The organism is Mucilaginibacter rivuli (genome assembly GCF_019391655.1).
In the GTDB taxonomy this organism is placed as follows: domain Bacteria; phylum Bacteroidota; class Bacteroidia; order Sphingobacteriales; family Sphingobacteriaceae; genus Mucilaginibacter; species Mucilaginibacter rivuli.
The window spans coordinates 57,672-115,342 of record NZ_JAHXPQ010000006.1 but is presented as its reverse complement, the minus strand read 5'-3'; the positions used below and the strand labels follow the sequence as shown (position 1 = coordinate 115,342).

General features: G+C 42.4%; 58 protein-coding genes (2 of these 58 cut by a window edge). 32 read left to right on the top strand and 26 right to left on the bottom strand.

Going from position 1 to position 57,671, the window contains the following annotated elements; all coding sequences use genetic code 11:
* Window positions 1–450 carry the 5' portion of a glycoside hydrolase family 2 TIM barrel-domain containing protein gene (locus KXQ82_RS14845; protein ID WP_219489207.1) on the bottom strand. The gene continues 2,547 nt to the left of window position 1, outside the view, so 450 of the gene's 2,997 nt are visible here — the first part of the coding sequence; its start codon is at window positions 448–450; its stop codon lies off the left edge, out of view.
* A gap of 55 nt (window positions 451–505) precedes the next feature.
* Entirely contained in the window at window positions 506–2,095 is a 1,590-nt protein-coding gene (locus tag KXQ82_RS14840; RefSeq protein WP_219489206.1) for a rhamnogalacturonidase, read from the bottom strand.
* A gap of 580 nt (window positions 2,096–2,675) precedes the next feature.
* Here KXQ82_RS14840 and KXQ82_RS14835 point away from each other — a divergent pair.
* The gene (locus tag KXQ82_RS14835; protein WP_219489204.1) at window positions 2,676–5,147 is read left to right on the top strand and encodes a DUF5686 and carboxypeptidase regulatory-like domain-containing protein; all 2,472 of its coding nucleotides are present in this window, start codon (window positions 2,676–2,678) and stop codon (window positions 5,145–5,147) included.
* A 57-nt stretch (window positions 5,148–5,204) separates the two neighbouring features.
* Here KXQ82_RS14835 and KXQ82_RS14830 read toward each other — a convergent pair whose 3' ends face one another.
* Window positions 5,205–5,657 (bottom strand): PA2169 family four-helix-bundle protein, encoded by a 453-nt coding sequence (locus KXQ82_RS14830; protein WP_219489202.1) that lies wholly within the window; start codon window positions 5,655–5,657, stop codon window positions 5,205–5,207.
* Window positions 5,658–6,039: 382 nt separating this feature from the next.
* On the opposite strand from KXQ82_RS14830, the gene KXQ82_RS14825 reads away from it, so the two are divergent.
* Together KXQ82_RS14825 and KXQ82_RS14820 are read left to right on the top strand one after the other, a co-directional pair.
* Window positions 6,040–6,216 (top strand): hypothetical protein, encoded by a 177-nt coding sequence (locus tag KXQ82_RS14825; RefSeq protein WP_219489200.1) that lies wholly within the window; start codon window positions 6,040–6,042, stop codon window positions 6,214–6,216.
* 19 nt (window positions 6,217–6,235) lie between these two features.
* On the top strand, window positions 6,236–6,400 hold the full coding sequence (locus KXQ82_RS14820; protein WP_219489199.1) for a hypothetical protein: 165 nt from the start codon (window positions 6,236–6,238) through the stop codon (window positions 6,398–6,400).
* Between the two features lie 56 nt (window positions 6,401–6,456).
* Here the strand turns inward: KXQ82_RS14820 and lpxB are convergent, their stop codons facing one another.
* On the bottom strand, window positions 6,457–7,572 hold the full coding sequence (gene lpxB / locus KXQ82_RS14815) for a lipid-A-disaccharide synthase (protein WP_219489197.1): 1,116 nt from the start codon (window positions 7,570–7,572) through the stop codon (window positions 6,457–6,459).
* Between the two features lie 206 nt (window positions 7,573–7,778).
* On the opposite strand from lpxB, the gene KXQ82_RS14810 reads away from it, so the two are divergent.
* Window positions 7,779–8,339 carry a hypothetical protein gene (locus tag KXQ82_RS14810; RefSeq protein WP_219489196.1) on the top strand — a complete coding sequence of 187 codons (561 nt, stop codon included), beginning with the start codon at window positions 7,779–7,781 and terminating at the stop codon, window positions 8,337–8,339.
* Between the two features lie 65 nt (window positions 8,340–8,404).
* On the opposite strand, the gene KXQ82_RS14805 is transcribed toward KXQ82_RS14810, so the two are convergent.
* The 4 genes from KXQ82_RS14805 to KXQ82_RS14790 form a co-directional block, all read right to left on the bottom strand.
* A complete protein-coding gene (locus tag KXQ82_RS14805) occupies window positions 8,405–9,136 on the bottom strand; it encodes a ThuA domain-containing protein (RefSeq protein ID WP_219489195.1) in 732 nt (243 codons plus the stop codon).
* A 79-nt stretch (window positions 9,137–9,215) separates the two neighbouring features.
* Window positions 9,216–10,277 carry a hypothetical protein gene (locus KXQ82_RS14800; RefSeq protein ID WP_219489194.1) on the bottom strand — a complete coding sequence of 354 codons (1,062 nt, stop codon included), beginning with the start codon at window positions 10,275–10,277 and terminating at the stop codon, window positions 9,216–9,218.
* A 115-nt stretch (window positions 10,278–10,392) separates the two neighbouring features.
* Complete coding sequence (locus KXQ82_RS14795) at window positions 10,393–11,277, bottom strand: class I SAM-dependent methyltransferase (RefSeq protein ID WP_219489419.1); 885 nt, start codon at window positions 11,275–11,277, stop codon at window positions 10,393–10,395.
* Between the two features lie 562 nt (window positions 11,278–11,839).
* A complete protein-coding gene (locus KXQ82_RS14790) occupies window positions 11,840–12,625 on the bottom strand; it encodes a terminase small subunit (protein ID WP_219489192.1) in 786 nt (261 codons plus the stop codon).
* A 522-nt stretch (window positions 12,626–13,147) separates the two neighbouring features.
* On the opposite strand from KXQ82_RS14790, the gene KXQ82_RS14785 reads away from it, so the two are divergent.
* Both KXQ82_RS14785 and KXQ82_RS14780 read left to right on the top strand, forming a co-directional pair.
* Window positions 13,148–13,993 (top strand): hypothetical protein, encoded by an 846-nt coding sequence (locus KXQ82_RS14785; protein WP_219489191.1) that lies wholly within the window; start codon window positions 13,148–13,150, stop codon window positions 13,991–13,993.
* 118 nt (window positions 13,994–14,111) lie between these two features.
* The gene (locus tag KXQ82_RS14780; RefSeq protein ID WP_219489190.1) at window positions 14,112–16,946 is read left to right on the top strand and encodes an outer membrane beta-barrel protein; all 2,835 of its coding nucleotides are present in this window, start codon (window positions 14,112–14,114) and stop codon (window positions 16,944–16,946) included.
* 71 nt (window positions 16,947–17,017) lie between these two features.
* Here the strand turns inward: KXQ82_RS14780 and KXQ82_RS14775 are convergent, their stop codons facing one another.
* Together KXQ82_RS14775 and KXQ82_RS14770 are read right to left on the bottom strand one after the other, a co-directional pair.
* Window positions 17,018–17,770, bottom strand: a complete 753-nt coding sequence (locus tag KXQ82_RS14775) for an ABC transporter ATP-binding protein (RefSeq protein WP_219489187.1) — start codon at window positions 17,768–17,770, stop codon at window positions 17,018–17,020.
* Complete coding sequence (locus KXQ82_RS14770) at window positions 17,767–18,498, bottom strand: MlaE family ABC transporter permease (RefSeq protein WP_219489185.1); 732 nt, start codon at window positions 18,496–18,498, stop codon at window positions 17,767–17,769. Before KXQ82_RS14770 ends, KXQ82_RS14775 begins: the two co-directional genes overlap by 4 nt.
* 176 nt (window positions 18,499–18,674) lie before the next feature.
* Between KXQ82_RS14770 and KXQ82_RS14765 the strand changes: the two genes are divergently transcribed.
* From KXQ82_RS14765 to ispG, 7 genes are all read left to right on the top strand, one after another.
* A complete protein-coding gene (locus KXQ82_RS14765; protein ID WP_219489183.1) occupies window positions 18,675–19,379 on the top strand; it encodes an SDR family oxidoreductase in 705 nt (234 codons plus the stop codon).
* 27 nt (window positions 19,380–19,406) lie between these two features.
* Window positions 19,407–19,910 carry a PspC domain-containing protein gene (locus tag KXQ82_RS14760; protein ID WP_219489182.1) on the top strand — a complete coding sequence of 168 codons (504 nt, stop codon included), beginning with the start codon at window positions 19,407–19,409 and terminating at the stop codon, window positions 19,908–19,910.
* A gap of 3 nt (window positions 19,911–19,913) precedes the next feature.
* Window positions 19,914–20,894 (top strand): toast rack family protein, encoded by a 981-nt coding sequence (locus tag KXQ82_RS14755; protein ID WP_219489181.1) that lies wholly within the window; start codon window positions 19,914–19,916, stop codon window positions 20,892–20,894.
* Between the two features lie 58 nt (window positions 20,895–20,952).
* Entirely contained in the window at window positions 20,953–21,561 is a 609-nt protein-coding gene (locus KXQ82_RS14750; protein WP_219489180.1) for an RDD family protein, read from the top strand.
* 128 nt (window positions 21,562–21,689) lie between these two features.
* Window positions 21,690–21,983, top strand: a complete 294-nt coding sequence (locus KXQ82_RS14745) for a hypothetical protein (RefSeq protein WP_219489178.1) — start codon at window positions 21,690–21,692, stop codon at window positions 21,981–21,983.
* A gap of 83 nt (window positions 21,984–22,066) precedes the next feature.
* Window positions 22,067–22,753 carry an RDD family protein gene (locus tag KXQ82_RS14740; RefSeq protein ID WP_219489176.1) on the top strand — a complete coding sequence of 229 codons (687 nt, stop codon included), beginning with the start codon at window positions 22,067–22,069 and terminating at the stop codon, window positions 22,751–22,753.
* Between the two features lie 142 nt (window positions 22,754–22,895).
* Window positions 22,896–24,920 (top strand): (E)-4-hydroxy-3-methylbut-2-enyl-diphosphate synthase, encoded by a 2,025-nt coding sequence (ispG, locus tag KXQ82_RS14735; RefSeq protein WP_219489174.1) that lies wholly within the window; start codon window positions 22,896–22,898, stop codon window positions 24,918–24,920.
* Window positions 24,921–24,986: 66 nt separating this feature from the next.
* Here the strand turns inward: ispG and KXQ82_RS14730 are convergent, their stop codons facing one another.
* Window positions 24,987–25,286 (bottom strand): hypothetical protein, encoded by a 300-nt coding sequence (locus KXQ82_RS14730; RefSeq protein WP_219489173.1) that lies wholly within the window; start codon window positions 25,284–25,286, stop codon window positions 24,987–24,989.
* Between the two features lie 255 nt (window positions 25,287–25,541).
* On the opposite strand from KXQ82_RS14730, the gene KXQ82_RS14725 reads away from it, so the two are divergent.
* Entirely contained in the window at window positions 25,542–26,654 is a 1,113-nt protein-coding gene (locus tag KXQ82_RS14725) for a sensor histidine kinase (RefSeq protein ID WP_219489171.1), read from the top strand.
* On the top strand, window positions 26,651–27,379 hold the full coding sequence (locus KXQ82_RS14720; RefSeq protein ID WP_219489169.1) for a LytR/AlgR family response regulator transcription factor: 729 nt from the start codon (window positions 26,651–26,653) through the stop codon (window positions 27,377–27,379). Before KXQ82_RS14725 ends, KXQ82_RS14720 begins: the two co-directional genes overlap by 4 nt.
* Here the strand turns inward: KXQ82_RS14720 and KXQ82_RS14715 are convergent.
* Window positions 27,376–27,708: a hypothetical protein gene (locus KXQ82_RS14715; protein WP_219489167.1), complete on the bottom strand. Its 333-nt coding sequence runs from the start codon at window positions 27,706–27,708 to the stop codon at window positions 27,376–27,378. The two genes, KXQ82_RS14720 and KXQ82_RS14715, sit on opposite strands and share 4 nt — an antisense overlap.
* A 133-nt stretch (window positions 27,709–27,841) precedes the next feature.
* On the opposite strand from KXQ82_RS14715, the gene KXQ82_RS14710 reads away from it, so the two are divergent.
* Window positions 27,842–29,071, top strand: a complete 1,230-nt coding sequence (locus tag KXQ82_RS14710; protein WP_219489166.1) for an RNA polymerase sigma factor — start codon at window positions 27,842–27,844, stop codon at window positions 29,069–29,071.
* Window positions 29,072–29,079: 8 nt separating this feature from the next.
* Here the strand turns inward: KXQ82_RS14710 and KXQ82_RS14705 are convergent, their stop codons facing one another.
* A complete protein-coding gene (locus KXQ82_RS14705) occupies window positions 29,080–29,451 on the bottom strand; it encodes a DoxX family protein (RefSeq protein WP_219489164.1) in 372 nt (123 codons plus the stop codon).
* Between the two features lie 189 nt (window positions 29,452–29,640).
* On the opposite strand from KXQ82_RS14705, the gene hemA reads away from it, so the two are divergent.
* The 13 genes from hemA (at window position 29,641) to KXQ82_RS14640 (ending at window position 42,373) form a co-directional block, all read left to right on the top strand.
* Window positions 29,641–30,870, top strand: coding sequence for a glutamyl-tRNA reductase (gene hemA / locus KXQ82_RS14700; protein WP_219489162.1), 1,230 nt, complete (start codon window positions 29,641–29,643; stop codon window positions 30,868–30,870).
* Window positions 30,871–30,958: 88 nt separating this feature from the next.
* A complete protein-coding gene (gene hemC, locus KXQ82_RS14695) occupies window positions 30,959–32,545 on the top strand; it encodes a hydroxymethylbilane synthase (RefSeq protein ID WP_219489161.1) in 1,587 nt (528 codons plus the stop codon).
* A gap of 101 nt (window positions 32,546–32,646) precedes the next feature.
* Complete coding sequence (gene hemB / locus KXQ82_RS14690) at window positions 32,647–33,618, top strand: porphobilinogen synthase (protein ID WP_219489160.1); 972 nt, start codon at window positions 32,647–32,649, stop codon at window positions 33,616–33,618.
* 83 nt (window positions 33,619–33,701) lie between these two features.
* Window positions 33,702–35,072: a glutamate-1-semialdehyde 2,1-aminomutase gene (gene hemL, locus KXQ82_RS14685; protein ID WP_219489158.1), complete on the top strand. Its 1,371-nt coding sequence runs from the start codon at window positions 33,702–33,704 to the stop codon at window positions 35,070–35,072.
* A 4-nt stretch (window positions 35,073–35,076) separates the two neighbouring features.
* Window positions 35,077–35,946 carry a sensor histidine kinase gene (locus KXQ82_RS14680; RefSeq protein ID WP_219489156.1) on the top strand — a complete coding sequence of 290 codons (870 nt, stop codon included), beginning with the start codon at window positions 35,077–35,079 and terminating at the stop codon, window positions 35,944–35,946.
* A gap of 26 nt (window positions 35,947–35,972) precedes the next feature.
* The gene (locus KXQ82_RS14675) at window positions 35,973–36,677 is read left to right on the top strand and encodes a response regulator transcription factor (RefSeq protein ID WP_219489418.1); all 705 of its coding nucleotides are present in this window, start codon (window positions 35,973–35,975) and stop codon (window positions 36,675–36,677) included.
* A complete protein-coding gene (locus KXQ82_RS14670; protein ID WP_219489155.1) occupies window positions 36,677–37,207 on the top strand; it encodes a tetratricopeptide repeat protein in 531 nt (176 codons plus the stop codon). The genes KXQ82_RS14675 and KXQ82_RS14670 overlap by 1 nt, the downstream gene beginning before the upstream one ends.
* Window positions 37,208–37,222: 15 nt before the next feature.
* Complete coding sequence (hemE, locus tag KXQ82_RS14665; RefSeq protein WP_219489154.1) at window positions 37,223–38,248, top strand: uroporphyrinogen decarboxylase; 1,026 nt, start codon at window positions 37,223–37,225, stop codon at window positions 38,246–38,248.
* A gap of 41 nt (window positions 38,249–38,289) precedes the next feature.
* Window positions 38,290–38,829 carry a protoporphyrinogen oxidase HemJ gene (gene hemJ / locus KXQ82_RS14660; protein ID WP_219489153.1) on the top strand — a complete coding sequence of 180 codons (540 nt, stop codon included), beginning with the start codon at window positions 38,290–38,292 and terminating at the stop codon, window positions 38,827–38,829.
* Window positions 38,830–39,115: 286 nt separating this feature from the next.
* A complete protein-coding gene (locus KXQ82_RS14655; RefSeq protein WP_219489417.1) occupies window positions 39,116–39,685 on the top strand; it encodes an RNA polymerase sigma factor in 570 nt (189 codons plus the stop codon).
* The gene (locus KXQ82_RS14650) at window positions 39,675–40,427 is read left to right on the top strand and encodes a hypothetical protein (protein ID WP_219489151.1); all 753 of its coding nucleotides are present in this window, start codon (window positions 39,675–39,677) and stop codon (window positions 40,425–40,427) included. The genes KXQ82_RS14655 and KXQ82_RS14650 overlap by 11 nt, the downstream gene beginning before the upstream one ends.
* Window positions 40,428–40,445: 18 nt before the next feature.
* Window positions 40,446–41,303 (top strand): outer membrane beta-barrel protein, encoded by an 858-nt coding sequence (locus tag KXQ82_RS14645; protein ID WP_219489149.1) that lies wholly within the window; start codon window positions 40,446–40,448, stop codon window positions 41,301–41,303.
* Window positions 41,304–41,374: 71 nt separating this feature from the next.
* The gene (locus KXQ82_RS14640) at window positions 41,375–42,373 is read left to right on the top strand and encodes an ABC transporter ATP-binding protein (RefSeq protein ID WP_219489148.1); all 999 of its coding nucleotides are present in this window, start codon (window positions 41,375–41,377) and stop codon (window positions 42,371–42,373) included.
* A 28-nt stretch (window positions 42,374–42,401) separates the two neighbouring features.
* Here the strand turns inward: KXQ82_RS14640 and KXQ82_RS14635 are convergent, their stop codons facing one another.
* Window positions 42,402–42,626 carry a hypothetical protein gene (locus KXQ82_RS14635; RefSeq protein WP_219489146.1) on the bottom strand — a complete coding sequence of 75 codons (225 nt, stop codon included), beginning with the start codon at window positions 42,624–42,626 and terminating at the stop codon, window positions 42,402–42,404.
* Between the two features lie 447 nt (window positions 42,627–43,073).
* On the opposite strand from KXQ82_RS14635, the gene KXQ82_RS14630 reads away from it, so the two are divergent.
* Window positions 43,074–43,829, top strand: coding sequence for a helix-turn-helix domain-containing protein (locus KXQ82_RS14630; RefSeq protein WP_219489145.1), 756 nt, complete (start codon window positions 43,074–43,076; stop codon window positions 43,827–43,829).
* A 7-nt stretch (window positions 43,830–43,836) separates the two neighbouring features.
* Here the strand turns inward: KXQ82_RS14630 and fabF are convergent, their stop codons facing one another.
* Together fabF and KXQ82_RS14620 are read right to left on the bottom strand one after the other, a co-directional pair.
* On the bottom strand, window positions 43,837–45,081 hold the full coding sequence (gene fabF, locus KXQ82_RS14625) for a beta-ketoacyl-ACP synthase II (RefSeq protein ID WP_219489144.1): 1,245 nt from the start codon (window positions 45,079–45,081) through the stop codon (window positions 43,837–43,839).
* 659 nt (window positions 45,082–45,740) lie between these two features.
* On the bottom strand, window positions 45,741–45,950 hold the full coding sequence (locus KXQ82_RS14620) for a hypothetical protein (RefSeq protein WP_219489143.1): 210 nt from the start codon (window positions 45,948–45,950) through the stop codon (window positions 45,741–45,743).
* Window positions 45,951–46,128: 178 nt separating this feature from the next.
* Here KXQ82_RS14620 and KXQ82_RS14615 point away from each other — a divergent pair, with 178 nt between their 5' ends.
* Complete coding sequence (locus KXQ82_RS14615; RefSeq protein ID WP_219489142.1) at window positions 46,129–46,944, top strand: hypothetical protein; 816 nt, start codon at window positions 46,129–46,131, stop codon at window positions 46,942–46,944.
* Between the two features lie 33 nt (window positions 46,945–46,977).
* Window positions 46,978–47,205, top strand: a complete 228-nt coding sequence (locus tag KXQ82_RS14610; protein WP_219489141.1) for a hypothetical protein — start codon at window positions 46,978–46,980, stop codon at window positions 47,203–47,205.
* A gap of 8 nt (window positions 47,206–47,213) precedes the next feature.
* Here the strand turns inward: KXQ82_RS14610 and ilvA are convergent, their stop codons facing one another.
* The 10 genes from ilvA to ilvB form a co-directional block, all read right to left on the bottom strand.
* Window positions 47,214–48,455 carry a threonine ammonia-lyase IlvA gene (gene ilvA, locus KXQ82_RS14605; RefSeq protein ID WP_219489140.1) on the bottom strand — a complete coding sequence of 414 codons (1,242 nt, stop codon included), beginning with the start codon at window positions 48,453–48,455 and terminating at the stop codon, window positions 47,214–47,216.
* A 64-nt stretch (window positions 48,456–48,519) separates the two neighbouring features.
* Window positions 48,520–49,578 carry a 3-isopropylmalate dehydrogenase gene (gene leuB, locus KXQ82_RS14600; protein ID WP_219489139.1) on the bottom strand — a complete coding sequence of 353 codons (1,059 nt, stop codon included), beginning with the start codon at window positions 49,576–49,578 and terminating at the stop codon, window positions 48,520–48,522.
* A gap of 55 nt (window positions 49,579–49,633) precedes the next feature.
* Window positions 49,634–51,151, bottom strand: a complete 1,518-nt coding sequence (locus KXQ82_RS14595; protein WP_219489138.1) for a hydroxymethylglutaryl-CoA lyase-like TIM-barrel protein — start codon at window positions 51,149–51,151, stop codon at window positions 49,634–49,636.
* Between the two features lie 72 nt (window positions 51,152–51,223).
* Complete coding sequence (gene leuD, locus KXQ82_RS14590; RefSeq protein WP_219489137.1) at window positions 51,224–51,820, bottom strand: 3-isopropylmalate dehydratase small subunit; 597 nt, start codon at window positions 51,818–51,820, stop codon at window positions 51,224–51,226.
* Between the two features lie 50 nt (window positions 51,821–51,870).
* Window positions 51,871–53,277, bottom strand: a complete 1,407-nt coding sequence (gene leuC / locus KXQ82_RS14585; RefSeq protein ID WP_219489136.1) for a 3-isopropylmalate dehydratase large subunit — start codon at window positions 53,275–53,277, stop codon at window positions 51,871–51,873.
* A gap of 51 nt (window positions 53,278–53,328) precedes the next feature.
* Window positions 53,329–54,495: a 2-isopropylmalate synthase gene (locus tag KXQ82_RS14580; RefSeq protein WP_219489135.1), complete on the bottom strand. Its 1,167-nt coding sequence runs from the start codon at window positions 54,493–54,495 to the stop codon at window positions 53,329–53,331.
* Window positions 54,496–54,587: 92 nt separating this feature from the next.
* Complete coding sequence (locus tag KXQ82_RS14575) at window positions 54,588–55,346, bottom strand: class I SAM-dependent methyltransferase (RefSeq protein WP_219489134.1); 759 nt, start codon at window positions 55,344–55,346, stop codon at window positions 54,588–54,590.
* Window positions 55,347–55,437: 91 nt separating this feature from the next.
* Window positions 55,438–56,496, bottom strand: coding sequence for a ketol-acid reductoisomerase (gene ilvC / locus KXQ82_RS14570; protein WP_219489133.1), 1,059 nt, complete (start codon window positions 56,494–56,496; stop codon window positions 55,438–55,440).
* A 102-nt stretch (window positions 56,497–56,598) separates the two neighbouring features.
* Entirely contained in the window at window positions 56,599–57,204 is a 606-nt protein-coding gene (gene ilvN / locus KXQ82_RS14565; protein ID WP_219489132.1) for an acetolactate synthase small subunit, read from the bottom strand.
* Window positions 57,205–57,212: 8 nt separating this feature from the next.
* A protein-coding gene (ilvB, locus tag KXQ82_RS14560; RefSeq protein WP_219489131.1) for a biosynthetic-type acetolactate synthase large subunit crosses the window boundary here: on the bottom strand, window positions 57,213–57,671 show its final stretch. 1,278 nt of this gene lie beyond the right edge of the window; the window shows 459 of its 1,737 coding nt (coding positions 1,279–1,737); its start codon lies off the right edge, out of view; its stop codon occupies window positions 57,213–57,215.

Here is a 57,671-nt window from a genome sequence, read left to right as displayed (position 1 = left end):
AAACCGGCTGATATCAAATGTTTGCCGGTTGTATGAACTGCTGAAACTGCCTGCGAATTTTCCATCCACCCACAATTCATAACCATATTGTACACCATCAAAAGCTATGTATATGGGCTGATCTTGCCAGGTAGCCGGTATTTTAAAAATGGTGCGGTATAAACCTGTCCCAGCTTTCAGGTTCTTTCCGTAAAAGGGTTCGGCAAAACCCTGTAGTTCCCAGTTTCCTGGGGTTTTAATATTTGCCCATTTGCTAACATCGGTTTTAGGGTTAGCAAATGCAGAGTCGGCCCCGATATCCGTTGATGCGATATATTTAAACTTCCATGTACCATTTAGTGAAACTTTGTTGGCATTAGTTGTTGGCATCAATACTTGGGCGGTTGCAGTGTTACCGATAAATAATGCGAGTACAATAAGGATAGCAAATAAAATGTTCTTGTGGTTCACGGGGTTTGATGTTTGGGCAAAAATACAATATGGGTTTATTAAAAATGCTGTTTGCTCAGTTTTGCCATTTAAAAGCAGGAGGGTCGGGGATGGTTGCCGGTACAACCTCCTTTTGTATTTTATTTTTAGGTACAGATGTTTTGGGTATGATAGATAAGCCCTCTACTCCACGCTGTATAATAATAGGCGCATTAGTTGCTGCCTGAGCTTTAAAGTTGTTAAAACCGATCTGCTTTACATCTTCCAGTATTACGGCAGGGCGGGTTTCCTGTCCTAAAAAGCTTATTTCTACATTGTTTAATTCGATATTTTGCGCATGCCTGATAAAAAATCCATAACATGGCATTACACCAAAACGTTGCGGTTCGGGATAATCACGGACGTACTCAGCAACGTTTTTTTGTATTTTAACCAAAGGCGAATCGATCTGCCTGTAATATATGCGGATATTATTCAGTTTTACATCTTCTACGGGATGTCCGGGGATACCTAGTATCATTGATGCGAAGTGCGAATCGGCATTATAAACATTGATGTTACTTATCATTACGCGGCGCAGGTAACCGTTTGGTGTGCCGGCAGGGCCGCGTAATCGGGCGCCCAAACGCAAAAACAAAGGCGAGTTAACTATATCCCGCATGGTGATGTTGCTGATGGTTACATCTTCCAATGCCCCGCCATCTACAGTTTCCAAAGCCAGGCCACGGCAAAATTGGAATAAACAATTTGATATGGTTACATTTTTAAAGCCGCCATTACCTTCGGTGCCAAATTTAATACGGCCTGTTGGGCCTTGCCTGTCGGGCACCATTTTATATTCGTTGCGCAGGTAAGTGCCGTTAATAAATGTGCCCCTGTCAAACCCGCTAACCTGGCAGTTTGTTATAGTCACATTTTCAGTAGCGCGCAGGTAGCCCAGGGCATAACTGCTTTTTAAGCAAATGCCATCGTCCCAGGGCGAGTTTACCGAGCAATTGGCTACACGTACGTTACGGCAACAATCAATATCCATCCCATCACGGTTGGTATCTTCTTTAATGTTCTCGATAGTCATGTTATCAATCCCGGTTAGCAGCATACCAAAGTGCCCGCCATATAATATGGTAAAATCTTTTAGTATAACGTTACGGCACAGTTTTAATGCAATGGCTTTATTGCCTTCGCCAACGCGGCGGGGTGTATTGCGGGTTAAACCTTTGCCATAAATAGTACCCGGCCCCATAATCGAAATATCCTCAAGGTTTTCGCCCCATATTAAACTATTGTGAAAATGGCTGTGACCAAAATCCTGGTATTTAAATTTTTCGGCCAGTTCATTGGGCTCAGCTTCATCGTAGTTTTTTCCACCGGCTATGTAATCGGCAGCTAATATGGTAGCCCCCTGATCAATATATAAACTGATATGGCTTTTTAAATGAATGGAGTGTGAAGCATAAGTGCCTGCAGGGAAATACACCGTTCCACCTCCCGATGCGGCAGCTGCAAGTATGGCCTTGTTTATCGGGTCGGTATCGAGGGTTTTACCATCGCCGGTTGCTCCAAAATCTTTAATGTTATAGTTTTTGCTAACCTGTGCACTGCATAATAAAGTAAATGCACTTGTAAAGCATAAAAGAACAATTCTTTTAAGTTGTTGCGATTTCATAACAGAATCAGGCAATAGATTTAATGGTTTACTAAGTTGACAGAAAAAAATGAAACAACTGTTATGTACAACAATGATGTTACTTTATGATTTTTTTTTAAGTTTTAATTATACCAATAGGTATTTTATTGTATTAATAAAACGAAATAATGAAAAAGCTGGTTTTTGAATACGAAAAGCTATAAAACAGCAAAGCCCCCTGATGGGCAGGGGGCCTTTACTAACCAATTATAAACCTAAATTATGAGAAGACTTTTTAATAAATCAACATTTGCTGCTGATTTGATAGTGTAAAGGTAACACTAATAATGTAACCTCCAAACTTTTTTTTGTAATTTTTATGTCACATACTGTAAAAATTTTAACCAGTACTCTTTGCAGATGTGATAATCGTAACAAATTTAACAAATATTTAACACTTTCAAAAAATACCATTTAAAATATTTTTAAAATACCAAACGGTATTAAGTTTTTACATGCTATTTAAAGGGTGTTTTTTAAACTTTAACTATAATTAACAGTATAAAAATGAACGTGCAACCTTTTTAGTGCTATATTCATCTTCAATAAAATTGAATGAATGAAGCCAACCTTAACTTTTTTTGCATTTTTATTTTTTTGTTTTAAACTATCGGCCCAAACGGTTACCGTTAGCGGTGCAATAACCGATCAGTATAAAAATCCGGTACCCTTTGCTACTATTTATGTTAAAAATACAACCAAGGGCACATCGGCCAATAGTGATGGTAAATATCAGCTACAGCTAAGCCCCGGTGAGTATGAAATATTGTACCGCGCCATTGGCTTTCGCCAGGAAAGCCATAAAGTAACTGTAAAGACTGATCAGAAAATTGATGTTACGCTTGCCGCGGAAGCTTACCAGCTTAAAAATGTAAACATAACTGCAAATGGCGAAGACCCTGCCTATGCTATTATCCGTAAAACAATTAAAAAGCGCCCTTATTATTTAAAGGAAGTAAATGCCTACAGTTGCGGGGTATATATTAAAGGATTGCAAAAGCTTTTGGCAGCACCTAAAAAGTTTTTGGGCGCTGATATTGATAAGGTAGCCCGCGAGAACGGCCTGGATTCAAACCGCAGGGGAATTATTTACCTGTCGGAGTCGCAATCAAAATTTACGTTTATGCAACCGGACCTGGTGCACGAAGAAATGATATCATCAAAGGTATCAGGCCGCAATAACGCTTTTAGCTTTAACCGTGCATCAGATATTAATACCAACTTTTACGAAAGCATTCAGAATTGGGAGGGGGTGAGCACCCGTCCTTTAATTTCGCCCATAGGTGCCAATGCCATGTTTTATTATAAATATAAGCTATTAGGGACCACGGTTGAAAACGGCGAAACTATCAATAAAATAGAGGTAATACCCCGCCGTGGTTACGACCCTGTTTTTGAAGGTGTTATATACATATTAGATGGCAGCTGGCGCATTTATGGGGTAGATTTGTACATTACTAAAAAAGCAGGGATAAACTTTGTAGATACCGTTAAAATAAACCAACAGTTTTACCCGGTAAACAAATCGGTTTGGATGCCGGCATCGGTTAAATTTGATTTTACAGGTGGTTTTTTTGGCTTTCGCTTTGGCGGATATTTTATCGCGCTTTATAAAAATTATGACCTGAACCCTGTAATTTCCAGAAAGGAATTTAATGAGGTATTGCGTATCACTAAAGAGGTGAACAAGAAAGACTCCACCTATTGGGATACCATCAGGCCGATACCGTTAACCCTCGAAGAGCAAACAGATTATGCTAAGAAAGAAATCCTGGCTAAAAAGCGTGAATCGAAACCTTACCAGGATTCTATTGACAGGGTTAATAATAAGTTAAAGGCAACCTCTTTGCTTTTTGGCAGCGGCTATAACCACAATAACAGGTACGATAAGGAGTACTACCATTTCAATTCGCTTTTAGGCTCTATGTCTTTTAACACGGTAGAAGGTTTTGTGATAGATTACGGAGCTTCTTTTGTGAAGCAAATAGATAGCTTAAACAATAGATTCTTAAGGTTAGATGCCAAATTGAGATATGGCTTTGCCAGTCAGAAAGTACATGGAAGCATTGGTGGTAATTTACCATTGGGCCTGTACAATTTAGGGTTTAGGGTAGGCTCGGACGTGCTGGATATCAATAATCAAAACGCTTTCGGCAGGCTGCAAAATACACTGTATAGCCTGAAAGAGCGCATGAACTTTGAAAAGTTTTATGATAAACAGTTTGCCCAAATATCCTTAGGCCATCGTATAACAGGTGGCTGGATAGCCAGCATAAGCGCTGAACTATCAAAGCGGCAATGGCTGGCCAATACCACATCTTTCGCTTTTCAAAAGGATGGAGAATACACTAGTAATAACCCTTTTAAACCGTATTCTGATGAGCCTTTATTTGGCACAAGCAACGCCTTTAAGCTTGGCCTGCGTACCACTTATGATTTTAGTAATAAATACCAAACCATGCCGAATGGCAGGCGATACTACCCGTCAAAATACCCAACACTGGGTTTAAGTTATGTGATGGGTGTTAAAGGGGTATTCGGGTCGGATATTGATTATAGCCAGCTATCAGTTGATCTTGCCAAGTCTGATATCGGTATGGGTTTATATGGCAAAACCTCATTCTATATTAACGCGGGTGCATTTTTTAATGTAAACAGCATTTACTTTATCGATTATAAGCATTTTGCAGGTAACCAGTTACAATTGTATGAGCCCGGCATCAACCATTTTTTATTACTGCCGTATTACAAATACAGTACAGCTGATAAGTACTTTGAAGGGCACCTGGAGCATAATTTTTCAGGCTTCCTGATGAATAAGATACCACTGATCAGAAAATTAAAGCTGCAGGAAATAGTTGATGTGAATTACCTTTCAACTCCCGGATTACATAATTATACCGAACTGGGCTTTGGCCTGCAATACCTGTTTATCAGGGCAATGTATTGCATATCATATGATAATGGATTTAAAGCCGGAACCGGGTTCCGTTTTTACCTGGGTTCAGGTTCGCCACAACGCCGCAGATAAAAAAAGGCTTCACAATTTTTGTGAAGCCTTTTATCATATCAAGCATGATTATATTGGTTATGAAGCATCGCGCAAAGCTTTGATCTGATCGTGGGCTGCTTGTTGTATAGCCGATTGCCTTAAAATGATCTCGCTTAAAAATGCGGGTAGCTCATCATCTTCAAGCGCTGCTCTGTAGGCACTTTTTGCAGCATCTTCGCCACGCTCACAGGCAGCAATGATCGATTCACGATCGTGCCCGGTAAATGCCGCCTTAACATCCATCCAGGCGCGGTAAATGCTGCCCGCGGTAGTGGCCTCTGTGGTCATATCTTCGCCAAGGGCTTGCACCTCGGTACCCAGTTCCAGTTTAAAATTATGGCTTTCCCCTATCATTTTTGTGAACAGCGCTTTCAGGTCGGCATCTTCATCCTGTAATTCTTTGATCGCGCGTTCATAGCCCATTATACGATCGTTATTGATCCTGATCAGGTCATTTAAAATGTCTAATGTTTCTTCCTTGGTTTCCATAGTTGCTTATTGTTTTATAATGATACAACAGGGAAAGTGACATAGTGTTTAAATTAATTAATTTAATTTTTAATTACATTTTCAATATTAATTTAATTTTAGCTGTACCACTATGTCCGGAGGCTATTTCATGGCATTGTTAATATGGTAGACATTCGCAATAATGCTAATGTAAGCCCGGTATCTGTGTGGTGACTGACTGATACAGCCGACAAGGTGTAGCTTTTTACAAACTAAATTTTATCAGTTATGGTCATTGCTGATCAATTTTTAAGATCGATACATCTGTTTGTCGTGTAAATTCCGTATTTCTGATAACAGGCGTAGGCGGTGAAAAAGTTTGGCATTTAATTGGCAATACATTTATCAAATAACGAATACGATGTTAGCTAAATCAATAAAGCCTGAAGAAGAGAAGGAGTGGGAAAACCCTAAGGATCCGGAAGCGCCGTCAGACCAACGTGATAAAGAACAGATTGAACGTCAGTTAAAGGAAGCAGAGCGTAGGAAAGAAAACCTGACACCCGAAGATGAAAGTGATACAGAACAAAAAAATTAAAAACATAAAATTTCGACCTATGAAAACCTTTAAAAAAACCTCAGTTAGCAAATTGCTTGTACGTTTTGATAATGATCTGAAAACTATTTTAATGAACGATCTGAAAGCGATCCGTTCTGCTAAAAGTGAATTATTGAATAGCATCAAACAAGGGATGGAACCCGATACTTTATCGGCTGCCTGATCAACATATATTCTACATCTACCTATGAAACCCAAATCCTGGCCCAAAGCCGGGATTTATTGTTTTAAAGCATATTTGATAATAAGCGATGCAGTTTTTGCAGATGCACCGGGCTTACCCATGCGTTCATCCAACAAGGTATAATTATCAAGCATCGTATCGCGGTAGGTTTTATCCTGCAACAGTAGTTTTAACTCCTGTTCAACGGTTTGGGTTGTAAAATCACCCTGTATCAGTTCTTTCACTATCTGCCTGTCCATAATGAGGTTCACCAGCGATATAAACCCAATGCGGATCAGCAATCTTGCAATACCAATAGTTACCGCGTTGCCTTTATAAACTACCACCTGCGGAACGTGGAATAAAGCAGTTTCGAGCGTAGCAGTTCCTGATGCCACTATTGCAGCCTTTGCCTGGTGCAGTAAATTATAAGTAGCATTAAATACAATGGGTACAGGTTGCCCGTCGGTAAAAAAGCGGGTGTAATAATCGGCATTAAACGATGGTGCACCCGCTATAACAAATTGATAGTCGGGAAATTGCTTGGCGCACGCCAGCATATCGGGTAACAAGTAATTTATTTCTTGCTTGCGGCTGCCCGGTAATAAAGCGATGATCGGTTTATCGGCAAGATGGTTATTGTGAGCAAAGTTAATATCCGGATTAAAGGCGGCTACCGCGTCCAATAGCGGGTTGCCTACGTAATCAACCTCCATGCCCCATTTGTGGTAAAAGTCAACTTCGAAGGGCAATATGCAAAAAAGGTGATCAACGGATCGTTTTATCTTTAATACACGCTTTTGGTTCCATGCCCAAACTTTTGGCGATATGTAATAACATACCTTTATGCCTTTTTGCTTGGCAAAATCTGCTATTTTAAGGTTAAAGCCCGGGAAATCTATGAGCACCAAAACATCAGGTGCCCAACTTAAAATATCCTGTTTACAAAATTTAAGATTGCTTAAAACAGTATTGAGGTTGGCAACAACTTCCACAAAGCCCATAAAGGCCATATCGGCATAGTGTTTTACCAGTTCGCCGCCTTCGGCCTGCATCAAATCGCCACCAAAGTACCTGAAGTCTGTATTGGTATCAAGTTTTTTCAACTCTTTCATCAGGTTGGCGCCATGCAGATCGCCGGATGCTTCGCCGGCTACCAGGTAATATCGCATATGCTCAAAGTAAAGTTTGCCAAGTATGTCATCCTGCAAAAGTCTGATTATTTTTCAAGTATTTAACGGAATGGTTATTGTTAAATGCAATTGTTATATGGCGAAGTTATATTAATGAATATAACAATACGGTTACAGTTAAACTTTGTTATGTAAAGCATGTCATAATATAGCATATAAACAACAAGTAAAAAAAACAACCGGACATGAAAAAATCAGCACTCCTTATACTGGCATTTGTACTATGTACAGCCGTATATGCACAAAGTATTGTGCCCACAATTAAAGGTAATTCAGTAATAACTTATACCTACACCTTGAACGGGCAAGACCTGCCATTAACGTTAACATTTAACAGCCTTGGCGATCCGATAAAGATAGATTGGTCTATCGAAGGCATTGGCTCGGGTAACTACGAAATGTCGTCGAAGGCATTAGCTGAGGGTAAAGGTGTGACGATGAAAGCTCCCGACCCGGATCAGTTAACCAAATTGCCAACTTATGAAACCGTTGCGTGTATATCAAGATCGGCTTATGCTGAAATGGTGAAAAATATGGCCTTTGAGTATGATGACCTAAAGTTTACTGTTACTAAGGACAGCACAGGTGAAGTAAAAATGGGCGACAAAACATTAGATGTTTACCATGCAGTAGCCACCAACGGCAAAGGGGAAATGTGGATATTGAATAATCCCGATTTTCCGTTGATCTGCAAAACTAAAGATAATGCCCAGGGTACAGATCTGATGCTGGTAAGCATTCAATAATTGAAACGTACCCTTTTAACGGGGATCATTATATATAGCCTCCTGATCAATAACCAGGGGGCTTTTTAATTCTTTCTCCCTAAGGCATATGCAATCCCCCTCAATACATGTGTTTTAAACAGGGTATCTGTGGTATAGTCTTCTTTAGTATGCCCGAGTGCAGTATAAAATACGCGGCCACCTTCAAATTTTTGATACCAGGATATAGGATGCACATCGCCATTGGTACCACCGGTATAGCTTTTTTCATCCACAGTTACCAGCAGTTTAATATCAGGGCTAATGTCCTTAAAGTTATACCACTCATCGGTATGCGTCCATTCGGCGGGTAAGCCTTTTGTTGTGCTGTGGTTCTGATCTGTTGTATGCAAAGTGGCTGCCTGTATTTTAGGATGTTTTACAAAATAGGCGCCTACCAGTTTACCATACCATTCCCAATCGTACAGGCAATCAGTAGCGGCATGTATGCCAACAAAACCACCGCCATTATGGATGTATTTTTGGAATGCTGCCTTCTCATCATCAGTAAAAAAGCCATTACCCGTTGGGCTTAAAAAAATGATTGCTTTGTATTGTTTCAGGTTAGCATCGGTAAATTTAGCCGGGTCGGTTGTGGTATCGGTATCAAACTGAATTTCAGTACCCCATTGCGTTATCGCCGCTATCCCATCAGCAATGCTGGCGTGGTGAAAGCCCTTGGTCAGGCTGAATATTAATACCCGGTCTTTAGGTTTGTTTACAGGTTTAAATGCCATCAGGCTAAGTAGCGCGATGAACAACAAATAGCTCTTCTTCATAGTTTAAAGTTAAGCACTTTTAGATACAAAAAGCCTCCCTTGTGGGGAAGCTTTTTTAAGATCAACATACCGGCAGGTTTTACTGATACTGGATATAAATAGGATAAGGTTTGTATTTTAACACTTCGGTAGGTGTAAGCATGTGGTTAGGCGCTTTCTTCAGATCGTTTTTATAGAATAATTTAAAACCTGTGAATTGTACCGGCTCCGGATAAATAAAGTTACGGTAAGTGCCTGTTTTCAGGTCAGGCTCACCCCAGCCATCCATGTTCATTACAATTTGTACTTCTTTGTGTAATTTAATGTTTTTGTAGTTGGTTACCATTTTTTTAGTGAAGCGGTGTACAACTAAGATTTTCGGAGGCAGGCTGTATTTTTTAACCAGGCCAGCTAAATAGTTCGATGCAAAGTTGATATCTGTAGCATCATAAGTACCTATCTTTTTGCCCGGCTTGCTGCCGTCTTTCATCGAAAACTCAGGGTCCATGCCAAAGTGTACGTTTGGCATAGCCAGGTATTTCTCCAATAATGGCAATTCAGTTTGTATGTTACTTAAAGATACCTGCACATCTAAAAACACAATGGCATGGCCTCTTTTAGCCAGCACCAATACACTGTCTATCTGTTTGAAAGGCATGCGGTAACGGAACTTTCCATCTTTACCACCATCGCCTTGTGCAACAACCGCTATATAATGTAAGGCAGGCTGAACAGGGGTTGCAGGGTCTGCTTTTTCCCAGGCTTTAACTTCGCCTGCTAATTTCGAAATCATTTCTTTTGGTGGTAATTCACCTAAGATTCCCATCTTTTTTGAGTATAGGTTGCCGTAATAAGCAACTACGCGTTTAAAGGGTAATATTGCTCCATCGCCGGGGTAGGGGCCTTTAACCGGCCATTTACCTGTGGTATCTCCGTGTGCGTTTAGTTTTATAGCCGCATCGTATTTGGCTTTATCCAAAGGCGGGTACGTTACCTTGGCAACAACTTCGGTATCCGTGGTTGCTTTGGCTGTGGTAGTGGTCGCTTTTTTTGTTGTATCGTTGCTTGCAGTGGTGGCGGTTTTAGCGCCCGAATTACAGTTGGTAAAAGCAATAACCGATGACGATAACGCGATTACGGATAGGAGGGTTTTCAATTTCATTTGAATTAATATGGGTAATATTTACACCAGTGCAAGATACTACAGTAGTTAAATTGTTTAATTAAAAGTTTTTAACAATGTGTGCTTTTTTGTTAGTTGTATTTTAAAACAAGTGCTACCTGTGTTTGTAAAACTTGCCAAAAACACCTAACGGTAATTTTGAGCCTGCAGTTGCCTGGAGGTATAACTCACCAATTTCAAGGTTTTGCACTTTGGGGTAAGCGCTTTGAATAAGGTTTTGTACAATTACCGATGAAAAACCTAAAGAATAGGTATTCAATATCAAAAAATGCTCTTCAGGGTCGAGTAGTTTTACTACATCGTGCATCATTTCGTTCAGGCTATCTTCCAGTTTCCATTTTTCGCCATTAGGTCCGTGGCCGTAAGCGGGTGGGTCTAATATAATACCGTTATAGGTTTTGCCACGTTTTACTTCACGTTTCACAAACTTCAGGGCATCTTCAACTACCCAACGGATATCTTTCAGGCCCGATAGTTCCATGTTTTCATTTCCCCAGGTAACTACCTGCTTTATCGAATCAACATGTGTGGTATCCGCCCCGGCCGCTTTCGCGATAAGCGATGCACCACCTGTATAAGCAAACAGGTTTAATACCTTTGGTTGGGCTGTTTTAAATTTCTTTACGTTTTGCGATATGTAATCCCAGTTTACAGCCTGCTCCGGGAACATGCCTACATGTTTGAACGAGGTGAGCGCCATGCGCAAGCCAATCTTTACATCTTTATTCTGGTACTCAATATTCCAGCGGTCGGGCAGGTTATTGTTCTTTTTTACCCATTCGCCCGATGTTGCCGAGCGGCCCTTAAATTTAATATGGTGTAGCTTTTGCCATTCAGCCTCGCTCAATCCCTTGTTCCAAACAGCTTGCGGCTCCGGGCGTATCAATATCAGGTTGCCAAAGCGTTCCAGCTTTTCAAAATCACCGCAGTCAATCAGTTCGTAATCTTTCCAGTGGGTGGGTGTAAGTAGTTGGATCATGCTGTGGATGGTATTCATTTTAATCAGCCACAAATATACCTAACTTACTTAATGTGCAAATGAGTAAATGTGCCTATGTGCAAATTAAAAAAAACAGGTAAAAACAGGTATATTCCACCATGTCATGGCGAGCGACAGCGTGGCCATCACTACGGGCATTCACGTCTTGCATAGTTCGATACCTTTCCCAGAGATTACCACGTAGTGCCGATAGAAGCACTCCTTGCATACATAATTCAAAAGGTAAAAATGGCACTTCCTATCCTCCCAATGCTGTCATTCTGAGCTTGTCGAAGAACGAATATAGTCCCATTCACGTGGGCGCGACAAACCCCACCGTACACATGCTTCGATCCCCTCAGCATGACACTCATTTATCTTTATTCCTTGCTCCTTAATCCTTATTCCAAAGCCCCCGCAACTCAATCAACCATGCCCCCTCATCATCGGTTGGTCGGGATTTCCAATCCTCGACCCTAATTACCGGGGATTTGCAATCCCCGAAGCAAATCACATTACAACCTTAAAACTTTCCAACAAACACCCGCAACTCACAACTCAATCAACCATGCCCCCTCATCATCTCCACAAACTTTCGCGATGGCACACCTATCTTTTTCGCTTCCTCCACCAACCGCTTTTCCGCCATATCAGCATAATGCTGTTTTATTACGGCTAACTCATTCTCAAACTCCCGCCTGCAGCGCAGCTCAGTTTCGCGTACCGCGTTAACATGTATTTCCTTTTCACTAACTTCTCGTGTTTCTATGTCATCCAGGCTTTCAGATTCCTTTTTATCATTATCATATTCAAAATCATCCTCATCTTCTTCCTTCTCTTTGAAAGATTCATCATCAAAAGCATCCAGATGATCCATCTGTTCCTTACTCAAATGCACATATTCCACTTTACGCGGTTCTTTATGCTCATACAAACCAGTAAACTTTGCCAGCTTATCTAAAGCAGCCATTTTATTATGCATCTTTATCGTCATGGTCAGCTCGCCATTTTTTTCGCTTACGCGGATGTTCCACAGGGCAGCTTTTTCATCATCCGTCATTTCGGTCATGTTTTTCGGCTTGCCATCCTCACCAAAAAAACTACCCATATTGCCAAAAGCTACTTTCATTAACTCAGCAATTACCATCTCCTGTGTTACCTGCGCTTTCTTTTGTACCTGCTCGGTACGCTCAGATAAATAAGCTTTTATCTTCGGAAACAGCATCAACTGTCCGCTCAAAGCCGTCGGCCCCGAGTACCCGGCACGCAAAGCGGCTTTGGTAGCGTTAAAGTCAATTAAATACTCATCACAAAATTTTTGTTGCTTTGGGGTCAATACGGTTGTCATTTGGGTGGGATTTTTTGAGGGTTAAAATGAAGCAGATCAATTTGCAGCGGGCGCTGCCGGATCTGTGTATTTATTACTTTTGAAATACAAATATACGAAATTGTAGTAAATTAAACGATATTGTTATTACAAACTTAGTCAATCATTCAGCCTGTGGTCGGTGTTATCACTGTACCACCAACCCTAAATGGTGCGGTGATAACACCACAGATGTTCGGAAGATTAATAGAACTACCAAAACTCCTTCCTCGGGAAGGGTGCGGCTGAATTGTGTAGTGGCGGGTAGGGGTAAATTGCACGATTCAATCTCGCATAAACCCCTCCCTACACCCTCCCGTCGGGAGGGAATCGCTCAATCCCAACGCTTTTTTAAATCTTCCGAGCAGTTATAGTGATAACACCGACCATAAGCTTAAACACCATCAACCATTTCCCCAAAGCTTACCGCTACTCAACAATATAAAAAATTCTTTGCTTGCTAAAATAAAACTATATTTATAGTTCGATATAAACCTCCCATTCATGAAACAATATCACCCCCTGTTGCTCAAAACGGCGTCGCTGTGTTTTTGCCTGGTATATTTCAGTATAGTCGCCAAGGCCCAAAAGCTACCCGATGTGCAAAAAGTAAGTATGCGCGTACCCGCAGGTGTTGTTATTGACGGTAACGCTGCCGATTGGGCTAACCGTTTTCAGGCGTATAATACATCGGCAAGTGTTTGGTATAACATTGCTAACGATGATGAAAAACTATACTTTGTTATTCATGGCGAAGATGCCGACCTGATCCATAAAATGATGCGTGGCTGTGTAACCATCACCATAAGCAAGTCCGGAAAGAAAACGGATAAAGATGCTGCTATCATTACCTTTCCAACTTACGAAGTAAACGCCGCGCCCAGCGTATCGCTGAGTGGCCGCCCGGCAGGTATTGCAGATACCACATTACTAAAGTTGAAAACCGATACTTTTATGCGCAGGATGAATAAACGCCTTACCGAAAAGCAAAAATTTATTGCACTTAACGGGATAAAGCAAATTACCGATACCCTGGTATCTGTTTATAATGATTACGAAATTGAAGCGAAAGCGCTGTTGGATAATAAGCTGTACTATAATTATGAGTTAGCTATACCGCTAAAATATCTTGGCTTATCAGTAGATAAAAGTTCGAAGTTTAGTTATAACATCAGGCTTAACGGAATAGCCCCAAAGGGGGCAACGCTGCAAATTACCGGAGGTGGGCGGGTACTTGTTATGCGGGGCGATGGATCTGTTTCTGTTGCCGGCGCAGGTGCCAGGGGAATACTTATGGCTTATCCCAACGATTTTTGGGGCGAATACACCCTCGCCAAAGCCAAAAAATAAATAACCGCTGCCAACCCAATTAATTATTCATTAGATGAATCAACTATATTGTAATATTTATGATGGGGGCTTGCTTTTCCAAATAATTCAACTATTTTTATAGTTATAAACCTTCCGCATGAAATCTGCCTTATCGCTTATTTATAAAAGCAATGCTTTTTATATCACTGTTTGCCGTTACCGAAGTAAAAAAAGCCTCGTTAAACATCTTATCCGTATAGTGGCCATGCTGCTGTTTTCAGTAAATTTATACGGGCAGGCTACAGCACCAGCGCCTGCAAAAACGGATAACCGCCCGCCTGCGCTACCATTTCGCGAAGTGAGCGGCATTGTGCTCGACTCGACCGAAACACCGGTAATAGGCGCCACCGTAACCCTAACCACCGCGCATGATACACTCCGTACTGCCACCAATGCACGTGGTATATTCATTATTAAAAATGCCACAAGGGCCATATTTTATCTATCGGTAAAGGGGATCGGTTATTCGCTCCAGGTAAAAAAATATTCTATGAACGATCTGAGCCCAAAGCTGGTGCTTGACCCTATTGTGCTAAAAACGGATAACAGGATGCTGAATGAAGTTAAGGTTGATGGCTCACCCAGCATCGTTATAAAAACAGATACGGTTGAATATAAAGCCAGCGATTATAAAGTGCGCGAAAATGCCACCCTCGACGAGTTGTTGAGCAAAATGGAAGGTGTTGAAGTGGATAAACGCGCCGGAACAGTAACTTTCCAGGGCCAGGAAGTAAAGAAAGCCAAGGTAAACGGCAAGGATTTTAACGGGGGCAACGTTGCAGCTGCCATAAAAAACCTGCCTGCCGAAATTATTGATAAAGCACAATTTGTTGACGATTATGGCCCCAACGCCGCCCGTACCGGCATCAAAGACGGCGAACCGCAAAAGATACTGAACGTAACCACCAAGGCGGATAGATCTATCGGGCAGTTTTTGCGTGCAACGGCCTCGGCAGGAAACAATGACAGGTATGATGAGCAAGCTTATCTGCAGCGCCTTAATGCAAACCAGCAAATAGGGCTCAGCGGAAACTGGCGCAATATGGTTAACGGCGTAGGCCAGGGCGGCGGCGGTTCGGGCAATACCACCAATGGCCGGCCAACCATTGCCTACAGCGATCAGTGGAGTAAAACCGTACAGGTAAACTCAAGTTATACGTACAGCTATAATAATATGAATAACCTGTATTCAAGTTACGGGAGCTATTTTAGTTCTAACGGTACAACCAACTATGATAACCAAAGTACCGGACAGAACCGCACAGACGGGCATAATGCTAATGTTGAACTACAGTATGAGCCAAGCAAAACCAATTATTTCCGCTTTAACGCGGGCTTTAATTACTCCGGCACAAACAATGCAGGTACTTCTCAAGGTTCGTTGAGCGGCTTCCAAAACCAGGTCTCAACAAGCGCGAATACCACTTCGTCAAAAGTGCCAGGTTTTAACGGGTCAGTGTTCTATCAGCATGTTTTTGCAAAGCCCAAGCGTAATTTCTCGCTTACCTTATCGGCCAATAATGGCAGCAACGATCAATACACCGAACGCAACGCCCGCATTCTTTATTATGATTCGCTTCATGTACAAAAAAAGGATTCGCTGCAGCACTTTATCATCCGCCGGGATAATAACAACCATTCCTACTCAGGTAACGTCACTTTCACCGAACCTTTAACAGCCACCGCCCGGTTAGATTTTAATGGCGTGGTAAATTACAACGGGCATGATAATACCGCCACTACCGATAGTATCACCAAGGCAGGCGCAACGGTACGGGCAAATTCATTAAGCAATATATACAGCTACTCGCTCACCGAAACACGCCTGGGCCTTAGTTATGCATTAACCAAGAAAAAATTTAACCTTTCCTTAGGTTTTACGGCCATACCTACCGTTTTACAAGGTACCAAGGTTAGCCTTAATGCTTCAACATACCGCACCAACTTTACCGTGATACCTATTACCCGTTTTGAGTACATCTTCTCGCAAACGCAAAGGCTAAGTGTCAATTATTCAGGCGCTCCGCAAGAACCATCTTTTGACCAGATACAACCCGTTGCCGACAGGACAAACCCTCAAAATGTGATCATCGGTAATCCGGATCTTAGTCCGTCATTCCGCCATTCTGTTAATGCCAATTACAATAACTATGTAGCCAATTCAAAACTCACTTTATCTGTAGGAGGTAATTTGAGTAAAACCAACGGACAGATCATTACCAATACCATACAAACACTTGATCCTAAATTAGGTAATTTTGATAACGAGGTGCATTTTTTGAATAAGGATGGTGCCTGGAGCGCAAATGGTAATTACAGCCTGGCAAAACAGCTTAACGATAAAAAATATACTTTGAAATACAGTGGTAGTGTGGCTTATAATCACAATATCTCAATGAGTAATAACCTGGAATACCATTCTGATAGCTGGCGCTTTAGCCAGCGTTTTGGGCCACAGATCAATCCTGCCGAATGGTTGGAATTAAACCCTACTATCAGTTATAACCTGGCGCGCTCATTTTTTACTCAACCCAATGCGCGTAATACCGATACCAAAACCACTGCCTTATCAATTGACGGGACTTTTTACCTGCCTAAGGGCTGGCGCATAAATTACGATGCCAGCAAAAATTATGTTGAAGGCGTAGGTACCAATGTTACCCAAAATCCATTTGTGGTTAACGCATCTATCGAACACTCATTTTGGGCCAAACGTAACCTCACTTTAAAAGTACAGGCCTTTGATATTTTTAACCAGAACAATTTTGTTAATCAATCGGTATCCGAAAGTTCGGTTAGTTATACAAATACCAATATAAACAGCAGGTACCTGTTTGTGAGTTTAGCCATCAATCTGCAAAAGTGGAGCGGCACGCCAAAGCGTAATGGTATTATTATGCAGCGCCGGGGCGATGGTAGTTTTATTTATTAAGTGGCAGTTTTTAGTTGCGGTAGCGATCATCTTTCAATTTAAATAACTGCTACCCAAAACTGCAACTGCTACTATAATTTCTCCCTTGCTGCCTGCATAAATTTACTGGCAAACACAAAGTCGTTTAGCTCTTTATTGTTGGTGTGGGCAATCTGTTTATTGCTGCCTTCCCACCATTTTTGGCCGTTGTGTAAAAATATGATGTGATCGCCAATACCCATTACCGAGTTCATGTCGTGCGTAACAATTACGGTTGTGGTTTGGTACTCTTCGGTAATTTCGGCTATCAGTTCATCTATCAGGATAGACGTTTTAGGGTCGAGGCCCGAGTTCGGCTCGTCCACAAATAAATACTTGGGCTGCATGGATATGGCACGTGCAATACCCACCCGTTTTTTCATCCCGCCCGAAAGCTCAGCAGGGAAAAGCTTGTTCTTCCCGGCAAGGTTAACACGCTCCAGGCAAAAGTTTGCACGTTCAATTTTTTCTTTTTTGCTCATTGTAGTGAACAAGTTGAGCGGGAAAATAATATTATCCTGCACAGTCATTGAGTCGAACAGGGCCGAGCTTTGAAACAGCATGCCAATTTGCTTGCGTATAGGCACACGTTCTTCAAAATCCATTTGCGTAAAGTTCTGGCCATCATATATCACTTCGCCTTCTTCGGGCTTGTGCAAGCCCACAATACATTTAAGCAAGGTGGTTTTGCCCGATCCGGAGCCACCTATAATAAGATTGTTCCTGCCGGCCTTAAGCTCTACATCAATCCCTTTAAGTACGTAGTTATCACCAAAAGTTTTATGAATATTTATGGTCTCTATCATAGCATGATACGGGATATAATAAGATCGGCAAAGAGGATATATATACAGCTGAACACAACACCTTTGGTAGCCGATTGCCCAACCTCGAGCGCGCCACCCGATGTATAAAAACCCTGGTAAGCGCAAACAGAGGTGATGATAAACCCAAAAAAGAACGCTTTAACCATTGATACCTGCAGGATAATGGTTTTAAAGCCCGAGGTTAAACCCTCAAGGTATTGTGCCGTAGATACTTCATTTGATGCGGCGCAGGCAATATAGCCACCCGCTAAACCCAGGCATATAGATAGCACAGTTAGCAAAGGTATCATGGTGATACCACCAATTATTTTAGGCGATATCAAATAACCGGGTGCATTAACACCCATAATCTCCAGGGCGTCTATCTGTTCGGTAACGCGCATGGTGCCAATTTGCGATGCGATGCTTGAGCCTACACGGCCCGCAAGTACCAATGCCGATATGGTGGGACTAAACTCCAGTATAGTTGAGTCGCGCGTAATGGTACCTACAATAGTTTTCGGGATGAAATCGCTTACCAGCTGAAAAGCCGTTTGTATGGTTGCCACGGCACCAATAAACACCGATATAATGGCCACAATACCCAGCGAGCCAATGCCGATGGAAACCATCTCGCGCATTACCTCTGACCAGTAAACGCTGAATTTTTCGGGTTTTTTAAAACTTAGCCTTAATAAAAGTATATATCTTCCTAAACTATATAACATCAGTAATTGTTAATTGGGCTAAAATACGCTTTTTCATCAAAGTAACATGCCCCAATAATTAGTTAATCGCTAATTGTATGCGCTTAACTTTCATATAAGTTGAAATGAGGTTTTTTGTTTTTTAATAACTCAATAACTTTATAACCGAATAACTAATAAAATACTTAAGTTTAAACATGTCAAACGTAATCATAACCGGTGCCTCAAAAGGAATGGGGCGCGCTATAGCCATCGCCTTTGCTAAACAAGGCTCAAACCTTGCAATTTGCTCACGTAACGAAGGTGAGTTATCCGCTTTTCGCGATGAACTGCTTACCATTAACCCCGCTATAAAAGTAGCCATCCGCAAAACCGATACCACGCTTAAAGCCGAGGTAAAAGCCTTTGCCGCCTTTGCCGAAGCCGAGCTTGGCTTTATTGATGTTATTGTAAACAACGTAGGCACATACATACACCAAAGTATTTTAGATGATGCCGATGATACTTTTCAAAACCTCATCAATACCAATTTAATGCCGGGTTATGAGCTTTATCGTTATTTCGGCAAAAAACTTGCCGCGGCTAAAAAAGGGCATATTTTTAATACCTGCTCTGTAGCGGCGCTTAACCCGGTTGCAGAAGCCGGTATGTATACTGTAACTAAATTTGCAGTGTTGGGTCTAAGTAATATAATGAGGCTCGAAATGCAGCAGCACACGGTAAAAGTTACCACCATATTGCCGGGCTCAACGTTTACAGAATCGTGGAAAGGCTCAGATTTATCCCCGGATAAATTCGTTTCCCCTGATGATATAGCGGCGGCGATTATTAGTGCGTATAACATGAGTGCAGGTGCAAATGTTGATGAAATTATCATCAAACCGGTATCGGGCCAGTTATAGTAACTAACAATTAATTAAAAAAACACAATGGAAAACAGATTATATCGCGATGAAAATCGCAAAGTGTTAGGCGGCGTTTGCGCCGGCCTGGCCGATTATTTTAATATTGATATCAGCCTGATGCGTGTCATTTTCATATTCGCTAACGTCTGCGCGGGCCTGAGTTTTTGGGTGTATATTGTAATGTGGGTAGTTATCCCTGCAAAACTCACCTTTACACCCGGCGTAAATTTTGCAAATTTTAACATGCCAGATCCGGGCACTGTGCCTGTACCAAAAGAAAGGTCGGCATCAACGGCTACTGTAATTATTGGTGCCATACTCATCACCTTCGGAACCATATTTTTACTGAACGAATATGATATCATGCCCGACTGGGAATATCATAAGCTATGGCCCGTAGTATTTATAATTATAGGCCTTTGCGTAATTTTTGGTAGTAAAAAGAAAACCACCCCTGAGCAGTTTGAGGCTTTTCAGGCTGAACAAAATGCAGCCGCTGAACAAAATGAAACACCTGAAAATATTTAAGCCATGAAACAAGACAGACTGATACCGGGCGCTATGCTGGTAATAATAGGAGCACTTTTTTTACTGAATAATTTTAACGTTATCAATTTTGATTGGTATACATTTATACACTTATGGCCAATTATATTAATAATTGCCGGTGTAAACTTAGTGTTTGCGCATAACCGTACCGGCTGGGCAACAGCTATTAAATTAGCTGTACTTATATTGGGTATGGGTATTTTAATATGGAGCGGTGTAACGCGCCATAACTACCACCATTTTGATTTTACCTTTGATGATAACGACAGATCAAATGACGATAATGACGACGATAGCGACACAACCGGCAGTAAAGGTAAAAACACAGGTAATTTTGTGGAGGCTTATAAGCCGGCAATACAAACAGCACATTTAACCATAAGCGGCGGCGCAACAGGCTATAGCATTAAAGATACCAGCAGGTACCTGTTCGAAGCGGAAACAGAGGGTAAGCACAGCAACTACTATTCGCTTACAACAACAATAGACAGCACGCTGGAAACACTTAAATTTAGTATGGGCAAAGGCAAGCACCATGGTTTTACATTTAATTTTGGCGATAAGGGCCATTCCGGTAAAGCAAAGCTTAAACTAAACATCCGCCCCGTTTGGGATATTGATGTTGAAGGTGGTATGGCAGCGTATAATTTCGATCTGTCGCCATATAAAGTAAAAAACTTAAGCTTTAAAGGCGGCATGGCATCATGCGATGTGAAGATGGGCCAGCCGGTAGGGCTTACCAATGTTGAATTTCACGGCGGTATGGCTTCATTTAGCCTCAAAATACCTCAAAATGCAGCCTGTCATATCAAAACAGGCACAGCCCTCTCATCAAAAAACTTTGAGGGTTTTAATAAAACAGGCGATTCTGATTATGAAACACCGGGGTATAGCCAGGCAACAAACAAGATCGATATTAATATTAAAGGCGGCATGTCCGAATTTAATGTAACGAGGTATTAATACCACATTATAACAGTAAAGGGAACAAATATTTGTTCCCTTTTTTTATTTTTATACCATGGCCTCAACTTATGTATTAGTGATTAACGGCAAACCCGAAGGGCCATTTACCATTGATGAATTAAAAACTAAAGGCCTTAAGCCGGCAGACTTTGTACGTACCGATGGCATGGACGATTATAAAGAAGCGCATGAAATTGCTGAACTGCGCTCGCTTTTTGGTTTTGCACGCCAAAACATAATGCCACAGTATTTTGGCAGTTTTGATGAGCGCGCTTTTGCAGCAATTATTGATCTGGCTATTGTAGCAGGTACGTTCATCCTTATTTCTGTTATCGCCATGCTCATCATCCCCAACCAAATAGCCAGGATGATGATATTTTTATTGGGCCTTATTGTTATCCCTTTGCTCAATTTTATTTACCATATTTTAATGGAAGGTTCGGCAAAACAAGCTACCTATGGAAAGATACTCCTTAAAATACGTGTATGTAATGAAGATGGTTCGCCTATAGATTATAGTAAGGCTGCCGCACGTAACCTGGCTAAAATTGTATCCAATGGTACATTGTTTTTAGGCTACATCATTTGTTTTTTTAATAAAAAGCAACAATGCCTGCATGACATGATTGCGGGCACCCTGGTAATGAAAGACAGGCTGTTATAAAGAGCACTTCTTTACGAAGAGAGGTTAGTTGGCCAGGCAACAACCGGTCTAAGTGGCTCTTATGGATGTGAGTCAAAAACCCAAACAATTTTTCATGCCTTTTGTAGTATAAGTAAATAGCCGGTATCATGCTAACAGAAAGTGCGATAATTAAAATAAAGATAGATCACCTTGACCGTGATATACGTATAACACCCTTGTTTTTGCAAAACCATGAAGAACCCTGGGACCCGAATGAAATATTTGAGCTGGCCGAAACAGGGAATAATAATACCGGGAAATTTATTGCGCATGAAGAGCCTGTTGAGCTGGGCAAGATCATTGTTAACGACCAAAAGGAATGGCGCTACGAAGGCGATGGCGACCTGGGCGATGACTTGTTGGAACAAATAGCCGAATTTGTTATCGGTTTTAATAAGTAACAACAAGCATCCATCCCTATACCTTACAATTTATAGCGATTATATGTTATAAACCATTAATTTAGCAGCTTGTTATAGCTGTTATGGATGTTGAATACTATATTTTAGACTCGGGTAAAAAAGAAGGCCCGTTTACTGCGCAGGAGCTGATGGACAGGCCACTTGAGCCCGATGACCTGATTATATTACCCCTGCAAAGCCAGGGAGCAGAAGCATATACTTTACCCGAATTTGCCGATTACTTCATCAGCGAGGGTATTTACTACCCAACTCCCGAAAATACAGCGAGCTTTTGGTTGCGTTTGCCTGCCTTTATCATCGATACCATTATTGTAGTGTTTACTACTGAATTGTTGGCCTTTATTTTCTTTCCGGGATTTATGGCACGTATAACCAGTATTTTTAATATCGCATTTTTAACTGATCCTAAGGTTCAGGAAAACCTGTTGAAATATCGTACAGAAATGATGATCATACAGGCGGCTATATTTGTGATGACAATTTTGTACCATTCTTTGTGCGAATCAACACGTTTCCGTGGCTCAATAGGTAAATATATTTTAGGATTGGCCGTTGTAGATAACCTGGGCTATGCCTTAACCTTTGGGCATGCCTTGTTGCGTAACCTGGGCAAAATACTTTATGATGTAATGAGCTTAGTTATCGGCCCGTTCGCTTTTCTTGCCTATATGAAAATTCTATGGTCTTTTCGCCACCAGGGTATACACGATCAAATGTCGAATTGTTTTATTGTGAAGAGAGCAAAGTAAGCAGCTGCAAGATTTGACAAATTCCAAATTTGTCAAATCTGTATCAAAGCGCCCGGCATAGTTTTCTTCTTAAATAAACTTTACCTTATCCCAACCAATAAAACCCGCCGATTTTATACTTTTGCATCAATAACATACGCTCATGGATGCTCAGGCTATCAAACTATTAAAAGGTCGTTACTGTAACTCGTTAACCGGGTATTCGCGTTTTAAAACGCGCGAAGTATTTATTGGCGATATCCCTTTAGGTGGCGATAACCCCATCCGTATCCAAAGCATGACCACCACCAATACCATGGATACCCTGGCCACGGTGGAGCAAAGCATTAGGATGATAGATGCAGGCTGCGAGTACGTGCGTATAACCGCCCCCAGTATTAAGGAAGCCCAAAACCTGGCCGAAATAAAAAAAGAACTGCGTGCACGCGGCTACAAAACCCCGTTAGTAGCCGATATACATTTTACCCCCAACGCCGCCGAAGTTGCTGCACGGATTGTAGAAAAAGTGCGCGTTAATCCCGGCAACTATGCCGATAAAAAGAAATTTGACCAGTTAACATATACCCCTGCCGAGTACCAGGCTGAGCTTGACCGTATCTATACCAAATTTGCGCCACTGGTAAAGGTTTGTAAAGAGTATGGTACCGCTATGCGCATTGGTACTAACCACGGTTCGCTGAGCGATAGGATAATGAGCCAGTATGGCGATACCCCCCGCGGCATGGTAGAGTCTGCCATGGAGTTTATGCGCATGTGCGAGGATATGAACTATTATAACCTCGTTATCTCCATGAAATCGAGCAACCCGCAGGTAATGGTACAGGCATACCGCTTATTGGTTGAAACGATGGTTGCTGAAGGCATGAATTACCCGCTCCACCTCGGTGTTACTGAAGCCGGCGATGGCGAAGATGGACGTATCAAATCGGCCGTGGGTATAGGCACTTTATTAGAAGATGGCCTCGGCGATACCGTCCGTGTATCATTGACCGAAGAGCCGGAGTACGAAATACCCGTAGCGCAGGCCTTGGTTAAGAGATATGTTGATAGAAGTCTTGAGTCTGAAGTCTTGAGTCCAAAGTCACAAGCTATGGAAATAAAAGACTCCCGACTAAAGACTCCCGACTCAGGACTCCGTAGGGAAACATACGAAGCCAACGCCTTCATTGGTGGGCATATGGTGCCGAGGGTAGTTGTTGATCTTTCAAAAGCAAATTTGAAAGACGCTGCCGTATTGGACGATGCCGGTTACCTGTACAACGCCTTGTTGGATAAATACAACATGGCCGAGCAGTCGGTTGATTTTGTTTATTTAGGCGATAGCTTGCCATCGTTTAACCTACCCGGTAATTTAAAGCAATTATACAATCACAAAAGCTGGCAAGCATTGGCTAATAAAACCCTTTGCCACCCGGTTTTTAGTCTGAACGAATATATCGGCGAAAGCCAAAAGGATACCGCGCTGAATTTGGTCCGGATTAAATTGGATGATTTGGAATCAGAAGATTTTGGCGCGTTGACTTTAGATAAAACGTTGGTTTTTGTATTGGAAACCGACGCCCTTAATGGGATGCAGGACGAACGCGCTTTCTTCTTCAAAATGGAAGAATTAGGTTTGGATGTTCCTGTCATCATCAAAAGAACTTATCCCGCAACTGAATTTGATCTAACCAAAGCAGGCGATATTACCAGTGCCGATGAGCCGGTATCAAAGCTGCAATTATTTGCCGCTACCGATATGGGCGCACTGCTGGTTGATGGTTTTGGCGATGGTATCTGGATAGATTCGCCATCCATCCCAACCAAAGTAATTACCTCAACCGCTTTTGGTATTTTGCAGGCTACACGCTCGCGCATATCCAAAACAGAATACATTAGTTGCCCAAGCTGCGGCCGTACGCTTTTCGATCTGCAGGAAACCACGCAGATGATCCGCAGCCGTACCAGTCACCTTAAAGGCTTAAAAATTGGCATTATGGGCTGCATAGTAAACGGCCCCGGCGAAATGGCCGATGCAGACTACGGTTACGTAGGCGCAGGGCCGGATAAGATAACGTTGTATCGCGGTAAAGAAGTGGTAGAAAAAAATGTAAGCGCTACCAAAGCGCTTGATCATTTGATCGATATCATCAAAACCGATGGTAACTGGATTGAGCCGCAGCTATAAACAAAAAATGGCCCACCCTGCATTTTGAGTGAACCATCCATTCTACTTTTTACTGATATTATAGAATTATTTAGAAAGCTCCATAGCCAAAATTGGCTCGTTTTGGAGTTTGCCGTTTAATGCCAATTGCAAAGTGTTGTTTAATGCCTGGCGGGTGCGGTTGTTGTTAACCTTAACTTTTTTCCCCGAAACGTTTTCCTGGTGTATCAGCACATTATCAAGGTTGTAAAATTTTACAATGCTTTGTTTGGGGGTGTGCTTATTGCTTTCAACTACCCAGTAGCCATTTTGGGGGGCTTGTACTTTTTGTGCTTTTGCAAAACCGGCTATACCCGCCAGCACTAAAATTAATATTGCTTTTTTCATGTTGTTGTTAATTAAAATGTTTTTGTTGTTTGATTATGGATCAAAAGTATATCACCTTAAGTGGTGTTTCTCAAACTGATGCTACACCGGATGGTTACAGTGGTAAACTGTTTTTTTTGGCGTTTAAATGCCATTTATCTATTTTAATAGGCTAAAAAGTACTATTTGTATGCTTTTCGTCTACGTAAATTTGCTTTTTGTCGATACTGAAACCCATTTTTGTTTTATTTAATTGATTAGAAGTAATTTAGTGCTATGAATACGCGCATGCCCTCAAATAGTATAAAAACCGGCAGGATAATGCTGCATATTGCTTTTTGGGTGATTGTGTATGTGGTTTTCCTTGTTATTTATTCTGTTAAAAGCACTTATGCCATATCGGCTTACAACGGTATTTTTTACATGCCCCTGCATATGGGGTATTTTTACCTGATAGCTTATTGGCTAATACCCGCATACCTGCTCAGGTCGCATTATATCAGCTTTATATTTTGGGTGCTGTGTGTAAGTTGTGCAGCTGCTTTTGCAGGCCGGGTGATTGATATACTTATCGGTAATCCCAATATTATTAAAAACCTGCCCTCGGCGGATTGGTCCATTATTGAAGATAGTAAACAAACCTTTTGGCAGCAGTTATTCAACCCCTATCATTTCATCAGTTCGGTTAAGATGATGAACTTTGTGATATGGATAGCCGTAGTGATCAAGCTATTCAAGCTTTGGTACGAACGTAAACAAGCGGCCATCCAGGCCGAATTAAGAGCGTTAAAGGGCCAGGTGCATCCGCATTTTTTGTTCAATACACTAAATAATTTGTATGCCCTTACTCTTAATCAATCACCAAAGGCCCCGGGGGTGGTTATTGGCCTGTCGGATATGCTGCGCTATATGCTTTACGAGTGTAATGCGGATAAAGTGAACTTGAAAAAGGAGGTAATAATGCTGCAGCATTATATGGACCTGGAAAAAATACGCTACGAAGACCGGCTGGAGATGAATTTTAATATTGACGGTAACCTCGATGATAAAATGATAGCGCCGCTTATGCTGCTTCCTCTGGTTGAAAATGCTTTTAAACACGGTACCAGCGAAATGACAGGCGATACCTGGATCAATATTGATCTGAATGTTACCGGCAATAAACTAAAATTTAAAGTATCCAACAGCAAGCCTGAAACTGTTGCCGCTGATGCAGGTAAGCATTATGGTAACATCGGTATACAAAACATAAAAAAACGCCTCGAATTACTTTATCCCTCAACCTATCAGTTGAAAATTATGGATGATGAAGATGTTTTTTTGGTGATGTTAGAACTTGAATTGACACAGGCTCCGGCACTCGCTGTAACACAATTAACAAACTCATGAAAACACGCACACTTATTGTTGATGATGAGCCACACGCCATCGAGGTGGTCGAAAATCACCTGCAAAAGTTTTCGCAGTTTGAGGTGGTAGGTAAATGCCGCGATGCCATGCAGGCTTTTCAGTTATTACAACAAAAAAACATCGACCTGATGTTTCTGGATATTAAAATGCCCGGCATGTTAGGTACCGATTTTTTAAAGAACCTTAAAAATCCGCCCAAGGTAATATTCACCACCGCCTACAGCGAGTATGCTATTGACGGCTTTGAACTGAACGCCGTTGATTACCTGCTCAAACCCATATCCTTCGAGCGTTTTTTTCGTGCAGTAGATAAAATTTACCGCTTAAACGAGCAGAAGAGCAATGCCGCCATCAGCTATGAAAGCCCCGTTGGCGACCGTGAATCGTTTCTGTATCTTAAAGTGGAACGAAAAACCATTAAGGTAAACGTGAATGATATTTTATGGATAGAAAGCCAGCGTGATTACGTAAAAGTGGTGATTAAAGATAACGTGTACATCACTAAACAAAAAATCAGCATCCTCGAAGAAATGCTCCCCGAAAGGAATTTTATCCGCATACACCGCTCATTTATCGTAGCTGTAAGTAAAATTACATCCTTTTATTCTTACAGTATTGAGGTCGGCGGGCATGAACTGCCCATTGGTCGTAATTACAAACAGGAAGTACAAAAGAAGCTTAAAACAGATGGCTTCGCGGCTTAATTTACGGGTTTAAAGCCCACGAACATATCTGCCGATTCTGTTACCGTATTTAAAGGCACACAATCGCACACTTCGGCAAAGGCAGCCCATATTTTGTGCACTTCGGGATGGCTGTGCGCCTGCTGTATGGCCTCGGGGCTTATCCATTCAAAAACTTCAATAATGGTCCCGTTGGCAGCTTCCATTATTGTTGGCCTGCGGTTGGTTACTAAACCTAATTTTGCCAGGTCGGGCACGTGGTTATCTACTATTTGTTTTAATGCCTCGTTTTTACCCGGTTTAGGTTTATAGGCTACAATAACAAGGCTTGGCCCGGTTTGATCGTTCATGGTCAGTATAATTGGTTAAATAAAGTTATCAAATTCAAATTATTAATAACCAGCTTTATAAATTTAGTTTTTATGATGTCTCAATTTTATAAAGTCATTCATTATACAAACAACAAGCCTATATTTACCATTAATGCAAAACGAAACAGCGTTCATCCCACATTTGTTCCGCCGGGAGTTCTCCAAAATGGTTACAGTGATCAGTAAGCTTTTTGGGCTGCAATATGTTGAGCTGGCAGAAGACATTGTGAGCGAAACCTTTTTGATAGCCACCGAAACATGGGGCATAAAAGGCATTCCGCCCAATCCTACGGCCTGGTTGTACACCGTAGCTAAAAATAAGACCCTGGAGTATTTGCGCCGCGATAAGGTATTTGCCGAAAAGGTAAGCCCCGCCTTAATACTTAACGAGCAAGCCGGATATCAGATTAATCTCGATTTTTCAAAACAGAATATACAAGATAGTCAGTTGCAAATGCTGTTTGCCATTTGCAACCCCATAATACCCGATGAAGCGCAAATAGGCCTGGCATTGCGTATCCTCTGCGGTTTTGGTATTGATGAGATAGCCGAGGCCTTTTTATCCAATAAAGAAACCATCAACAAGCGCCTGTACCGTGCCCGCGAAAAGCTGCGCGAAGCAAAGGTAGCTCTTGAAATGCCTGCCGAACAGCAAGTAAACCAACGGCTGGATAATGTGCTGCATACCATTTACTTGTTGTTTAACGAAGGGTACAATTCTACAACCCAAAGCGAAAAGCTGCGTACCGATATGTGCCTCGAAGCGATGCGGCTCGGGGTAATACTCACCGGATGCGAAAGTACCAACCTGCATAAAACTAATGCTTTGATCGCGTTAATGTGTTTCCATGCATCGCGCTTTAACGCCCGGTTTGACAATAATAACGATGTTGTTTTATATGAAGACCAAGACGAAACACTTTGGGATAAAGAACTGATAAAACAAGGTAATTACTACCTGCATTTATCGGTAGGAGGTACCGAGCTCACATCATACCATATTGAGGCTGCCATAGCGCAAATGCACTCCCAAAAGGCTGATACCCCACAAAAATGGGAGCATATATTGCAGTTATATAACCAGTTGTTATTGATCAATTATTCGCCCAGCGTAGCACTTAACCGTACTTTTGCGCTCTACAAAGCCCGCGGTGCCGCGCAGGCCATTACAGAAGCCGAAAAATTGCAGCTAACCGGTAATTACTTTTATTTTACCCTGCTGGGCGAACTGTATAAGGATATTGATAAGAAGCATGCCAAACTACAGTATCAAAAAGCACATGCTTTGGCCAAAACTAAAAAAGATAAAGATGTGATACAGCAAAAAATAGCTGTGCTTTAACCGGCCTATCAATCAGGTGTGCTGCACCACCATGCCCATAGTATAAACAATGCCTGTAAGGGTATACGCAGCCATGCTATTAACGGGGTTACTTTAAAATTACCCAGCATAACAGGCGCATGCAGGATCATGTCGATATGCACAGGCAAAAAGGCGATGAGCATAGCCATAATCCCCCAGGCGGCTAATTGCCTCGTTGCCGGAAAAATGTATAATACAGCAAAAACGATCTCGCATATACCTGATAATATGTTTAATAAAGCAGGATTTGGCAAATATGACGGAATAATACGCACATAAGTTCCGGGCATCCTGAAATGATTCATCCCCGCGAGCAGGTAAAATAATACTAATATTACAAGGCCTGTCTTTTTTATCATTTGCTTTTAAAAATATGTACGGTAAATCCTGATTTTAGGTTGTATACTCAGTGGTATTTTGGTTTAAATTATGTCAAAACACATATTTAAACCTAATTTATAACCATTCTAAATTGAGTTTGTTTGACAAAGTGTTGACATTGCATCTCTTTCGGCGTGTTACTTTTGTCGGGTCATATTTAAACTGCTTTGAAGTATCTAAAAGTTATAGCATTTACGCATAAACAAATTGAGCTAAAGGAATTAGGCAAACTGGTTATTTGCCAGGAAAACCTAACCGAAAAGCTTAAACAGGTTCAAAGTGAGTTTCAAATTCCCGAAATTTTTTACTTAGCAACCTGTAACCGTGTCGAATTTGTTTTGGCAACATCGCAGGTAGTTGATAAAGAATTTACCCAGAAATTTATTAACGCTTTAAATATCGGCATCTGCTCGCATTACATGGGCACCTTTTTAGATGGCGTTTCAATTTACAGCGAGCAGGATGCCCTCAATCACCTGCTGCGTACATCGTGCTCATTAGAGAGCCTTATTGTAGGCGAAAAGGAAATTTTGGCACAGGTGCGTAAAGCATATGAGTGTTGTAAAGAAGCAGGCCTTACCGGCGATTACCTGCGAATGGTGATGGCAAGGGTGGTTAAAACAGCAAAAGAGGTTTATACCGATACACATATATCGCGAAAGCCAATTTCGGTAGTATCATTAGCATATCGCAAATTAAAAGACCTCAAGCTCTGCTCAAATGCCCGGATACTCATCATCGGCGCAGGCGAAACCAATCGCAACATTTCAAAATATCTTCAAAAACATAAATTTTCAAACTTCTCGGTGTTCAACCGCACGCTGTCAAAAGCCGAAGAATTAGCTAAAGAATTGAATGGCGAAGCCTTTACGCTTGATGAACTGAAAAATTACAATAAAGGTTTCGATGCCATTATTACCTGTACATCGGCAACGCAACCCATCATCACCCCCGAAATTTACGCTACGCTGCTAAACGGCGAGACCAACAAAAAAACCATTGTTGATCTGGCTATACCAAATGATACGGACCCCGTGGTTTTGGCGCAATTTTCTGTCAATTTTATCGAAGTGCATTCGTTGAATGAGCTGGCCAAAAGCAACCTTAAAGAGCGTTATGATGAATTGGTGCATGCCGAGCGTATTATCGAAACCAACATTCAGGAGTTTTTACCGGTGTTGAAACAACGCCAGGTAGAAGTAGCCATGAACCAGGTGCCGGTTAAAATAAAAGAGATACGCCGCAAAGCTGTAAACTCTGTTTTTGCCGATGAGATAGGTGCCTTAGATCCGCAATCGCGCGAAGTGCTCGAAAAGATAATGGATTACATGGAGAAAAAGTATATCAGCGTACCCATGGTAATGGCCAAAGAGATTTTGGTGAATAACTGTAATTAATATCTTTTTAGTCAGGCTATCCTCATAACATTTATTATTTTTATCATTGAACCTTATAAAGGTTAAATTTGCGCTGCGATAAAAAGATATGTTCAACAGAAAACTCATTATTGGTACCCGTGGAAGCGACCTGGCCCTTTGGCAGGCAAATTTTGTAAAAGACAGGCTGGCCGAAAATAACATCGAGGCCGAACTGAAGATCATCAAAACCCAGGGCGACCGCATACTTAACCTGAGTTTTGATAAACTGGAAGGCAAAGGCTTTTTTACCAAGGAGTTGGAAGAAGAGTTGCTGGCAGGAACTATCGATCTTGCCGTGCATTCGCACAAAGATCTGCCTACTGAAAATCCGCCGGGCCTCATCATCGCTGCCGTATCTGAGCGCGAAGACCCTGCCGATATTTTATTGATATTAAAAGATTGTGTTGATGTTCACCAAAAGCTGAGCGTAAAGTTTGGCGGTATAGTGGGTACGTCGTCCAATCGCCGTAAGGCCCAATTGCTGGCCATGCGCCCCGATCTGGAGATAGAGGAACTACGAGGTAATGTACCAAGCCGTATTAACAAACTACGGAATGAAGGTTATGATGCCATTATGCTGGCTAAAGCAGGCGTAGTAAGGTTAGGTTTAGACCTGAGCGAGTTTTATATAGAAGAATTAGCATCTACGGAATTAATACCCGCACCCGCGCAAGGCGTGTTAGCCATACAGATCCGCGAAAGCGATAACGAATTATTTGAGGCTTTACAGAAACACCTGCATCATGCAAATGTTGAGCAGGAGCTGGCGGTTGAGCGTAATGTATTAAAACTATTTGGCGGCGGTTGCCATTTGCCTTTGGGCTGCTACTGCCGCAAACACGATGATAAGTACCAGGTGTTTGTATCCAAAGCTGATGAGGGCGACGAGTTTCCGGACAGGTTGTTTTTAGAGAGCGACGATGCCGAAAGCCTGCCTGCTAAGATCATCCCGTACTTTGATAAGGGCAGGAAGTTTTTTGATAAAGTATTTATCTCGCGCGACTTATCCGAGCAAAGTTATTTCCGTCGCGCCATCGAAAAGTTGGGCGTTCAGGTTGAGGCCCGTTCGTTAATACGTACTGTTCCGGTTATTACCAAGCTCGATCCGTTTATCTTAAAAAATATCGACTGGATATTCTTTACCAGCAAAAACGCGGTGGAATATTTTTTCGAACTCAAACCTCAATTTCCTAAAAAAGTAAAGTTTGGCGTAATGGGACGCGGATCGGAAGACACCCTGCGCCGAAATGGCCATTTTGCTGATTATACAGGCGATGATGTAGATACCGCAGATATTGCTGCTGATTTTGCAGCGATAGCTAATGGCGAAAATATTCTGTTCCCTTGCGCCGAAAATTCGTTGCGTAGTATACAGCAAGGCTTATCTGCCGATACAAAAATAGTTGACCTGCCCGTTTATGAAACCGTAATACAGGAAGAAATAGAGGGCTCCGTGGCCGATGTGTTGGTATTCACCAGCCCATCAAATGTAGATGCTTATTTTGCCGATAATTTACTGGATTCTAATCAGAAAGTGGTTGCCATAGGTAAATCAACGGGTAAAAAGTTTGATGAGATGGGCGTAAAGTATGTACTGCCATTCTCGCCGGACGAAATAGGTTTGGCCGAGGCGGTATTTGGGATCGAGGTTTAGGAAGAAGTCCATAGTCGATGGTCCATAGACCATGGCTATGATTATATATTGAAATTACAGAACTATGGTCTACCGACTATGGTCCATGGACTAAAAATAAAATGCTACAACGACCAAGAAGAAACAGGAAAAGTGAAGTGATCCGCCAGATGGTGCAGGAAACGCATATCAGCGCGGCAAACTTTATATTTCCGTTATTTATTGTAGATGGAACAAACCAAAAGGTTGAGGTTGCATCAATGCCGGGCATTTACCGATACTCCGTAGATAACCTGCTGCGCGAGGTGGAAAGTTGTGCCAAATTGGGTTTAATGGCGTTTGATCTGTTCCCTAATATCGAAGAATCATTAAAAGATAAATACGCCACCGAAAGTCACCGCGATGGCAGCCTGTACCTGCGCGCAATAAAGGAAGTAAAGCAGAACTTTCCGGAAGTATGCGTTGTTACCGATGTGGCTATGGACCCGTATAGCAGCGATGGCCACGATGGCTTGGTTGAGAACGGGGAGATACTGAACGACGAAACCTTAGAGATACTGGGTAAAATGGCACTGGCGCATGCGCAAAATGGAGCTGATATCATCGCCCCTTCGGATATGATGGATGGCAGGGTAGGTTATATCCGCAAAGTGTTAGATGATAATAAATTCACCAATGTATCTATCATGAGTTACACGGCAAAATATGCCAGCGCTTTTTATGGCCCCTTCAGGGATGCCTTAAATTCGGCACCAAAACATGGTGATAAAAAAACATACCAGATGAACCCCGCCAACCAGCGTGAAGCACTGATAGAGGCACGCCTGGATGAATATGAAGGCGCCGATTTTTTAATGGTAAAACCGGCATTATCGTACCTGGATGTGATCAAACTCTTAAAAGATAACACCGAATTGCCAGTAGCGGCCTATAACGTAAGCGGCGAATACGCTATGGTAAAAGCCGCTGCCAAAAATGGCTGGCTAAATGAGCAACGCGCAACAATGGAGATATTGACAAGCATCCGCAGGGCAGGAGCAACATCGATACTGACGTATCATGCGAAGGAAGTTTTGGAAAAGGGGTGGCTTTAATATAAGTCAAAATTCAAAAGTTATAAGTCAAAATGACCGCTAACTTTTTGAGTTTTGAATTTTAATTTTTTGACTTAAAAAGAATGTTCGATTCAATAAAAAAGATATTTGCAGGGAATGAGGGCGAGATGCCGGTTAATTTATCGTCAAAGCCGGATATCAGCAGGGAAAAATCTGCCGATTTATATGCTAAAGCCAAAAGCTTTTTTCCGGGAGGCGTAAACTCTCCTGTAAGGGCGTTTAAGTCGGTTTACGGTACGCCGCTGTTTATCCAGAAAGGCGATGGCTGCCATATCTGGGATGCCGATGATAACCAGTTTATTGATTTTTGCTGCTCATGGGGGCCGCTCATTTTAGGCCATAACAATACCAAAGTTCGCGAAAAGGTAACCGAGGTAATGCAAAATGGCATGTCGTTCGGCGCGCCAACAGCTTTGGAGAACGAGCTGGCCGAACTGATATTGAAGAATAACAAATACATCGAAAAGTTGCGTTTTGTAAGCTCGGGTACTGAGGCTGTTATGTCGGCCATCAGGTTGGCCCGTGGCTATACCAAGCGCGATAAAATATTAAAGTTTGAAGGCTGTTACCACGGGCACGTTGACGCGCTGCTGGTAAAAGCGGGTTCAGGCCTGGTTACTTTTGGCGAAACCTCATCGGCAGGTGTACCCAAGGCTTTTGCCGATGAAACCATCGTGATATCATTAAATGATAAGAATGCCTTAACCAAAGCTTTCGAAGAGTTTAAAGATCAGATAGCTGCCATCATTATCGAGCCTATCCCGGCCAATAACGGCTTGCTTTTACAGGAAAAAGAATACCTCGAGTTTTTACGTGAGATCTGCACCAAAAACGGAACGTTGTTGATATTTGACGAAGTAATATCGGGCTTCCGTGTAGGCTTTGAAGGTGCGGCCGGATATTACCAGATAAAACCGGATATTATTACTTATGGTAAGATCATTGGCGGTGGCATGCCTGTAGGCTGCTACGGCTCATCAAAAGAGATCATGGCTAATGTATCGCCCGAAGGTCCGGTTTATCAGGCGGGCACATTATCGGGTAACCCGGTTGCTATGGCGGCAGGCATCGCGCAGCTGTCCGAGCTGCTGCGCATGGGCTTTTATCGCGATTTGAACGGGAAAACCGAAGAGTTTACAGCATCTATCCAGCGCTTTGCATCGGCACGTAATTATAAGTTCAAAGTATTTTCGATAGGATCAATATTCTGGTTCGCGTTTACGGATAGCGAAGCCATCCGAAGCGCCGAAGAAATTGATGCCTCGAGCATGGAGAAATTCAAGGTAATGCACCGCGAATTATTGAACCGTGGCATATATTTAGGCCCTTCGGGCTACGAGGTTGGCTTTATTTCATCAGCACATACAAAAGTTGAATTAGAGAAAGCTAAAAGGGCTATATTTGAAAGTTTAGACCTGGTATTCAGAAAGTAAGAAAATGAGAAAGCCGTTTATTATATTCTACTTTTTAATGATCTATGCAGTTGCCGAACTGTTTTGGTGGGGTATTTTATTAATTCGTGCTAAACCTTCCAGTGTGGGGATGATATCGGGCGAACTGGCGGTGTTTTTATTCATCATATTGGTGGGCGCTTACTACCTGCACAAATCCATCAACAAGGAGCGCGAATTACACAAGCGCCAAAAAAACTTTTTGTTATCGGTAACTCATGAGTTAAAATCGCCGCTGGCATCAATTAAGCTATTTTTGCAAACCATCCAAAAGCGCGATCTTGATCGTGAGCAACGCATCAATTTTATTGATAAGTGTTTGCAGGATATTGAGCGACTGGACGACCTGGTAGAAAATATGCTCATCGCCACAAAAATTGATAACCAGACTTATACCTTCCCGAAAGAGAAATTTAACCTGTCGTTATTGGTAGATAGCGTGGTGAACCGCCTGCAGGTAAACAAATGTGATGGCCGCGAGCAAACCATTAATGCCGAAATTGAGCCACAGGTAGAAATAACCGGTGATAAATTCGCCATGACATCGGTAGTAACTAACCTGATAGAAAATGCCGTGAAATATTCGCCGCCCTGCGAGGCTGTGAGCGTAAAACTTTTCCGTAAGGATAACGAAGTGCATTTTACTGTTGCCGATAACGGTATTGGCATAGCAGATGACGAAAAGGCACATATTTTTGATAAATTTTACCGTGTTGGCAACGAAGATACCCGAAATACCAAAGGAACAGGGCTTGGCTTGTTTATTGTAAAGCAGGTGTTGGACAAGCACGAAGCCTCTATCCATATCCGCGACAACCGACCCAAAGGAAGTGTCTTTGAAGTTGTTTTCGGATAATATTTTAATCTAAAAATCACAATATGATGCCTACAAAAAAAAGAATTTTACTGGCAGAAGATGAAGAGCATTTGTTAGAAGCCATTAAATTGAACCTTGAGTTAGAAGGTTATAAAGTTTCTACAGCCAACAACGGTAAAAAAGCATTACAGATATTTAAAGAAGAGCGTTTTAACCTGGTGATACTGGACGTAATGATGCCCGAAATAGATGGGTTCGTAGTTGCCGAAACCATCCGTTTGGAGAACTCGGAAGTACCCATCATGTTCCTTACCGCTAAAAACACCAACGAAGATAAAATTGCAGGATTGAAAAAAGGCGCGGATGATTATTTGACCAAGCCATTTAACCTTGAAGAGTTGATACTTCGTGTAAACAACCTGGTAAAACGCAGCTTAAAAGGCGACGACCTGAAAGAGTTTAACAGTTACATGATTGGCGATAAAACCATCCACTTTAACTCGTTCGAGTTGGTGAATGGCGATGGCTCCATCACACCATTAACTAAAAAGGAAACCATGTTATTGAAGCTGTTAATTGAGCGCCGTAATGAAGCCGTATCGCGCGAGCAGATATTGGAAACTGTTTGGAACTATGATGTGTACCCATCAACCCGCACCATCGATAACTTTATCCTTACCTTCCGTAAGTATTTTGAACCAGATCCAAAAACACCGGTTTATTTTCATTCGATAAGGGGCGTAGGTTATAAATTTACCGATCACCATTAATGTTTACAAATCAGGCACGTATAGCGGTAATTGGCATCTTCGCGGTGATGGTAGCGGTATTTATTTATGCCCGCACCTACGAGGTTGCCGCTGTAGCGGGACTGTTGATGCTGGTGCTGATATGGGGCTATTTTAAAGAAGGACCAATCATATTGGCGGCAAAATTTTATCATAACAAAGATTTTGACCGTGCCGAGTCACTGTTACAGCAAATACACAAACCCGAATGGCTAAGCAAAAAACGCCGGGGCTTTTACGAGTTTATGCTGGGCGGCATCGCCCTGAAAAAAAACGATTTCGCACAGGCCGAAGTTCATTATGAGCTCGCCGCGCAATACCCGCTACGCTCCGCTAATGATCATGTGGCCGCATTGGTACATGTAGCCAACATTAGTGTGCGTAACGCCAATTACGAAAAGGCCGAGGCTTATTTAAAGCTCGCCACAAGGCAGGAAGAAAAGATAAGTGCTAAAATGAAGGATGTGATAGCACAAATTGAAAAAGAACTAAAAACACGCAAGGCAAGCTAATTGCCTTTTATACAAATGAGAGATTCGTTACTGATCAGAGCCGCGTTTTCGGAAAAGACTGAACGCCCACCCGTATGGATGATGCGCCAGGCCGGCCGTTTTATGAAAGAGTATTGGGAGATAAAAAACAAGTACTCCTTTTTAGAAATGTGCAAAACCCCGGAGCTTGCTGCCGATGTGACCATGTTACCGGTAGATCTGTTGGGTATTGATGGAGCCATCCTTTTCTCGGATATTTTGGTTACGCCCGAGGCTATGGGTGGTGATCTAAGCTTTGGTGCCAATGTTGGTCCGAAGTTTTCTAACCCGGTGCGTACCATGGCCGACATTGATGCTTTGGAGATTGATGTTACGCACAAGTTGCAATATGTTGCCGATGCGATAAAGGTTATCCAACAACGTCTGAATGGTAAAATACCATTGATAGGTTTTGCAGGCGCTCCTTTTACAGTGATGAGTTATTTGGTTGAAGGCGGATCGTCAAAAGATTTTAAGCTGACCAAGCTGATGCTGCATAACCATCCCGAAATGGCGCACAGGCTATTAAGCAAAATTGCCAAAGTAACGGTTGACTACCTGAACATGCAAATAGCCGCTGGTGTTAACGCTGTTCAGTTATTTGATAGCTGGGCAACAGCATTGGCTTGGGACGATTATAAAGAGTTCTCGCATAACTACAATGTAGATATCATCAGCAAACTGAACCGTAAGGATATCCCGGTGATCTCCTTCTGCAAAGGAAGTTCGGTTTTCGCGCCGCTAATGGCAGAAGCAAAACCCGATGTGATATCGATCGATTGGAATGCGGATCTGCTCAACATCAAACAGAGTTTACCTAAAGGGATAGCTGTACAAGGTAACCTTGACCCGCATATTTTGTATGCCGATAAAGCGGTGATCAAAGATCGTATCTATAAATTGTTCGACAGAATGAAGGATGAGCCCGGTTTTATCTTCAACCTCGGCCACGGTATTATGCCTGATATCCCTTTCGATAATGTGAAGTACGCGGTTGAAATTATAAAAGAGTTCAGGTATTAACAAATAAACATTCAATTCTCCCTTCAGGGGGTTAGGGGGCTATGGAATACTATCAATATATAAAGGCAATTCATATCATCTTCGTAGTAAGCTGGATGGCAGGGTTGTTTTATATGGTACGCCTTTTTATTTACCATACTGAAGCCCAGGAAAAGCCTGAACTAGAACGTAATATCCTGTCAGCCCAGTTCGAGATCATGGAGCGTAAGCTGATGAATATCATTACCACCCCGGCAATGATATTGACTGCAACAGCGGGTATTACCATGCTTTGCCTTAACCCATATTTGATGGAAGTACCCTGGATGAAAGTGAAGCTTTGCTTTGTAGCAGGGCTTATTGCTTACCATTTTATTTGCATCGGCAAAATGCAGCAAATGCGCCGTGGCATTTTCACCTGGTCATCAACCCAACTCCGTATCTGGAATGAGGTTGCTACCATATTCCTGTTTGCTATTGTGTTTTTGGCTGTGCTTAAAGATGCTGTGAACTGGATATATGGGATGGTTGGCCTTATCGTCTTCAGCCTCATTATCATGTCGGCAGTAAAAATATATAAGTATAGCAGGATGAAGAAGTAGGCTATACTTTTATCTTCAATTATCTAAAAAATGAAAGCGCTTTTCATGGTTTTCAATTCCTATCAGTAACGCTAAAGCTTTTTTCAACAGTAGCCCTTTTTGTTTTACTGTTAGTTAACAGTTGAGCTTTGTTAACTAAGTTATTATCAATACTAATTTTCATACTATTACTTTGTGTCGGCGTTTCTTTATCTAAAGATAACTATTTACTTTTCGTAAACCATCTCAAAAAAAGTTTACACCCCGTGCAACCATTTAATCCAATCTTTCATCTTACCTTTAAATGATGTTTTTGGAACATAAATATACAATCGACGAACTGATGAACGCCTGCCGCGATGGCAGCCGTAAGGCACAGGAGGGCCTGTATAAAATGCTTGCCCCTAAAATGCTGGGGGTATGTATGCGATACGCCACTGATAAAATGGAGGCCGAGGATATGTTGCAGAACGGATTTATAAAAGTGTTTACCAAACTGGCCGATTACCGGGGCGAAGGATCATTTGAAGGTTGGGTACGCCGGGTGATGGTACATACATCAATAGAGTACTACCGCAAGCACCATAAAATGATGCAGATAGTGGATATTGATACACCGGGCATTGAACCCTCGGTTGACCCATTAGCCGCATCAAACCTTGGCGTGAAAGATCTGTTGGCTTTGATACAGCAATTATCGCCTGGCTATCGCATGGTATTCAACTTATATGCTATAGAAGGCTACTCGCATAAAGAAATTGGTGAAACAATGGGAATCAGCGAAGGGGCATCAAAATCACAATTATCGAGAGCGAGAACAATATTAAAGGAACAGATATTTAAAATGGAGGGGAAGCGGTATGAAAATGTCGGATAAGGAGTTGGATAAATTATTTAACGCGCAGTTGGCGGATATGGAATTGGAGCCATCTGCAGCGGTATGGAATAAAATTAAACTCGAAGTAAACGGTGAAGACGAAATAAAGAAAAGCTATATGCCTTATTTGCAAATAGCCGCGGCTGTAGCTGTATTTATAACCGCTGCACTGCTGCTAAGGCCGCAAACAGAAAAAATTAGCTTGCATGGCACTTTTACAGCATCGGTAACTAATGAGTCTAAAACACTGGTAATTACGCCGGAGCCGGTGGTAATGGATAATACCGAAGTGACTGATACAGCACCGCAGGAAAGCAGGGTAAATAGCCGCCCTGTTATAATTGCAAGCATACGCCATACTGAAATACATGCAACTCATCCTGTTGATACGGCCACTCAAATGGTAGCGGCTGTGAACACACAGCCCGATAACATAACGATACCACCACAGGCTGTTACAACTAAGCCCGCAATGGCTCCGGCAAGGTTTGCCAATGTTGTTGCCGACGACCGTAACAGGCAGGCCCGGGCATTGACAGCCGTTACCCCACCTGCAATAAAGGATGGCCCGGCAGTAAAAAAGAAAAAGATACGTAGCCTTGGCGACTTGCTTAATGTTGTAATAGCACAAGTAGATAAAAGACCTAAAAAAATTGTTCAGTTTAACGATGATGAAGAAGATGAGAACTTTAGCCCAACCCGTATTAACCTGGGACTAATACAAACAAGGAAAGACAAATAATTTAAACACAACCATATCATGAAACGATTAATAATTACCGCGATACTTTGCGGTATGTTGGGAGAGGTTTTTGCCCAGCAAAAGGATACCACAAGTACCTCAACTACTGCCAAAAGTGTTACCATAACTATAGATAGTGTAATAACCACTAAAACGAAAAAGAAGAACAAGAGCTTTTCGTTCACAATTGGTGGTGGTAAAAAAGACAAACCATCTATAGATAGCCTGAACAGAGTTGATCACTCCGGCGTGGATTTCGATTTTAGCCTGTTTTCACACTACTCATTGGGCCTGGCTAACCTGCTCGATAATGGCAGCTTTACCCTGTCGCCCAAAAATGAGTTCTTAAACTATACCGCTTTAAAAACCAGTTATGATAGTTTTGAGATGTTTAGTTTTGGATATCGCTTTAATAACCACTTTAAAATTAACCTGGCTGCCGGGTTTGATTGGACACTTATCCGCCTGCAAAATAACAACATCAGTATTGTGGCCGATGCGCCTACGCTAACCTATAAAGTTGATGCTACCAAGTATAGCAAAAATCGTTTTTCATCAAACTACCTTATTTTGCCGTTAGATTTTAGTTTCCGTACCAATATGGATAAACACAGGAAGCGCATTTCTGTTGAGGTTGGCCCCGAAGTAGGTTTTTTAGTTGATGGTATGTTAAAGCAAATAAGCGATGACCATGGCAAAGTGAAAAACTTTAACGATTTCCACTTCGCTAAGTTTAAATACGGTGCGTTTACCCGCATAGGCTATGGCGATGTTGGTATTTTTGCCAAATACAACTTTAACGATATGTTTGTTAACAGCCCCGATCAGAAAGGTTTAAAAAGCTTTGTGTTTGGTGTTACTTTCGGCTTCGATTAAGTATTGCTGATACTCGTATAATTGACCCCGGTTCTGTACCGGGGTTTTTTGTTTTGTGTATCTTTGCCGCTATGCAACACACCTCTTTTCTCGACGCGGTATCGGTAACTAAAAACTATAACGATAAAAAGGCATCCGGTGTAAATAATATTTCTATCAGCATAGCACCCGGCAAAATTACCGCTATTGTTGGCGAGAGTGGCAGTGGTAAAAGCACCCTGCTTAAATTGTTGTTCGGTTTGCTTTCGCCTGATAGCGGCAAGGTATCCTTTAGGGGAGAAGAGATATGGGGGCCCGAGATCAAACTGATACCCGGCCATGATGATATGCGCATGGTAACACAGCATACTGATGACCTGAACCTGTTTGCTACAGTTTATGAGAACATTGCCCAACTATTGCCGAATACTGATATTGATTACAAGGCATCAGAAACTGAAAGATACCTCAAACAATTAAATATCTACAAACTAAAAGACAAGCGTGTTGCCGACCTGAGCGGCGGCGAAAAACAGCGCGTTGCCATTGCCCGGTCGCTTATTACCAAACCCGAAGTATTATTGCTGGACGAACCCTTTAACCAGGTTGATGCTTCCTTTAGGGAAGGTTTACAACAAAACATCCGTACAATAGTTCAGGAAACGGGTTTAACGGTTATCCTTGTATCGCACGATCCGGCCGAGGTGCTTTCTATGGCCGATGTATTGGTGGTGATAAAGGATGGCGAAATTGTTGAATCGGGTACACCCGAAGACTTATTCCGCAAACCCGAAATGTTATATACTGCTCAACTTTTATCAAACAGAACGGTGTTGAATAAAGAAGAGGCATTACTATGCGACATCAAAACAGAGAAGGAAACAGTGGCCATTAGCCCCGAGCACGTCATCCTTACCAGCAGCTTAACCCGTAAAGACTGGACAGTTAAGCAGGTGCTGTTTAAAGGTTTCTTTGAAGATGTGATCATTGAGAAAGATGGCCTTGAATTACGCGCCCTTAACCTCAACAAAAAAGAATACAAAACGGGTGATAAGATACATATCCGTATTGCTCAGTTTTTGGAGTACTAAACAATAACAAAGGCAGCCTCTTTAAAACTTAACCGTTTACGGTTTCCATATATACCTGCCTGTCTAAAATGGGCAGTTCATAACCCCATATTACCGCCACTACCGAAATAAAGTAGGGTATAGGCATATACAAGCCCTCGGCAACAAACTCATTAAATTTTTGAGCGAAATAAATAAATAATACAGTTAATACGATACCCGACATCGTTAAAAACAGCTTTGATAAAATAGCATTGAAGGCAATCTTTTTCATGGATAAGGCTGTGAACCAAAACAGAATAAGACTTGGAATGGCCAGGATAACCCCCATTGAAACCGCCGAATAAATATAGTAACCCGCTTCGAAATAAGGTTTAGTGAAAAAGTTAATGCAAACTTGTAAAAAAGGAGCGATAAAGGCGGCCGTGGCCCAAATTTTTACGCTATAAAAAAAAGTACTCGTATTCATCTAATAACAAAACATTAGGCTGCTGAATTGTGCAGTTGTCTTATTTACGCAAAACAAGTATTTACAGTTTCGTTTTAGGGTGAGAAATTTAAAATAACCACCTCCGGCTACACTTATCCCTGCTTTCAATGAGCTAATTAGTAAAGCGGTGAGGCAGTGAACGGTGGCCCGGTTCAAATGTCGTAACAATGCCGTAAGTCATTTTTTGCGATCAGTAATGTGATGCGTAATATTGAACCATAATTCAGAACGATGATACAACCCGAACTTGGAAAATACATTGCACAGCAAAGGGCAAGCCGGCGCCTAACCCAGCAAGAGCTCGCCGATACATGTAACCTCAACATACGTAGTATACAACGTATAGAAGCGGGCGAAGTAATACCCAGAATGTACACCCTAAATCTTTTAATAAAATCATTAAAAATGGATATGAACAACATTACGATAACCTCCAACGAAACAAAAGTATTATTGCGCCCAATGCGTGCCGCATATATTGGCGGTATTGTTTTTACCATTAACGCGGTACCTGTAGTATACGATTTGATAACAGCGAGGTTCGACACCTTATTTCATATATTCACCACCCTGGTTCATATGGTAAGCTGCGTTTTTTTTATGAATGGCTTTTACCAGATAGGGCGGTCATACAAAAACTGGACATTAGCTGTTTCGGCACTCCTGATGATGATATTTTTACCGGCCATTAATATACTCGACCTGCTTAAACACTATTTTTTCAGTATGGGCGAATACCTGCTTTTTATCCTGATGGGCATCAACATGATTGTAATGGGCGCAGGCCTTATCAAAGAATCGCTGGAACGCAAAGGCCTCGAAAACGGACAGATCTATAAAACAGCAGGCATTATAACTATCCTGGTGAGTGTACTTTATCTTTCCCTCAATACCGGCTTTATCCACGCGGGGCTTATTCTTTCCTTTCCGGGGAACCTGTTGTTGGTATATATCCTATATCGTGAGTTAAATAAGGGAACTGCTTGACGTTTTATTACAGCCCCTTAAACACCGCTATCCCGTTATGGCCGCCAAAGCCAAAGGTATTGCTCATGGCAGTTTTAACTTTCGTTTCTATAGCTTCTTTTAGCACCACGTTTAGGTTGGCCGGTATTTCCGGGTCAATATTAGTGGTGTTGATGGTTGGTGGGATAATACCATCGCGCATGGCCAATAAGCTGATGATGGCTTCTATGGCGCCCGCTGCACCCAGTAAATGCCCCGTCATGGATTTGGTAGCGCTGATGTAGGTATTGTTTTTACCCGGACCTATTAAGTTAGCTATGGCCTTGGTTTCGCTCAGATCGCCAACATGGGTTGAGGTAGCGTGCGGGTTAATATAGTCAATATCATGAATAGTCAATTGCGCCTCGTCTAAAGCCATTTTAATGGCGCGTGTGGCGCCGATGCCCTCGGGGTGGGTAGCTGTCATATGGTAGGCGTCACCGGTCATGGCGGCACCTGCTACTTCGCCGTATATTTTTGCACCACGTGCTTTGGCGTGTTCGTATTCTTCAAAAACCAGTGCGCCTGCGCCTTCGCCCATTACAAAACCATCGCGCTCAACGTCAAAGGGGCGTGAGCCGCCCTGCGGATCATCATTCCGTGCAGACATGGCCTTTAACGAACAATACCCGCCATACGAAGCTTCTGTAATACCCGCCTCTGATCCACCGGTAATAATAATTTTGGCCTTACCCAAACGTATCTGGTCAAAGGCATCCATTATTGCGGTATTTGAACTGGCACACGCCGAAACAGTAGTATAGTTGGCCCCCATAAAACCATTGCGGATAGATATCATTCCCGCGGCCATATTGATGAGCACTTTAGGGATAAAAAAAGGGCTAAAGCGCGGCTGTTTGCTGCTGGCAACATATTCTTCAACCTGCTGCTCAAAGGTATCCATACCGCCCTGTGCAGAACCCCATATTACACCCACATCAAAAGGCGACATTTTACCCAGCTCAAAGCCCGAGTCGGCAATGGCCTGGTCGGTAGCCACAAGGGCGTATTGGGTAAACAGGTCGGTACGTTTTATGTCGTTCCGATCGAGCACTGTCTTCACATCAAAATCTTTAAGTTCACAGGCAAACTTGCTGCGAAACAGCGAAGCATCAAAGCGGGTAATGGGTGCGGCACCGCTTTTGCCGTTCTTAATATTGTTCCAAAAGGTGTCAATATCATTACCATTTGGCGCTAAAACACCCAGTCCGGTTATTACAACTCTTTTCAGCATGTTATTGAAATATGGGGCGAAGTACTTAAAAATTTTGAAGCCTTTAAAATATTATTGGTATTAACGTTAAAAAGGCTGAGCTGGATGCTCACACCTTCCATTTACATTTCCCGTCCTACATAAAAGCACATGGTCCCGATAGCTATCGGGATGGGTATTCGTGAATTTTATGATTCAACTAAATTATGGGTACTACTTTGCCATTTTCGCAATGCTGTGCCCATGTTTCTTGGGTAATCTTGGGTATTTATGGGTATTTTCAAATAAAAAACCTCCCTGATATTGCCATTATGATTATCAGGCACCCATGAACCAGGCCGGGTAGGACATGGGTATTTATGGGTGTTTTTCATTTCTCCGTGCAACGCTGTGTCTCATATCTCTGCGACCTTTGTAGTTTTTTTAACCACAGAGTTAACAGAGGTTTTAAAGACAGCCACAAAGATTGCGAAAAACTCTTGGGTATTCTTGGGTGTTTTTTATGTCATTGCGAGGAGTCCCCTTTTCGGGCACGACGTGGCAATCCCTGAGACAGGTAGCGGACTATGCCAAACCCTTGGGTATTCTTGGGTGTTTCAAAGAACTTTTTATCGGGAAAATCGCGTAAAAACTAAGCGATTTACTTAATACAAAAATACGAAATTTTGAGTGGATTTTCTTTATATCGACCGAGGATGTGAGGTAAACACGTCTGCAAAAGCTAAGAGCCTTGCTGTTTCTTCACTTTTGAGCTGCTGTTGTTTTTCAGTTGCGATGCTTGTTTCCTCATTTGAGTTAAGGAAATGTCGGACTTTTTGGAGGTTGCTTGCCTGGCCTTCTGGTCCATCTCCGAGAATGATACGTTGTAATTCATCTTTGATATTTTGCATTGGTCTAACAATACTCAAAAATAAGATTTTTTAAGTGATATAAAAATTCTTGTTTAGCCTGTCGTATCTTAATGAACAGCATCCTTTTGCGGAGTACACTGAAGGACTAAATATTGTTTTATACATTAGTGGTGTGGTGATGATACCAGCCACAGGGTAATACTGCAAAATATATAGTATGATAACATATGATGATTTTTTGAAAATTGACCAAGAGGTGAAATCAGGTGTGATTCAGGCATTGGATTATTTGAAACAAAAATCAATGAATTACATACTTTTTTTGGCGAAGGGTGAATATAAGTTTCAATATGAATATTCACATCTTAATCTAAATCCATATATGATTGACAGTAGGGAAGAGGGTTGGAAGGATAAAGACAGGTCAGCTTTTTATATAAATTTCATGGAAACCTTTTATACTTTTAATAACAAAAAACCTACGAACGACGACCATAATCGCATTCACATGGAATTGATGATTTATGCTCACATTTGGGAATCAAAACATTTTTTAAGACAATTATATCGTTTAACTTTACTTATTGAAGGTCAAACTTATCCTTGGGAGGTGAAAATCCCAGATATGGGAAAACATAATTTAATTCGAGAAGGTATAAGAACACCACTACGTAAACGACAACTTAAATTAGGAAGTATAATATCAAAGGGATTTCATACATCATTAAGAAATGCGTTTGCGCATTCTGAGTACTATTTCAACGAACCAACAAAAAAAATCATACTCGAAACTTATAGTGGAAAACCGTGGGATATTGCTGATCTAACATTTAATGATTGGTCAAAGAGATTCGCGTATTCGGTTTTGTTATCCTATCATTTGAACAACGAGATTTACATAAAAAGACAATCAGTAATTGATGACTTTAATACTGACGAATTCGTTATAATACATCCTATTACAAAATCAAGATTTAGAGCTATTTATATAAAATATGAACACACGTTTGACGCATTTAGATTTGTGTATTGAAATTAAAAAGCATCATTAATAATCTTGTAGAAAATGAATTGGTATAAATTTATTGATGTTTTGGCTTTGTTTATTCAACTGTTCGGCGCTTCTTTGATGTATTTGAATAGCCCAAACAATACAGAGAAAGGAGACTATTTATTTGATGAATACGATCAAATTAAAGTAATCGAAGATCAAAAAAACAGGAGGTTAAAATCTGGATTTTTATTGTTAGTTTTCGGAATAGTTGTTTCGCTAATATCGACTATTTTAAAATAATTGCTCTTCTATACCATATACTCAAACAACGTAATATCATGGTTCAACTCCTTCACCTCAAACTTATACTCTTCCATCCTCGCCATTAACGAAGCATAGTCCGAAGCATGTTTCAACTCTATACCCACCAAAGCCGGCCCGCTTTCGCGGTTGGTTTTTTTGATGAACTCGAAACGGGTAATATCGTCATCAGGTCCTAAAACATTGCTTACAAATAGTTTTAAAGAGCCCGGCTTTTGCGGGAAACGGACAATGAAGTAGTGCTTCAGCCCTTCATACAATAACGAACGCTCTTTAATTTCCTGCATGCGTTCAATATCGTTGTTACCGCCGCTTATTACGCAAACCACTTTTTTGCCCTTTATTTTTTCCTGGTAAAAATCCAGCGCAGCAACCGAGAGGGCGCCTGCCGGTTCAACCACAATGGCATCCTCGTTATACAGTTTCAGTATGGTGGTACATACCTTACCTTCGGGCACTAACAGCATATCGTTGAGCACACGTTGGCACATTTCGTAAGTTAACGAGCCCACACGCTTTACCGCCGCGCCATCAACAAAACGGTCAATATCCTGCAAAGTAACAGGTTCGTGCTTCTCAAAAGCTTTCACCATGGATGGCGCGCCTTGAGGCTCCACACCGGCTAACAGGATATTGGGTTTAATAGCTTTTAAATAATCGCCTACCCCGGCAGAGAGGCCGCCGCCGCCAACCGGCATAATTACGGCTTCCACATCGGGCAGGTCCTGTAGTATCTCCACGCCAACAGTTCCCTGTCCCTCAATAATACGCTCATTATCAAACGGCGGAATGAAGGTCATGTTATGTTCCCTCGTATAGGCAAGAGCTTCGGCGAGGCAGTCATCAAAGGTATCGCCAACCAAAACTATCTTCACCTTGCCATGGCCAAACATTTCGGTTTGTTTTATTTTTTGGCGGGGTGTAGGTTCGGGCATAAATATCACGCCAAGGGTATCCATAGCGTTGCAGCTAAAGGCCACGCCCTGTGCATGGTTACCCGCGCTGGCACATACAATGCCACGGTCAAGCTCTTCAGTACTGAGCTGACTGATCATGTTATAAGCGCCGCGGAGTTTGTAGCTGCGTACTACCTGCAGGTCTTCGCGTTTTAAATAAATTTCACAATGGTATTTTTCCGACAGGCCGGCGTTGTATTCTAATGGGGTATGTTTTACAACGTGTTTCAATCGCTGCGCGGCAGCAATGTAGTCTAATTTGTCGGCAGTCATGTTTTGTAATTTAAAAAGCCGTTGCCTTATGTTAAAAGACAACGGCTAAGTTATTACAAAAGTTTTATATATTTTTTGCGAGCCAGTCGCCTACCTCGCTGGTTTTGTATGCTTTGTTTTTACCGGCAAGATCTTCGGTAACGATACCTTCGGCTAATGATTTATTCACTACGGCACGGATCAATTCCGCTTCTTCTTTCAAACCAAAAGCATCCTCAAACATCATAGCGGCTGATAATACAGTTGCCAATGGGTTGGCGATATCTTTACCTGCTGCCTGCGGATACGAACCATGTATCGGCTCGAACAATGAGGTGTGGATCCCGATGGAGGCCGACGGCATCAAACCCATCGAACCCGAAATAACCGAAGCCTCATCAGTCAAAATATCGCCAAAAAGGTTCTCGGTGATCATTACATCATAGCTGTTTGGCCATTGTACCAGGCGCATGGCTACGGCATCAACAAACTCATAGCTCACAGTAACTTCGGGGTAATCTTTCTCCATAGCCTGCACAGTTTGGCGCCACAGGCGCGATGTTTCCAGCACGTTGGCTTTATCTACACAGCACAAACGTTTGCTGCGCTGCATAGCCATTTCAAAACCTAATTTGGCAAGGCGAACAATTTCGTCTTTGGTATAGGTACAGGTATCAAAAGCGGTGTTGCCATCTTCGCTACGGCCACGCTCGCCAAAGTAAATACCACCGGTTAGCTCACGCAAAATGATCAGGTCGGTACCCTCAATACGCTCACGTTTAAGCGGAGAGTTATCAATTAATGATGGGAAAGTGAAGGTAGGGCGCACGTTAGCGAACAAACCCAATTTTTTACGCATCTTCAATAGTCCCTGCTCCGGGCGAACTTTAGCAGTAGGGTCGTTATCAAAGCGCGGGTGACCGATAGCTCCAAACAGCACCGCATCTGCAGCCATACAAACATCGTGGGTCGAGTCGGGATAAGGTTCGCCAACGGCATCAATGGCGGCTGCGCCGGTAAGGGCGGCGGTCCATACAATTTCGTGGTTGAATTTTTTTGCGACAGCGTTTGATACTTTAACAGCCTGGTCGATAACCTCGGGTCCGATGCCGTCTCCTGCCAAAAGGGCGATATTCAATTTCATTTTTAAAGTGTTATTATGATTGATTTTTAATTGTCTTAATTCTTGGTTCTCGACTCTAAATAATATTCAGCATCTTCTGCGTAGCCTTGATAGCGCAAACCGTTTGGTCCGAATCCAATCCGCGGGTAATAAATTTCTTCTGATCAGTTTCCCAGGTAATAATGGTTTCGCAAAGCGCATCGCTGCTACTGCCCGGCGCTATACGCACGGCATAGTCTATCAGCTTTGGTAAGCGGCGCTTCTTTTTATTGTACACTTTGGTGAGCGCGTTCATAAAAGCGTCAAACTGGCCATCGCCCTGGGCGTTCTCTTCAAACTTTTCGCCATCTATTTTTACAGAGATGGTTGCCGAAGGGTGAAGCCCCATCGCGTTCATCAGTACATACGATTCTACGATAACCTTCTCTTCATAAAGGCTGCTATCCAATACGTCGGATATAATATAAGGAAGATCTTCCTTGGTTACGGTCTCTTTGCGGTCGCCCAGTTCAATAACGCGCTGGGTAACTTTCTTCAGGTCGGCATCATTGAGTTTAAGGCCCAACTCCTGCAGGTTCTTCTCTATATTGGCTTTGCCCGATGTTTTGCCCAGCGCATATTCGCGCTTGCGGCCAAAACGTTCAGGGAGCAGATCGTTAAAATACAGGTTGTTTTTGTTATCGCCATCGGCGTGGATACCCGCGGTTTGGGTAAATACGTTTTCGCCAACAATAGGTTTATTGGTGGGGATGCGTACTCCCGAAAAGGTTTCCACCAGTTTGCTTACCTTGTATATGGATGATTCCCTGAGGTTGATCTCCACCTCGGGAGCAAAGTCTTTGATGACCGCCACGGCACTGGCTAATGCAGCGTTACCCGCACGTTCGCCCATTCCGTTCACGGTGAGGTGCAAGCCGTCTATACCTGCGCGTACCGCCTCTAAAACGTTGGCTGTGCCCAGGTCGTAATCATTATGCGCGTGAAAATCAAAGTGCAGTTTTGGGTATTTTGACTTGATGTCTGATAAATATTTAAATGTTTCGCAAGGGGTTAAAACTCCCAACGTATCGGGCAGCAATATCCTCTTCACATTTTGTTGCGAAAGGAAATCAAGGTATTGGCAAACATACTCAGGCGAGTTGCGCATGCCGTTGCTCCAGTCTTCCAGGTAAACATTGGTGCTGATGCCTTTGCTTGCCGCGAGTTCGATCACCTGTTTTATTTCGGCAAAATGCTGTTCGGGTGTTTTTTTGAGTTGGTGGGTGAGGTGGTTCATCGAACCTTTGGTCAGCAGGTTTTGAACCTTTACGCCAGAGTTCACCATCCAATCGATCGATACACCATTATCTACAAACGAGAGTACCTCGATGCGCCCAGTGTAACCATGCTCTTCGGCCCAGGCCATAATGGTTTTAACCGCGCTGAACTCCCCGTCCGACACGCGTGCCGAGGCGATCTCCACACGGTCGACGTGCAGTTCTTCTAATAACAACTGAGTAATGGTGAGCTTTTCTGAAACAGAAAACGACACGCCCGAGGTTTGTTCCCCATCGCGGAGCGTAGTATCCATTATCTCTATTTTCCTTCTTTCCATTATATTGGATAGTGTTTTGGTTTGGCTGGTTAGGCTTGTGTTGGTATTTGCAGCTTTAAGTTGTTATTCTGACTATAGAGGCAACTGCGCTGCAAACTCCTCTATCTCTCCCTTTATGCTTTGCAGATAATCAATATCGTCAAAGCCGTTTATCATATTATCCTTTTTGTACGGGCTGATGTCGAATTTCTCGCTTTCGCCTGTTGCAATCAAAGTGATGGTTTGGGCAGGAAGGTTGATCTCCAGCTCGGTTTTCGGATCGGCGTGAATAGCGGCAAATACTTTGTCGGCAAATTCAGGACTAACCTGTACCGGCAATACGCCAATGTTCAAACAGTTGTTTTTAAAGATATCGGCAAAAAAGCTTGACACTACCGCGCGGAAGCCATAATCATAAACAGCCCAGGCAGCATGCTCGCGCGATGAGCCCGAACCAAAGTTTTTACCACCAACCAGTATCTTACCACTGTAAATAGGGTTGTTTAACACGAAGTCCTTTTTAGGAGTGTTATCCGGGTTATAGCGCCAGTCGCGGAAAAGGTTATCGCCAAAGCCAACACGCTCAGTAGCTTTTAAAAAGCGGGCGGGTATCAACTGGTCAGTATCAACATTCTCTATCGGGAGCGGTACTGCTGTGCTTTGCAATACCGTAAATTTATCGTAAGCCATAATTTTTTTAATGTGCAAATATGCGAATGTGCAGATGTGCGAATGGTTTATTAAACTAATTCTTCAATTAAAGTCCTCGGATCAGTAACTACGCCGGTAACAGCGGCGGCAGCGGCAACAAGCGGACTGGCCAGCATGGTGCGCGAACCCGGCCCCTGGCGACCTTCAAAGTTACGGTTAGAAGTACTTACCGCGTATTTGCCTGCAGGTACTTTATCGTCATTCATAGCCAAACAAGCAGAGCAACCCGGCTGGCGCAATACAAAACCAGCTTCGGTCAAAATGTCTAACAAGCCTTCTTCTTTAATCTGCGCTTCAACAATGTGCGATCCCGGTACTAACCAGGCAGTAACATTATCAGCTTTATGTTTGCCTTTTACAAGTGACGTGAACGCCCTGAAATCTTCAATACGGCCATTGGTACAGCTGCCTACGAATACAAAGTCAACCGGTTTGCCTATCATGTGGTCGCCTTCAGAGAAACCCATGTAGTTTAGCGATTTTTCGTAAGTTGCAGCACCACCTTCAACATGTTCAGCATCCGGGATATCCTGTGATATGCCCATGCCCATACCCGGGTTGGTACCGTAAGTGATCATCGGTTCAATGGTAGAGCCATCAAACGTCAGTTCTTTATCAAAAACAGCGTCTTCGTCAGTTTTTAAAGTTTTATAGTAAGCTAAGGCTTTATCCCAGGCTTCGCCTTTAGGGCTAAACTCACGGCCTTTAACGTAGTTGATGGTGGTTTCATCAGGGGCTATCATACCGCCACGTGCACCCATCTCAATACTTAAGTTACAAACCGTCATACGCCCTTCCATGGTCATGTTTTCAAAAACGTCACCTGCGTACTCTACAAAATAACCTGTAGCGCCCGAGGTAGTTAGTTTTGATATGATGAACAATGCTACGTCCTTAGGGGTAACACCAACGCCTAATTTGCCATTTACGTTAATGCGCATTTTTTTAGGCTTTGGCTGCATAATGCATTGTGTTGACAATACCATTTCAACCTCTGATGTGCCTATTCCAAAAGCGATAGCGCCAAAAGCACCATGAGTTGAGGTATGCGAGTCGCCGCAAACAATGGTAGCTCCGGGTTGGGTAATACCATACTCGGGACCTACTACGTGTACGATACCATTTTTTTGATGACCTAAACCCCAGTGGCTGATGCCATACTCTTTAGAGTTGCTCTCCAACGCGTTTAGCTGGTTAGCCGAAAGCGGATCGGCAACGGGCAGATGCTGGTTGATGGTTGGTGTGTTATGATCGGCAGTGGCAAATGTGCGGTTTGGATACAAAACGCCAATACCCCTGCTCTTTAAGCCTAAAAAGGCTACCGGACTGGTCACCTCGTGTATCAGGTGACGATCGATAAAAAGGACATCGGGCCCGCCTTCAATTTTGCGAACTACGTGTGCGTCCCACACCTTATCAAATAATGTTGTGCTCATCTTTTTTATTTCTGATTGTGTATATGTACTCTGTTTTTTCGAAACGATCAATTATGCCAATTGCTTAACAGCTATCATCAGCGTGGTTAAATCGTTATCATCAATGTCTAATTTGCCATCGGCCAATACCAGGAAACTCTGGTAAGCATTGGCCAGCTCTTGTTTATCTAAATTATAACCTAAACGCTCTAAGTGAAATTTTAAAGCATGGCGGCCACTACGCGCGGTTAAAACAATGGTAGCGCTTGGGAAACCAACATCCTCAGGGCGAATGATCTCGTAATTTTCACGGTTCTTTAAAAAGCCATCCTGATGTATACCCGAGCTATGCGCGAAAGCGTTGCTGCCAACAATAGCTTTATTGGGTTGTACCGGCATGCGCATTTGTGTGCTTACCATGTGGCTAAGTTCGTAAAAGTTTTTGGTGTTGATGTTGGTATGCAGGCCCAAAACCGAGTGCGTTTTCAGGATCATTACTACTTCTTCAATCGAAGTATTTCCTGCGCGTTCGCCTATACCGTTAATGGTGCCTTCTATCTGGCGGGCACCGTTTTGTAAGCCTGCTATGGAGTTTGCAGTAGCTAAGCCCAAATCATTATGGCAATGTACCGAGATAATTGCCTTATCAATGTTTTTGACGTTTTCTTTTAAGAATTTTATTTTCTCGCCATATTGGTCGGGCAGGCAGTAGCCGTTGGTATCTGGTATGTTTACCACGGTGGCACCTGCCGCGATGACCGCCTCGACCATCTGAGCCAAAAAGCGGACGTCGGCACGGCCTGCATCTTCAGCATAAAACTCAATATCTTCAACAGATTTTTTGGCATATTTCACCGCCTCAACAGCGCGCTCCAATATCTCTTCGCGGGTGCTGTTAAATTTGTGCTTAATGTGCATGTCCGATGAGCCGATACCGGTATGTATACGCGGGTGCTTGGCATAAGCCAAAGCCTCAACAGCGGCATCAATATCGCCTTTATTGGCACGGGTAAGCGCGCAAACGGTAGGATTTTTTACCGCTTTTGATATTTCTACCACGCTCTGGAAATCGCCGGGGCTTGATATCGGGAAACCTGCTTCAATAATGTCAACACCCAGCGACTCAAGTTCATGGGCTATTTCGATTTTTTCAGGGGTGGTCAATTGGCATCCCGGCACCTGCTCGCCATCGCGAAGCGTGGTATCAAAAACATAAACGCGGTTTGGATCGTGTAACATATCTTGTTTGTTTAGTTGTCAATTTTTAGTTGACAGTTTTCAGTTTTTATTTATTGGAGTTTACGATCGTCAATTAACCGACAATCGATAACTTATAACTGCTTAACAGCAGTAAATCTTAATCTCACATAATCAGAGAACCACTGCCCTTCACGATAATAGTGGGGGCGTAGCAGCTCTGTAATTTCTTGCAGCATTTGCTGTTTTTGGTTTGAAGGCACGCCTTCAAAATATTGTTCGCCAAACATGGCTATCCATTTGGCTACACCCTGGTCGCCATCCTGCAGGGCAGTAGGGCGGTCAAAATGAGCGGCAAATGTTACCCTGAAACCATGGTTCTCCAACTCGCTGGTATATTCACCCAGGCTTGGGAAACGCCATATCATTGTTTCAGCTTGTTTAGCAAAGCCGTGCTTTAACAATACTTGTTTTGTTGCAGTTATTAATTGCAGTACGTTACCCTTACCGCCCATTTCGGCAACAAAGCGGCCGCCGGGTTTAAGGCTGTGGTAAACGCATTTCATCATGGCATCGTGGTCTTTCACCCAGTGCAACGCCGCGTTGCTGAACACCGCATCAAAAGGCTCGGTAAAACTGAACTTTGATGCATCGGCAACACTGAATGATACTTCAGGGTAGCTTTGCCTGGCCTTCTGTATCATTTCGGGCGAGTAATCAATTCCTACCACATCAGCATCAAGCTCACTTATCTGCTGTGTTAAGTAACCGGTACCGCAGCCCAGATCAAGGATACGCTCGCCGGGTTGTACATCCAGCAATTCCATAACACTCTCACCGTATTGGAATACGAAAGCGTGCTTTTGGTCATATAATTCAGCGTTCCATTTCATGAGTCTTGAGTCAATAGTCTTAAGTCCATAGTCTTAATCGGTATCAAAAAATGACTCACGACTAAAGACTATGGACTATCGACTTGTTTTTTTATGCTTCCACCGGTTGGTTCTCAGGGCGTAAACTGCGTACAGTTTTGCCTGCTTGCCATAATTCGCTTTCGCGTAGTTCGGCTAATTCAGCATCCAGTTTCACACGGTAATCAGGTTGGCTGTTCAGGTCGATAGAACGTTGTGATTCTTTTCCTGTAGCAACGCTGTCATATAATTCTTCGAATACCGGTTTAGTAGCGTCACGGAATTTTTTCCACCAGTCTAAAGCACCACGTTGAGCGGTAGTTGAGCAATTGGCATACATCCAGTCCATACCGTTTTCTGCAACTAACGGCATTAATGATTGTGTTAACTCTTCAACAGTTTCGTTAAATGATTCTGATGGTGAGTGACCGTTTTTACGTAAAACTTCGTATTGAGCAGCGAAGATACCCTGGATACATCCCATTAAAGTACCACGCTCGCCGGTTAAATCGCTATATACTTCTTTTTTGAAATTGGTTTCGAACAAGTAACCGCTACCTACAGCGATACCTAAAGCGATAACACGCTCAAAAGCTTTACCAGTTGCATCCTGGAAGATAGCGTAGCTTGAGTTTAAGCCACGGCCTTGCAAAAACATACGGCGCAATGAAGTACCCGATCCTTTTGGAGCAACCAAAAATACGTCAACATCAGCAGGAGGAACGATACCTGTTTGCTCTTTAAAAGTGATACCAAAACCGTGAGAGAAGTATAATGCTTTACCCGGGGTTAAGTGTTTTTGTACAGTTGGCCATAAAGCTATCTGTGCAGCATCGCTCAATAAGTAGCAAATAATGGTACCGCGCTCTAAAGCTTCTTCAATTTCGAACAAAGTTTCGCCGGGTACAAATCCGTCAGCAATAGCTTTATCCCATGTTTTTGAATTTTTACGCTGACCAACAATTACGTTGATGCCGTTGTCTTTTTGGTTTAAAGCCTGACCTGGGCCTTGTACACCGTAACCGATAACCGCTACAGTTTCATTTTTTAATACTTCCTGAGCTTTAGCTAACGGGAACTCTTCGCGGGTTACTACATTCTCTACAGTACCGCCGAAATTTAGTTGTGCCATTTTTTTATTGTTTTTGATTTGATTTTATCAGTGATGTTGCTACCACCGAAGCTTATTTGTTATTATTGATTTGATTAGTTAGTTATTCTCTTTTTGCCTCAATTACATGCTGAACACTTTTTGGCCCTGCCCCAGGTATTCGTTTTCCATCACATCTTCACCTGGTTCAAGGCGCTCAAATTCGCGTAATTTGCGGTTAAAGCCATCGCTATCTTTTATGATTGCGATGCGTGCGCTGCGTACAAATTCTATCAGGCCGTAAGGTTGCAAAATAGCTACCAATGCATCAGTTTCTTCGCGATGGCCCGTGGTCTCAAAAATCGTATAGTCCTTACGGATAACCACGGCACGTGCACCGTTTTCGCGTAATAAACGCTCAACGCTTACCTTCTCGGCAATAACGTCTGTTGATACTTTGTAAAGCGCCATTTCCTGCCAAATTACATCGGCATTGGTATGGTAATAAACTTTTAGTACTTCTACCTGCTTTTCTATCTGGCGGCAAACTTTGCGTACCACTTCTTCAGTTTCGGTAATAACGATATTGAAACGGTGGATGCTGTCAACCTCAGATGGTGAAGTGTTCAGGCTATCTATATTTATTTTACGGCGGGTAAATATAATAGCGATACGGTTTAGCAAACCTATCTGGTTCTCGGTGTAAACCGTGATGTTATATTCCTGCTTTTCTGTTATTTGCTCAGTCATGATCTTAATTACTTTAAACGAATTTCGCTTACACTACACCCCTGTGGTACCATCGGGAATACATTGTTCTCTTTGGTTACCATTACTTCTAACAGGAACGAGCCTTTGTTAGCAAGCATTTCTTTTAACGCGCCGGGAAGGTCTGTACGGTTGTTAATTGTTTTGCCCGGAATACCGTAGGCACTTGCCAGGGTTACAAAGTTCGGGCTCTGTATATCAACGAAAGAGTAACGTTTCTCATTAAACAACTCCTGCCATTGGCGAACCATACCCAGGAAACGGTTGTTTAATATGATGATCTTTACATTGATGCCGCTTTGCATTATTGTACCTAATTCCTGGCAGGTCATCTGGAAACCACCATCGCCAATAATGGCAACAACTTCACGATCCGGCGTACCAAATTTAGCGCCTATGGCTGCAGGCAGTGCAAAGCCCATAGTACCTAAACCGCCGCTGGTAACATT

Bases quoted from the DNA above. Each gene is read 5' to 3' on its own strand.
- KXQ82_RS14680 (WP_219489156.1), top strand. From the start codon at position 35,077: ATGAGAAAGCCGTTTATTATATTCTACTTTTTAATGATCTATGCAGTT.
- KXQ82_RS14705 (WP_219489164.1), bottom strand. From the start codon at position 29,451: ATGATAAAAAAGACAGGCCTTGTAATATTAGTATTATTTTACCTGCTC.
- KXQ82_RS14645 (WP_219489149.1), top strand. From the start codon at position 40,446: ATGAAACGATTAATAATTACCGCGATACTTTGCGGTATGTTGGGAGAG.
- KXQ82_RS14675 (WP_219489418.1), top strand. From the start codon at position 35,973: ATGCCTACAAAAAAAAGAATTTTACTGGCAGAAGATGAAGAGCATTTG.
- KXQ82_RS14610 (WP_219489141.1), top strand. From the start codon at position 46,978: ATGAATTGGTATAAATTTATTGATGTTTTGGCTTTGTTTATTCAACTG.
- KXQ82_RS14650 (WP_219489151.1), top strand. From the start codon at position 39,675: ATGTCGGATAAGGAGTTGGATAAATTATTTAACGCGCAGTTGGCGGAT.
- KXQ82_RS14765 (WP_219489183.1), top strand. From the start codon at position 18,675: ATGTCAAACGTAATCATAACCGGTGCCTCAAAAGGAATGGGGCGCGCT.
- KXQ82_RS14790 (WP_219489192.1), bottom strand. From the start codon at position 12,625: ATGACAACCGTATTGACCCCAAAGCAACAAAAATTTTGTGATGAGTAT.
- KXQ82_RS14780 (WP_219489190.1), top strand. From the start codon at position 14,112: ATGAAATCTGCCTTATCGCTTATTTATAAAAGCAATGCTTTTTATATC.
- KXQ82_RS14825 (WP_219489200.1), top strand. From the start codon at position 6,040: ATGTTAGCTAAATCAATAAAGCCTGAAGAAGAGAAGGAGTGGGAAAAC.
- KXQ82_RS14770 (WP_219489185.1), bottom strand. From the start codon at position 18,498: ATGTTATATAGTTTAGGAAGATATATACTTTTATTAAGGCTAAGTTTT.
- KXQ82_RS14580 (WP_219489135.1), bottom strand. From the start codon at position 54,495: ATGTTACACGATCCAAACCGCGTTTATGTTTTTGATACCACGCTTCGC.
- leuB (WP_219489139.1), bottom strand. From the start codon at position 49,578: ATGAAATTGAATATCGCCCTTTTGGCAGGAGACGGCATCGGACCCGAG.
- KXQ82_RS14795 (WP_219489419.1), bottom strand. From the start codon at position 11,277: ATGATCCAACTACTTACACCCACCCACTGGAAAGATTACGAACTGATT.
- KXQ82_RS14670 (WP_219489155.1), top strand. From the start codon at position 36,677: ATGTTTACAAATCAGGCACGTATAGCGGTAATTGGCATCTTCGCGGTG.
- KXQ82_RS14655 (WP_219489417.1), top strand. From the start codon at position 39,116: ATGTTTTTGGAACATAAATATACAATCGACGAACTGATGAACGCCTGC.
- KXQ82_RS14630 (WP_219489145.1), top strand. From the start codon at position 43,074: ATGATACAACCCGAACTTGGAAAATACATTGCACAGCAAAGGGCAAGC.
- KXQ82_RS14760 (WP_219489182.1), top strand. From the start codon at position 19,407: ATGGAAAACAGATTATATCGCGATGAAAATCGCAAAGTGTTAGGCGGC.
- hemJ (WP_219489153.1), top strand. From the start codon at position 38,290: ATGGAATACTATCAATATATAAAGGCAATTCATATCATCTTCGTAGTA.
- ilvC (WP_219489133.1), bottom strand. From the start codon at position 56,496: ATGGCACAACTAAATTTCGGCGGTACTGTAGAGAATGTAGTAACCCGC.
- KXQ82_RS14620 (WP_219489143.1), bottom strand. From the start codon at position 45,950: ATGCAAAATATCAAAGATGAATTACAACGTATCATTCTCGGAGATGGA.
- KXQ82_RS14730 (WP_219489173.1), bottom strand. From the start codon at position 25,286: ATGAAAAAAGCAATATTAATTTTAGTGCTGGCGGGTATAGCCGGTTTT.
- leuD (WP_219489137.1), bottom strand. From the start codon at position 51,820: ATGGCTTACGATAAATTTACGGTATTGCAAAGCACAGCAGTACCGCTC.
- KXQ82_RS14755 (WP_219489181.1), top strand. From the start codon at position 19,914: ATGAAACAAGACAGACTGATACCGGGCGCTATGCTGGTAATAATAGGA.
- hemL (WP_219489158.1), top strand. From the start codon at position 33,702: ATGTTCGATTCAATAAAAAAGATATTTGCAGGGAATGAGGGCGAGATG.
- KXQ82_RS14725 (WP_219489171.1), top strand. From the start codon at position 25,542: ATGAATACGCGCATGCCCTCAAATAGTATAAAAACCGGCAGGATAATG.
- KXQ82_RS14750 (WP_219489180.1), top strand. From the start codon at position 20,953: ATGGCCTCAACTTATGTATTAGTGATTAACGGCAAACCCGAAGGGCCA.
- KXQ82_RS14800 (WP_219489194.1), bottom strand. From the start codon at position 10,277: ATGAAATTGAAAACCCTCCTATCCGTAATCGCGTTATCGTCATCGGTT.
- KXQ82_RS14635 (WP_219489146.1), bottom strand. From the start codon at position 42,626: ATGAAAAAGATTGCCTTCAATGCTATTTTATCAAAGCTGTTTTTAACG.
- ilvA (WP_219489140.1), bottom strand. From the start codon at position 48,455: ATGACTGCCGACAAATTAGACTACATTGCTGCCGCGCAGCGATTGAAA.
- KXQ82_RS14640 (WP_219489148.1), top strand. From the start codon at position 41,375: ATGCAACACACCTCTTTTCTCGACGCGGTATCGGTAACTAAAAACTAT.
- KXQ82_RS14810 (WP_219489196.1), top strand. From the start codon at position 7,779: ATGAAAAAATCAGCACTCCTTATACTGGCATTTGTACTATGTACAGCC.
- KXQ82_RS14745 (WP_219489178.1), top strand. From the start codon at position 21,690: ATGCTAACAGAAAGTGCGATAATTAAAATAAAGATAGATCACCTTGAC.
- KXQ82_RS14715 (WP_219489167.1), bottom strand. From the start codon at position 27,708: ATGAACGATCAAACCGGGCCAAGCCTTGTTATTGTAGCCTATAAACCT.
- leuC (WP_219489136.1), bottom strand. From the start codon at position 53,277: ATGAGCACAACATTATTTGATAAGGTGTGGGACGCACACGTAGTTCGC.
- KXQ82_RS14840 (WP_219489206.1), bottom strand. From the start codon at position 2,095: ATGAAATCGCAACAACTTAAAAGAATTGTTCTTTTATGCTTTACAAGT.
- KXQ82_RS14740 (WP_219489176.1), top strand. From the start codon at position 22,067: ATGGATGTTGAATACTATATTTTAGACTCGGGTAAAAAAGAAGGCCCG.
- KXQ82_RS14820 (WP_219489199.1), top strand. From the start codon at position 6,236: ATGAAAACCTTTAAAAAAACCTCAGTTAGCAAATTGCTTGTACGTTTT.
- KXQ82_RS14775 (WP_219489187.1), bottom strand. From the start codon at position 17,770: ATGATAGAGACCATAAATATTCATAAAACTTTTGGTGATAACTACGTA.
- ilvN (WP_219489132.1), bottom strand. From the start codon at position 57,204: ATGACTGAGCAAATAACAGAAAAGCAGGAATATAACATCACGGTTTAC.
- fabF (WP_219489144.1), bottom strand. From the start codon at position 45,081: ATGCTGAAAAGAGTTGTAATAACCGGACTGGGTGTTTTAGCGCCAAAT.
- KXQ82_RS14830 (WP_219489202.1), bottom strand. From the start codon at position 5,657: ATGGAAACCAAGGAAGAAACATTAGACATTTTAAATGACCTGATCAGG.
- hemE (WP_219489154.1), top strand. From the start codon at position 37,223: ATGAGAGATTCGTTACTGATCAGAGCCGCGTTTTCGGAAAAGACTGAA.
- KXQ82_RS14720 (WP_219489169.1), top strand. From the start codon at position 26,651: ATGAAAACACGCACACTTATTGTTGATGATGAGCCACACGCCATCGAG.
- KXQ82_RS14835 (WP_219489204.1), top strand. From the start codon at position 2,676: ATGAAGCCAACCTTAACTTTTTTTGCATTTTTATTTTTTTGTTTTAAA.
- KXQ82_RS14595 (WP_219489138.1), bottom strand. From the start codon at position 51,151: ATGGAAAGAAGGAAAATAGAGATAATGGATACTACGCTCCGCGATGGG.
- KXQ82_RS14575 (WP_219489134.1), bottom strand. From the start codon at position 55,346: ATGAAATGGAACGCTGAATTATATGACCAAAAGCACGCTTTCGTATTC.
- KXQ82_RS14615 (WP_219489142.1), top strand. From the start codon at position 46,129: ATGATAACATATGATGATTTTTTGAAAATTGACCAAGAGGTGAAATCA.
- KXQ82_RS14710 (WP_219489166.1), top strand. From the start codon at position 27,842: ATGCAAAACGAAACAGCGTTCATCCCACATTTGTTCCGCCGGGAGTTC.
- ispG (WP_219489174.1), top strand. From the start codon at position 22,896: ATGGATGCTCAGGCTATCAAACTATTAAAAGGTCGTTACTGTAACTCG.
- lpxB (WP_219489197.1), bottom strand. From the start codon at position 7,572: ATGCGATATTACCTGGTAGCCGGCGAAGCATCCGGCGATCTGCATGGC.
- KXQ82_RS14785 (WP_219489191.1), top strand. From the start codon at position 13,148: ATGAAACAATATCACCCCCTGTTGCTCAAAACGGCGTCGCTGTGTTTT.
- hemC (WP_219489161.1), top strand. From the start codon at position 30,959: ATGTTCAACAGAAAACTCATTATTGGTACCCGTGGAAGCGACCTGGCC.
- hemB (WP_219489160.1), top strand. From the start codon at position 32,647: ATGCTACAACGACCAAGAAGAAACAGGAAAAGTGAAGTGATCCGCCAG.
- KXQ82_RS14805 (WP_219489195.1), bottom strand. From the start codon at position 9,136: ATGAAGAAGAGCTATTTGTTGTTCATCGCGCTACTTAGCCTGATGGCA.